General features: G+C 68.0%; 53 protein-coding genes and 3 pseudogenes (1 of these 56 only partly in view). 32 read left to right on the top strand and 24 right to left on the bottom strand.

What is annotated here, in order from left to right; genetic code table 11:
- Together H288_RS0125835 and H288_RS0125830 are read right to left on the bottom strand one after the other, a co-directional pair.
- A protein-coding gene (locus H288_RS0125835) for a cation-transporting P-type ATPase (RefSeq protein WP_020095473.1) crosses the window boundary here: on the bottom strand, positions 1–2087 show its 5' portion. It extends 565 nt beyond the left edge of the window; only the first 2087 of its 2652 coding nucleotides appear in the window; its start codon is at positions 2085–2087; its stop codon lies beyond the left edge, outside the window.
- Between the two features lie 43 nt (positions 2088–2130).
- The gene (locus H288_RS0125830; RefSeq protein WP_020095472.1) at positions 2131–2532 is read right to left on the bottom strand and encodes a DUF6455 family protein; all 402 of its coding nucleotides are present in this window, start codon (positions 2530–2532) and stop codon (positions 2131–2133) included.
- Between the two features lie 215 nt (positions 2533–2747).
- On the opposite strand from H288_RS0125830, the gene H288_RS0125825 reads away from it, so the two are divergent.
- The 6 genes from H288_RS0125825 (at position 2748) to H288_RS36080 (ending at position 9046) form a co-directional block, all read left to right on the top strand.
- Positions 2748–4322 carry an AAA family ATPase gene (locus H288_RS0125825; RefSeq protein ID WP_020095471.1) on the top strand — a complete coding sequence of 525 codons (1575 nt, stop codon included), beginning with the start codon at positions 2748–2750 and terminating at the stop codon, positions 4320–4322.
- 72 nt (positions 4323–4394) lie between these two features.
- Positions 4395–6995 (top strand): magnesium-translocating P-type ATPase, encoded by a 2601-nt coding sequence (gene mgtA, locus H288_RS0125820; protein WP_020095470.1) that lies wholly within the window; start codon positions 4395–4397, stop codon positions 6993–6995.
- Between the two features lie 89 nt (positions 6996–7084).
- Entirely contained in the window at positions 7085–7432 is a 348-nt protein-coding gene (locus H288_RS0125815; RefSeq protein ID WP_026605298.1) for a DUF1476 domain-containing protein, read from the top strand.
- 67 nt (positions 7433–7499) lie between these two features.
- A complete protein-coding gene (locus tag H288_RS0125810) occupies positions 7500–8150 on the top strand; it encodes a BON domain-containing protein (RefSeq protein WP_020095468.1) in 651 nt (216 codons plus the stop codon).
- An 11-nt stretch (positions 8151–8161) separates the two neighbouring features.
- On the top strand, positions 8162–8638 hold the full coding sequence (locus H288_RS0125805; RefSeq protein WP_020095467.1) for a hypothetical protein: 477 nt from the start codon (positions 8162–8164) through the stop codon (positions 8636–8638).
- Between the two features lie 159 nt (positions 8639–8797).
- Complete coding sequence (locus H288_RS36080; RefSeq protein ID WP_081636543.1) at positions 8798–9046, top strand: hypothetical protein; 249 nt, start codon at positions 8798–8800, stop codon at positions 9044–9046.
- Here the strand turns inward: H288_RS36080 and H288_RS0125800 are convergent, their stop codons facing one another.
- From H288_RS0125800 to H288_RS0125785, 5 genes are all read right to left on the bottom strand, one after another.
- Positions 9047–9742: a VIT family protein gene (locus tag H288_RS0125800; protein WP_020095466.1), complete on the bottom strand. Its 696-nt coding sequence runs from the start codon at positions 9740–9742 to the stop codon at positions 9047–9049.
- A gap of 5 nt (positions 9743–9747) precedes the next feature.
- Positions 9748–10293: a cytochrome b/b6 domain-containing protein gene (locus tag H288_RS0125795; protein ID WP_026605297.1), complete on the bottom strand. Its 546-nt coding sequence runs from the start codon at positions 10291–10293 to the stop codon at positions 9748–9750.
- 14 nt (positions 10294–10307) lie between these two features.
- Positions 10308–10526, bottom strand: a complete 219-nt coding sequence (locus H288_RS34255) for a hypothetical protein (protein ID WP_081636542.1) — start codon at positions 10524–10526, stop codon at positions 10308–10310.
- A gap of 262 nt (positions 10527–10788) precedes the next feature.
- A complete protein-coding gene (locus H288_RS0125790; RefSeq protein WP_020095464.1) occupies positions 10789–11904 on the bottom strand; it encodes an acetate/propionate family kinase in 1116 nt (371 codons plus the stop codon).
- A gap of 9 nt (positions 11905–11913) precedes the next feature.
- A complete protein-coding gene (locus H288_RS0125785) occupies positions 11914–14469 on the bottom strand; it encodes a phosphoketolase family protein (RefSeq protein WP_020095463.1) in 2556 nt (851 codons plus the stop codon).
- A gap of 127 nt (positions 14470–14596) precedes the next feature.
- Here H288_RS0125785 and H288_RS0125780 point away from each other — a divergent pair, with 127 nt between their 5' ends.
- The 6 genes from H288_RS0125780 to H288_RS0125755 all read left to right on the top strand — a co-directional run bounded on the left by H288_RS0125780 (position 14597) and on the right by H288_RS0125755 (position 18631).
- A complete protein-coding gene (locus H288_RS0125780; protein ID WP_020095462.1) occupies positions 14597–14797 on the top strand; it encodes a hypothetical protein in 201 nt (66 codons plus the stop codon).
- Between the two features lie 29 nt (positions 14798–14826).
- Positions 14827–15471 carry a BON domain-containing protein gene (locus tag H288_RS0125775; RefSeq protein ID WP_020095461.1) on the top strand — a complete coding sequence of 215 codons (645 nt, stop codon included), beginning with the start codon at positions 14827–14829 and terminating at the stop codon, positions 15469–15471.
- 12 nt (positions 15472–15483) lie between these two features.
- Complete coding sequence (locus H288_RS0125770) at positions 15484–16467, top strand: zinc-dependent alcohol dehydrogenase family protein (protein ID WP_020095460.1); 984 nt, start codon at positions 15484–15486, stop codon at positions 16465–16467.
- Between the two features lie 122 nt (positions 16468–16589).
- Entirely contained in the window at positions 16590–17405 is an 816-nt protein-coding gene (locus H288_RS0125765; RefSeq protein ID WP_020095459.1) for a universal stress protein, read from the top strand.
- Entirely contained in the window at positions 17405–17740 is a 336-nt protein-coding gene (locus H288_RS0125760) for a cytochrome c (RefSeq protein WP_020095458.1), read from the top strand. Before H288_RS0125765 ends, H288_RS0125760 begins: the two co-directional genes overlap by 1 nt.
- A gap of 12 nt (positions 17741–17752) precedes the next feature.
- A complete protein-coding gene (locus tag H288_RS0125755) occupies positions 17753–18631 on the top strand; it encodes a universal stress protein (RefSeq protein ID WP_020095457.1) in 879 nt (292 codons plus the stop codon).
- A 65-nt stretch (positions 18632–18696) separates the two neighbouring features.
- Here H288_RS0125755 and H288_RS36075 read toward each other — a convergent pair whose 3' ends face one another.
- The 8 genes and pseudogenes from H288_RS36075 to H288_RS36060 form a co-directional block, all read right to left on the bottom strand.
- Positions 18697–18960 (bottom strand): hypothetical protein, encoded by a 264-nt coding sequence (locus H288_RS36075; RefSeq protein WP_106735953.1) that lies wholly within the window; start codon positions 18958–18960, stop codon positions 18697–18699.
- A gap of 11 nt (positions 18961–18971) precedes the next feature.
- Positions 18972–19781, bottom strand: a complete 810-nt coding sequence (locus H288_RS0125750; RefSeq protein ID WP_020095456.1) for a universal stress protein — start codon at positions 19779–19781, stop codon at positions 18972–18974.
- A gap of 72 nt (positions 19782–19853) precedes the next feature.
- Positions 19854–20501: a BON domain-containing protein gene (locus tag H288_RS0125745; protein ID WP_020095455.1), complete on the bottom strand. Its 648-nt coding sequence runs from the start codon at positions 20499–20501 to the stop codon at positions 19854–19856.
- A 47-nt stretch (positions 20502–20548) separates the two neighbouring features.
- Positions 20549–21004: a hypothetical protein gene (locus H288_RS0125740; RefSeq protein ID WP_020095454.1), complete on the bottom strand. Its 456-nt coding sequence runs from the start codon at positions 21002–21004 to the stop codon at positions 20549–20551.
- Between the two features lie 65 nt (positions 21005–21069).
- Positions 21070–22404: a divalent metal cation transporter gene (locus H288_RS0125735; protein ID WP_026605296.1), complete on the bottom strand. Its 1335-nt coding sequence runs from the start codon at positions 22402–22404 to the stop codon at positions 21070–21072.
- Positions 22401–22658 carry a hypothetical protein gene (locus H288_RS36070; protein WP_245274576.1) on the bottom strand — a complete coding sequence of 86 codons (258 nt, stop codon included), beginning with the start codon at positions 22656–22658 and terminating at the stop codon, positions 22401–22403. Before H288_RS36070 ends, H288_RS0125735 begins: the two co-directional genes overlap by 4 nt.
- Positions 22659–22677: 19 nt before the next feature.
- Positions 22678–22884, bottom strand: a complete 207-nt coding sequence (locus H288_RS36065; protein WP_244603184.1) for a hypothetical protein — start codon at positions 22882–22884, stop codon at positions 22678–22680.
- Between the two features lie 290 nt (positions 22885–23174).
- Positions 23175–23360, bottom strand: a pseudogene (locus H288_RS36060) (ion channel); the annotation flags it as partial.
- 303 nt (positions 23361–23663) lie between these two features.
- Here H288_RS36060 and H288_RS0125725 point away from each other — a divergent pair.
- The 5 genes from H288_RS0125725 (at position 23664) to H288_RS0125705 (ending at position 26570) form a co-directional block, all read left to right on the top strand.
- The gene (locus tag H288_RS0125725; protein ID WP_020095451.1) at positions 23664–23918 is read left to right on the top strand and encodes a biotin/lipoyl-containing protein; all 255 of its coding nucleotides are present in this window, start codon (positions 23664–23666) and stop codon (positions 23916–23918) included.
- A gap of 17 nt (positions 23919–23935) precedes the next feature.
- Positions 23936–24310, top strand: a complete 375-nt coding sequence (locus H288_RS0125720; protein ID WP_020095450.1) for an SPW repeat protein — start codon at positions 23936–23938, stop codon at positions 24308–24310.
- The gene (locus tag H288_RS0125715) at positions 24307–24681 is read left to right on the top strand and encodes a hypothetical protein (protein ID WP_020095449.1); all 375 of its coding nucleotides are present in this window, start codon (positions 24307–24309) and stop codon (positions 24679–24681) included. Before H288_RS0125720 ends, H288_RS0125715 begins: the two co-directional genes overlap by 4 nt.
- Positions 24682–24683: 2 nt before the next feature.
- Positions 24684–25679 carry a glucokinase gene (locus H288_RS0125710; protein WP_020095448.1) on the top strand — a complete coding sequence of 332 codons (996 nt, stop codon included), beginning with the start codon at positions 24684–24686 and terminating at the stop codon, positions 25677–25679.
- Between the two features lie 72 nt (positions 25680–25751).
- Positions 25752–26570, top strand: a complete 819-nt coding sequence (locus tag H288_RS0125705; RefSeq protein ID WP_020095447.1) for a universal stress protein — start codon at positions 25752–25754, stop codon at positions 26568–26570.
- 31 nt (positions 26571–26601) lie between these two features.
- Here the strand turns inward: H288_RS0125705 and H288_RS0125700 are convergent, their stop codons facing one another.
- Entirely contained in the window at positions 26602–26808 is a 207-nt protein-coding gene (locus tag H288_RS0125700) for a DUF6582 domain-containing protein (protein WP_020095446.1), read from the bottom strand.
- A gap of 617 nt (positions 26809–27425) precedes the next feature.
- Here H288_RS0125700 and H288_RS0125695 point away from each other — a divergent pair.
- Positions 27426–28057 (top strand): annotated as a pseudogene (locus H288_RS0125695) (tyrosine-type recombinase/integrase).
- 237 nt (positions 28058–28294) lie between these two features.
- On the opposite strand, the gene H288_RS0125685 reads toward H288_RS0125695, so the two are convergent.
- Positions 28295–29656 carry a TAXI family TRAP transporter solute-binding subunit gene (locus H288_RS0125685; RefSeq protein ID WP_020095444.1) on the bottom strand — a complete coding sequence of 454 codons (1362 nt, stop codon included), beginning with the start codon at positions 29654–29656 and terminating at the stop codon, positions 28295–28297.
- A 435-nt stretch (positions 29657–30091) separates the two neighbouring features.
- Between H288_RS0125685 and H288_RS0125680 the strand changes: the two genes are divergently transcribed.
- Positions 30092–31729 carry a SulP family inorganic anion transporter gene (locus H288_RS0125680; protein ID WP_020095443.1) on the top strand — a complete coding sequence of 546 codons (1638 nt, stop codon included), beginning with the start codon at positions 30092–30094 and terminating at the stop codon, positions 31727–31729.
- A gap of 210 nt (positions 31730–31939) precedes the next feature.
- Here the strand turns inward: H288_RS0125680 and H288_RS34245 are convergent, their stop codons facing one another.
- Entirely contained in the window at positions 31940–32359 is a 420-nt protein-coding gene (locus H288_RS34245; RefSeq protein WP_081636539.1) for a hypothetical protein, read from the bottom strand.
- Between the two features lie 363 nt (positions 32360–32722).
- Between H288_RS34245 and H288_RS0125675 the strand changes: the two genes are divergently transcribed.
- The 7 genes from H288_RS0125675 (at position 32723) to H288_RS0125645 (ending at position 41492) form a co-directional block, all read left to right on the top strand.
- Positions 32723–33385 (top strand): hypothetical protein, encoded by a 663-nt coding sequence (locus tag H288_RS0125675; protein WP_245274572.1) that lies wholly within the window; start codon positions 32723–32725, stop codon positions 33383–33385.
- A gap of 95 nt (positions 33386–33480) precedes the next feature.
- A complete protein-coding gene (locus H288_RS0125670; protein ID WP_020095441.1) occupies positions 33481–34611 on the top strand; it encodes an efflux RND transporter periplasmic adaptor subunit in 1131 nt (376 codons plus the stop codon).
- Positions 34612–34615: 4 nt separating this feature from the next.
- On the top strand, positions 34616–37810 hold the full coding sequence (locus H288_RS0125665; protein ID WP_020095440.1) for a multidrug efflux RND transporter permease subunit: 3195 nt from the start codon (positions 34616–34618) through the stop codon (positions 37808–37810).
- 14 nt (positions 37811–37824) lie between these two features.
- Positions 37825–38664 carry a polyphosphate kinase 2 gene (ppk2, locus tag H288_RS0125660; protein ID WP_020095439.1) on the top strand — a complete coding sequence of 280 codons (840 nt, stop codon included), beginning with the start codon at positions 37825–37827 and terminating at the stop codon, positions 38662–38664.
- Positions 38665–39152: 488 nt separating this feature from the next.
- Complete coding sequence (locus H288_RS32825; protein ID WP_245274573.1) at positions 39153–40274, top strand: AraC family transcriptional regulator; 1122 nt, start codon at positions 39153–39155, stop codon at positions 40272–40274.
- A gap of 23 nt (positions 40275–40297) precedes the next feature.
- Entirely contained in the window at positions 40298–40558 is a 261-nt protein-coding gene (locus tag H288_RS0125650) for a PRC-barrel domain containing protein (RefSeq protein WP_245274571.1), read from the top strand.
- Between the two features lie 124 nt (positions 40559–40682).
- Positions 40683–41492: a universal stress protein gene (locus H288_RS0125645; RefSeq protein ID WP_026605292.1), complete on the top strand. Its 810-nt coding sequence runs from the start codon at positions 40683–40685 to the stop codon at positions 41490–41492.
- Positions 41493–41549: 57 nt separating this feature from the next.
- Here the strand turns inward: H288_RS0125645 and H288_RS0125640 are convergent, their stop codons facing one another.
- A complete protein-coding gene (locus H288_RS0125640; RefSeq protein ID WP_020095435.1) occupies positions 41550–42476 on the bottom strand; it encodes a DUF4344 domain-containing metallopeptidase in 927 nt (308 codons plus the stop codon).
- A 304-nt stretch (positions 42477–42780) separates the two neighbouring features.
- Here H288_RS0125640 and aspT point away from each other — a divergent pair, with 304 nt between their 5' ends.
- From aspT to H288_RS0125625, 3 genes are all read left to right on the top strand, one after another.
- Complete coding sequence (aspT, locus tag H288_RS0125635; protein WP_348529274.1) at positions 42781–44544, top strand: aspartate-alanine antiporter; 1764 nt, start codon at positions 42781–42783, stop codon at positions 44542–44544.
- A gap of 28 nt (positions 44545–44572) precedes the next feature.
- Positions 44573–46222, top strand: coding sequence for a bifunctional aspartate transaminase/aspartate 4-decarboxylase (locus H288_RS0125630; protein ID WP_020095433.1), 1650 nt, complete (start codon positions 44573–44575; stop codon positions 46220–46222).
- Between the two features lie 73 nt (positions 46223–46295).
- A complete protein-coding gene (locus H288_RS0125625) occupies positions 46296–48506 on the top strand; it encodes a hypothetical protein (protein ID WP_020095432.1) in 2211 nt (736 codons plus the stop codon).
- A 174-nt stretch (positions 48507–48680) separates the two neighbouring features.
- On the opposite strand, the gene H288_RS34240 is transcribed toward H288_RS0125625, so the two are convergent.
- The 4 genes from H288_RS34240 to H288_RS0125615 form a co-directional block, all read right to left on the bottom strand.
- Entirely contained in the window at positions 48681–49139 is a 459-nt protein-coding gene (locus H288_RS34240) for a hypothetical protein (protein ID WP_081636538.1), read from the bottom strand.
- 207 nt (positions 49140–49346) lie between these two features.
- Complete coding sequence (locus H288_RS35255; protein WP_158684235.1) at positions 49347–49751, bottom strand: hypothetical protein; 405 nt, start codon at positions 49749–49751, stop codon at positions 49347–49349.
- 341 nt (positions 49752–50092) lie between these two features.
- Complete coding sequence (locus H288_RS32820; protein WP_081636544.1) at positions 50093–51286, bottom strand: AraC family transcriptional regulator; 1194 nt, start codon at positions 51284–51286, stop codon at positions 50093–50095.
- A gap of 467 nt (positions 51287–51753) precedes the next feature.
- On the bottom strand, positions 51754–52830 hold the full coding sequence (locus tag H288_RS0125615; protein WP_042669293.1) for a catalase family protein: 1077 nt from the start codon (positions 52828–52830) through the stop codon (positions 51754–51756).
- 243 nt (positions 52831–53073) lie between these two features.
- On the opposite strand from H288_RS0125615, the gene H288_RS0125610 reads away from it, so the two are divergent.
- The 3 genes and pseudogenes from H288_RS0125610 to H288_RS32815 all read left to right on the top strand — a co-directional run bounded on the left by H288_RS0125610 (position 53074) and on the right by H288_RS32815 (position 55646).
- Entirely contained in the window at positions 53074–54156 is a 1083-nt protein-coding gene (locus H288_RS0125610) for a catalase family protein (RefSeq protein ID WP_020095429.1), read from the top strand.
- A gap of 38 nt (positions 54157–54194) precedes the next feature.
- Complete coding sequence (locus H288_RS0125605; protein WP_012329817.1) at positions 54195–54764, top strand: type 1 glutamine amidotransferase domain-containing protein; 570 nt, start codon at positions 54195–54197, stop codon at positions 54762–54764.
- 250 nt (positions 54765–55014) lie between these two features.
- Positions 55015–55646: pseudogene (locus H288_RS32815) on the top strand (tyrosine-type recombinase/integrase).
- 339 nt (positions 55647–55985) lie between these two features.
- Here the strand turns inward: H288_RS32815 and H288_RS34230 are convergent.
- Positions 55986–56163, bottom strand: a 178-nt coding sequence (locus tag H288_RS34230; protein ID WP_020095426.1) for an ATP-binding protein, incomplete at its 5' end; no start/stop codon positions are given.

Below are 56163 nucleotides of genomic sequence, written 5' to 3'. Positions count from 1 at the left end.
GGCAGCGCCGACAGGACCGCGAGCCCGACGACCATGACCTCGCTGAGGTTGCAGGCCAGGAGGTAGGCGACGAACCGTCGGATGTTGTCGAAGATGACGCGTCCCTCGCGGATCGCGCCGACAATGGTCGGGAAGGCGTCGTCGAGAAGGATCATGGCGGCGGCCTCCCGCGCCACGTCCGTCCCCCGCTTGCCCATCGCGACACCGATGTCCGCCTGCTTCAGGGCCGGCGCGTCGTTGACGCCATCGCCCGTCATGGCGACGACCGCGCCTCGCTGCTGGTACGCCCGGACCAGCGATAGCTTTTCGGCCGGACTCACCCGCGCGAACACGGCGACGTCCTCCAGCCCGTCCAGCGGGCCAGCGCCGGGAACGCCCTCGACGACGCGGTCGCCCGGACCGGCGAGCCCGACGGCGCGGGCGATGCTGCGGGCCGTGACGGCATGGTCGCCGGTGACCATGACCACGCGGATACCGGCCTGGCGACAGGCCGCCAGCGCTTGCGGCACGTCCTCCCGGGCCGGGTCCTCCAGCCCGACCAGACCGAGGAACGTGAGTTCCTCAAAGGGAGGGGCGTCCGCCTCGTCCACCGTCCCCTCGGCGCAGGCGATGACCCGCAAGCCGCTGGCGCCCAGATCCTCGACGCGGCGTCGCCACAGGTCTCGGGTGACATCGTCGAGCGGCTGGTCGCGCTCGCCGCCGACAGTGCGCCGCGAAGCCGCGAGCACCGCCTCCGGGGCGCCCTTCACCGCGACCACGAAGCGCCCTCCGGAGGCGTGAAACGTGGCCATCATGCGGGTGGATGCATCGAAGGCGTGCTTGCGCACGGGCGGCAGGTCGCGCACGAGCGCCTCGCGGTCCAGCCCGGCGGACCGGCCCGCCTGCAGCAGCGCCCGTTCCATCGGGTCGCCGCTGCCCTCGCCACGCCCTTGCCCGAGCGAGGCGTCGTTGCAGAGCACTGCGACGCGAAGCAGCCGTTCGGCTTCCGGGGAACCGCCGCAGCCTTGCTCGATCAGTTCCAGTTCGCCCGCGGGCAAGGCCAGTCGCCGCACCGTCATCCGGTTCTCGGTGAGCGTGCCGGTCTTGTCGGTCAGGATGACGGTCGTGGCACCCAGGGTTTCGACGGCCGACAGGCGCTCGATCAGCGCGTTACTCCGCGCCATCCGCCACATCCCGCGCGCGAGCGTCAGCGTCGCGACGACCGGCAGGCCTTCCGGGATAGCCGCGACGGCCAGCGCGATGCTAGCCTCGGTCATCAAGCGGAGTTCCTTCCCGGTCGCCACGCCAAGGGCCGCGAGAAGCACCGCCAGGGTGAGGACCCCCCAAACCATCTGGCCGGATAGGCGTTCCAGGCTGCGTTCCAAAGGCGAAGCGTCGGGCTCGGCCTGCTCCACGAGCCGCGACACCCCGCCGAGCTCGGTTGCCGCGCCGGTCGCGACGACGACGCCGGCGGCGCTCCCGCGCGTGACCAGCGTGCCCCGGAACAGCATCGACGAGCGCTCCGCGAGGCCTGCGTCGGCGGCGGCCGCGTCCGCCGACTTGTCGACCGGCACGGACTCGCCCGTGAGGGTCGACTCGTCCGCCCCCAGGCTGGACGCCTCGACCAGACGGATGTCGGCAGGGACGGCATCGCCGCCCTCGACCAGCACGATGTCGCCCGGAACAAGATCCTCGGCGGCGAGAACCTGCCTGTGGCCGCCACGCCGAACGCGGGCCGAGCGCGTCCCGAGCGCGCGCAAGCCCTCTATGGATCGCGCCGCCCTCAACTCGGTGACGAAGCCGAGGCCGGTGTTGACGGCCAGGACGACGATGACGGCGGCCGCCTCTCGCCAATCGCCGAAGTAGAGCGAGAGCCCACCGGCCGCCGCGAGCAGGTAGACGACAGGGCTTGCAAGCTGGTGCAGGAGCAGGGTGAACGCGCCGGCACGCTCCTTCGCGGGGATCATGTTCGGCCCGAACCGCGCGCGCCGCCGCTGGGCCTCCGCATTGGTCAGACCCTCGTGCAGCGACGTCCCGAAACGCGTCAGGACTTCCGCGGCCGGCAGTGCGTGGGCAGGCTTCGTTCCTGTCGCTTGGCACTCGGCCATGGCCCGCGGTTCGGCCAACTCAGGATCCTTGGCGAGATCCGGCTCAAGCACGGCGCAAGCCGTCGATGCGGTCGGCGTTCGGGCAGAATTCCGGGTAGGCGTCGGCAGCCGTCGCGGCCCACAGCTCGCGCGTGCATCGGCTTCGCTCCGCGCAGCTCAGGCAGGCCGCCTCAATCGCCCGCATGGCCTCGGGCTCACGCCGCCGGATGTCCTCGGGGTCGAGGTCCAGGCTCCGCATCAGCCTCGCCACGCTGCGGACCTTCGTGACGGCGTCCGGGGACAGGGTGGCGTGGGCCGAGACGTCGGCCTCCATCATCGTCCCCATCATCTCCGCGTCGATGTCCCTGAGTTCCCGGGTCGCCCGCAGCAGGCAGCACCACTCGTCCATCGAGGCGGAGAGGCCGAACGGGTCGAACGGATCGGGTTTGTCGGCTGGTGCAGACATTGCGGCCTCCTCAAAGACCCTGCGTGCCCCACCCCGTCCGCGACACCCTTGATCCAGCTCAAAGCCCGTAACGCGGCCACGGCGCACGTATCGGTCGGCGGCTCCGGTCTCCGGGCCTGGGCGGCACGCCGGCCGCCGTTGAGGTCCGAGCGCCCAGCCATGCCGATTTCGGCCTGTGCCGCTTCCAAGGTCGAGCCGCCCGAGGATCAACCTACATGCCGCCCCACGACCAGGATGGTGTCGTCGAGTTACTGACGCGCTCCTTGTCGTGCGCGGGTAAGGTGGACACCGCGACCACGCACATCTCCAGGCTCTTCCTGGCAGGGGACCGCGTGTTCAAGCTCAAGCGCGCGGTCCGCTTCCCCTATCTCGACTTCTCGACGCCCGGACAGCGCCTCGCCGCCTGCGAGGCCGAGCTGGCACTCAACCGGCGCACGGCGCCCACCCTCTATCTCGGCGCCCGGCGGATCACGCGCGAACCGGGCGGGACACTGGCCTTCGACGGGGCCGGAGATCTCGTCGACGCCGTCGTGGAGATGCGTCGCTTCCCGGAGGCGGACCTGTTCGACGCCATGGCGCGCGACGGCCGCCTCGGGCCCAGCCACGTCGCGGAGCTCGCGCAGGTCATCGCGACCTTCCATGCCGCCGCAGAGATCCACCGCGATGAAGGCGGGGCCGCCGCCATCGGGGCGATCGTCGAAATGAACGGGGCCGCGCTCCAAGCGACGGGGCTCGTTCCCGCCGAGGCGGCTGAGGCTGTCACGGAGCGGTTCCGCGCGGCACTGGCGCGGCATGCCCCACTGCTCGACGCCCGCCGCGCCGCAGGAAAGGTCCGCCGCTGTCACGGCGACCTAACCTTGCGCAATATCTGCCTGTTCGAGGGAAGACCGACGCCGTTCGACTGCATCGAGTTCAGCGACACCATTGCGACGACCGACGTCCTGTACGACCTCGCATTCATCCTCATGGATCTCTGGCATCGCGAGCGCTTCGACCTCGCCAACCTCCTCCTCAACCGCTACCTCGACGTGGCGGACGAGACCGACGGTATCGGCATGTTGCCGTTCCTGATGGCACTGCGCGCGGTGATCCGCGCCCATGTCACGGCGGCGCAGGCGGCGGACGAGACCGGTGATGTCGCCGCCGCGAAGACCGTCGAGGCGCGAGCCTATCTGGCGCTCGGCGAAAGCCTGCTGACCGGGAAGCCCGTCCTCCTCCTGGCGGTCGGCGGCTTCAGCGGTTCCGGCAAGTCGAGCGTCGCGGCCGCAGTTGCCCCTTGGATCGGGGCGGCCCCAGGTGCTCGCATCCTGTCGAGCGACCGCATCCGCAAGCGCATGCACGGGGTCGACGCCCTCAAGCGGCTGCCGGTGTCGGCCTACGCTCCCACCGTGTCGCATCGCGTCTACGCAGCCCTAAGGATTGAAGCCGCTCGGGTCCTGGCCGCAGGCCACTGCGCCATCGCCGATGCGGTCTTCGACCGACCTTCGGAACGGAAGGAGATCGAGGCGGTCGCCCGGGACGAGGGCGCCGATTTCCGCGGCGTATGGCTAGCGGCACCGGCAGCGATGCTCGCGAGACGCATCGAGGCGCGCGTCGATGACCCATCGGACGCGACGCCCGCCGTCCTGGCCGCTCAGGTCGCGCGAGGTTGCGGCGCGATCTCGTGGCATCGTCTCCCGGCCGACCGGTCCCTGGACGTCCTGCGCGCGAACGTCCTGTCCCTCACCGGGCAAGCCTCTGGGCCCTCCGACCACGAAGGTTTGGAAGGGCCGTGCACCGCGATGGCTTGATCCACCTCAACGCCCCTGCCTTCGACCGGTGATGTCGTGCATCGATACGCTGGCGAACGACGGGCCTGACCCATGGAGATGACGGCGGTTCCGACGCTCGCCTACGACACCGCCCCGCCGCCGGACGTGCCGGCGTCCGGGCCGACCGGGGCATTCTGGACGCGCGGACTTGAGACCCTTTGCGCGGAACTCGAATGCGGGCTCGACGGGCTCGGCTCGGTCGACGCCGCGCGACGGCTCGAACGCTACGGGTCGAACAGCGATGCCGGGGTGCGGGCCGGTGGGGCCCTGCGGGCAGTGCTACGCCGCCTGCTCGAACCGCTCGCCCTGATCCTGCTCGCGGCCGGGCTCGTCTCGGTCGCGACCGGAGAGGTGGTCGGCGGCGCCATCATCGTCGCCATCCTCGGCCTGTCCGTCGGTCTCGACACCGTACAGGAGGGCCACGCCACGCGGGCGGCCGAGGCCTTGCGCCACGCGGTCGCGCTGAAGGCGGAGGTCCGGCGCGACGGCCGCTTCGTCACCGTCCCGGTGGAGCAGGTCGTTCCGGGCGACATCCTGCGGGTGCGCGCCGGCGACATCGTCCCGGCCGACGCCCTCGTCATTGAGAGTGTCGCCTTTACCGCCGCCGAGGCCGCACTCACCGGCGAGCCCTATCCGGTCGAGAAGCGAGCGGGTCCGGTGACCTCCGCCGAGCCGGCCGGGGCCTCGAACACCCTGTTCCGCGGCGCCGTCGCGCGGACGGGAGAGGCGACCGCCCTGGTCGTCGCGACAGGTCCCGCCACGATGTTCGGCGCGGCGGCCTCGGCGCTCGCCGAGGCTCAGGCCCCCTCGCCGTTCCAGCGCGACCTGCATGCGTTCGGCCTGGTCGTCGCGCGGCTCACCCTCGGCTTGGTGGTCGCCGTCCTGGCGGTCCGCGTGGTCCTCGGCCGGCCGGTGCTCGACTCGCTCCTGTTCGCCGTCGCGCTCGCGGTCGGGCTGACGCCGGAGCTGCTGCCGATGGTCACGACGGTGACGCTCTCGCGCGGCGCGATGCGGATGGCGGCGCGCAAGGTCATCGTGAAGCGGCTCGCCGCCATCCACGACCTCGGCGCGATGACCGTGCTGTGCACCGACAAGACCGGTACGCTGACCTCGGCCGAGATCGCGCTGGCACGCAGCCTCGACCCGACAGGTTGCGAGGATGCGCGGCCGGCGAACCTCGCGGCGGTCGCGGCGGACCTCGGCGGGGACCGCAGCTCGCTCGACGCCGCGCTGTCCCACGCCAATCCGGACGCCGGGCGGGACTGGGAGCTCGCCGGCCAGCGGGCGTTCGACTACGGCCGCCGCACCGGTTCGGTCCTCGCGCGGGGACCGGAGGGAACGCTGCTGATCCTGAAGGGCGCGCCCGAGGCAGTCCTGGCCCTCTGCACCGCGCGACGCGTCGGAGGGCGGATCGAACCGATGGGCCCGGAGGGGCGCGACAAGGCCCTCGGGCAGGTCCGGACTTTTGCCGAGGAGGGCCTACGCAGCATCGCGGTGGCCTCTTGCCCATGGGCCGGTCCCCCGCGCATGCCCGGGGAAGCGGACGAGGCCGACCTCGTCTTCGAGGGCTTCTGCGCCTTCGAAGACCCGCCCAAGACCACGGCCGCCTCCGCCATCGCCCGGCTCGCCCGGGCCGGCGTGCGCCTTAAGATCCTCTCCGGCGACGACCCGGTGGTGGTACGTCGGCTCGCGGGCCTCGTCGGGCTGCGCGCCAGCACGGTCCTGTCCGGTCCCGAAGTCGCGGCTTTGGGCGACGCGGCCCTCGCTGTCCGTGTCAGGAAGGTCGACGCGTTCGGACGGCTGACGCCCGACCAGAAGGCGCGCGTCGTCCGGGCGCTGCAGGCCAGGGGCGCGGTCGTGGGCTTCCTCGGGGACGGCATCAACGACGCGCCCGGCCTCGCCCAGGCCGACGTCGGCCTCTCGGTCGAGGGAGCGACCGGGGTGGCTCAGGCGGCCGCCGACATGATCCTGCTCGCATCGGACCTAGAAGTCGTCGCCGACGGCGTCGAGGAAGGGCGGCGGACGTTCGCAAACATCCTGAAGTACGTCCGCATGGGCGCGAGCTCGAACTTCGGCAACATGCTCTCCATGGCTGTCGCCTCGGTGGCGCTGCCTTTCCTGCCGATGCTGCCGACGCAGATCCTGCTCAATAACCTGCTGTACGACCTGTCGGAGGTCGGCATCCCCTTCGACCGGGTCGCCCCGTCCGCGACCGCCCAGCCACAGGTCTGGAACATGACGGCGGTCCTTCGGTTCGCGGGCGTGATGGGCCCGCTCTCCTCACTGTTCGACCTCCTCACCTTCGGCGCGCTGCTCCTCGTCTTCGGCGCCTCGGCCGAGGAGTTCCGCACGGCTTGGTTCCTCGAATCCATGGCGACGCAGATCCTGGTGATCTTCGTCATCCGGACGAGCGGGCGCTCGTGGCAGGACCACCCGAGCGCGGCACTGACCGGCTCCTCGCTCGCCGCACTCGCGGTCGCGCTGGCCCTTCCTTTCTCGCCGGCGGGAGCTTGGTTCGGCTTCAAGGCGCCTTCGCCGTCAGCCCTGCTCGGCATCGGGCTGATCACCGTAGCCTACCTTGCGGCGGTCGAGACCGTGAAGTCTTGGGTCATGCGCCCGCGGCATCAATCCCCACGACGTCCGAGAGCTTGATCTGCCTCAAGGCCGGCAGCCGCGGTCGGTCGAAGGTTGGCGGATCCGCGGACGGCAGGGTCCGGTGCCGCACCAAGACGGAGGCTTACATGACCACGACGTTCGACGAGCGCGAGCGGGCCGCAGAGCGCCGCTTCGTCCGGGAGGAGGAGGCGCGCTTCCACAGCCGCAATCGGCGAAACCGCCTCCTGGCCACCTGGGCCTGCGAGCGGATGAGGCTGACCGGACTGGCGGCGGAGGGCTACGTCACCTCCTTCACCGAGTGCGCCGTCGTGACCGACGACGAGACGCTGATTGCGAGGCTTCATTCGGACCTGAAGACGGCCGGCGTCGAGGCGACGGTCGCTCGCCTGCGCACGGAGATGAGCCGGTGCGCCGCGCGGGAACACGCAGAGCGGCGCGTCGGCGTTGCGCTGGATCAAGGCTCCTCCGTCTAGGCCGCGCAAGATCATCCAGCCAGTCACTCCAGCCGGGACGGGGGGATGAGCCATGAGGAGGAACGCCATGACCGACAAGGACCTGCGCCGCGACGTGCTCGACGAGCTCGACTTCGACCCCAGCCTCGACGCGGGCGACATCGGCGTCGCCGTCTCGGAAGGCGTGGTGACCCTCACCGGCCACGTCGGCAGCTACGCCGAGAAGGTCGAGGCCGAACGCGCGGTGCGCCGCGTCCGGGGCGTGCGCGCCATCGCGCAGGAGATCGAGGTCCGCTACGCTGACGAGAAGAAGATCGCCGACGACCAGATCGCCGCGCGGGCGCTCGCGATCATCGACTGGTCCGTGCACCTCCCGAAGCAGGCCATCCAGGTCAAGGTCGCCGGTGGCTGGGTCACGCTGACCGGCACCGTGGACTGGCAGTACCAGATGGCTGGCGCCGAGGCGGCGGTGCGTAAGCTGTCCGGCGTGCATGGGGTGACCAATCTCGTCGAGGTCAAGCCGCGGGTGCCGCCGACGGCGGTCAAGGACAAGATCCTGGAGGCGTTCAGGCGCAGCGTCATGTTCGAGGCGGACGGGATCAAGGTCACCGTCTCGGGCGACAAGGTCACGCTGGAGGGTGCCGTATCGGCGTGGGCGGAGCGCGACGCCGCCGAGCGCGCGGCCTGGTCGGTGCCGGGCGTCCGCGCCGTCGAGGACCGCATCGTCGCCCTGAGCTGAGGAGAGCCGCCATGCCCGTCGAGACGCACACGACCGACGCCGTCTCCCCGTCGCTTGCGCCGCGCCCGGAGGCGCCGGGCGCGCAGGCCGGGATGTTCCGCGTGACCCTGACGCTGGCGCGCTGCCCGGAGCATCCGGACGGCAGCGGTGGGCGCGGATACGAGATCGTGGCGCCGCTTGGGCCGGACGGCCGCCTCGACGCGGCGCTTTGGCGCGAAACCCGGGACCATTGCCGCGTGCGACGCTTCTGGATCGGCGAGCTCGACCGCCATGGCCGTCTCGTGCACCGCGCCGGCGGCGAGGGCGGGGCGACCTGGCTGATCGACTATGCGGACTGGACGAACGAGGACGACGAGCCCGGCTATCACCTCGGCACGCATGCCTTCGTCGAGGGCGAGTACGTCTCGATCCGCGATGCCGGCGACAAGACCTACCGCACCTTCCGGGTCGCTCACGTCTGCGGGGCGAGCGTGGAAGATCATGCATGACCTCGACGTCTTTCGCATAAGCGGTCCGAGCGAGGAGCGAATGGCTCAGGACCGAGAACGCTTCACGGCTGCGAAGCGATTGGCACACGCCGGCGAGATCTCGGCCGTGGATCGTCCAACACGCTGCCTTCGGATGACGACCTCGAAGACCTGACGGCCATGATCCGAACAACGTTCCCGATACTCGCCGCGGTGATCGGCCTGTCCACGGCTCACGCGCAGGGGCCGGCACGTTCGCCGGACGCTGCCCCGACCTTCGTCGAGCCCACGAACGCCGCTCATCGGCACTGTTCGGGTTCATGCCTGAAGAACGGCGCGCTGCAGTGGTTCTGCCGACCCGACCAGACCTGCTCGCTCGAATGCGGGACCGCACCGCCGAAGAGGCGCTGCCACGACCCGCAGCGGTAGTCAGACGGCCTTGCCGACGAGGCTTCCGATTCCGGCCGTGACGGCCATGGCCAGCACACCCCAGAAGGTCACGCGCGCCGTGGCGCGGGCAATCGGTGCGCCGCCGGCCGAGGCGCCGAGTGCCCCGAGCATCGCCAGGAACACCAGCGACGCACCCGACACGGTGTAGACCGCGAGGTTGCCGGGCGAGAGCGCCGCCGTCACCAGTGGCAACGCCGCACCGGCCGAGAAGGTCGCCGCCGAGGTCAGTGCCGCCTGCACCGGGCGGGCCGTCGTGACTTCCGAGATGCCGAGCTCGTCCCGGGCGTGGGCGCCCAGCGCATCCTTGGCCATCAGTTGCTCGGCGACCTGCAGGGCGAGCGCATGGTCGAGGCCTCGGCCGACATAGATACGCGCCAGTTCCTCCCGCTCGGCGGTCGGGTCGTCGGCGAGCTCGCGCCGCTCGCGGGCGAGGTCGGCCTGCTCGGTGTCGCCCTGGGAGCTCACCGAGACGTACTCGCCGGCCGCCATCGACATCGCGCCCGCGACAAGGCCCGCGCTGCCGGCAACCAGGATCTCGCCGGTATTGGCTGCGGACGCGGCCACGCCCACGATCAGGCTGGCGGTAGAGACGAGGCCGTCGTTTGCGCCGAGAACGGCGGCGCGCAGCCAGCCGATGCGGTCGATCAGGTGCCGTTCCTGGTGGACGGGTCGCATGGTCGTCAGGATCTCCGGGGTAGCATGCGCAACAGGACCGCGTCGTGCCAGAGGTAGTGGTGCACGAGCGCGGCAACCGCGTGGAACAGCGCGACGGCCATCAGCATGTTGGCGGCGAGACCATGCCAGTGCGTCAGCGACCGCCGCCATTCCGGGTCGCCGACCTGCGGCAGACTGATCGGGCCGAGCGAGACGCCGCGCACGAAGGCGTTGGCGACGCCAAGGCCGACGATGACCAGCAGCAGGACGTACAGCGCGGCGTGAGTGGCTTTCGCCAGGCGGTGGAGCGGACCCGGGTCTTCCACCGGCAGGTTGCGGCCTCCGGCTCGCCGCCAGATGAGGAAGGCGACGACGAGGCCGGTGAGGACGAAGCCCAGGTCGAAATGGGCCGACCAGATGCCGGAGCGCAGCGTGCCCTTGGGGACGAGATCTTCGAGGAAGGTCCCGACCAGCCACAAGCCGAGGGCGAGCGTCGCGGTCAGCCAATGTAGTGAGATGGTACCGCCATCGTACCTAACGGCCTGGCGCATCGTGTCGTCAGGTCCCGCCATGTCCGAACTCCCACCTATGGCGGCGTTGCAGCCGGAGGATGCCGGGCATCGGCGGCATGACCCGCCTGGACGAGTGCTCGCCTGCCCTTGGCGCTGATGAACCACAGCCCTTCGGGGTCCCGGGTCGACAGCCTCGGGCGGATCAGCCCACGCTCCCGCAGCGAACGGACCGTGCGCATTTCCCAGGGCTTGGGGCAGAGAAGCGGCCCCTCGCGGTCGAGCCGGAGCAGCATGGCCCGCTGTCCAGGCGTGAGGGGAGGCGCAGCGGTCGTCCGGTCTTGCGTGTGCATCGCCTGTTTGGAACTAATATAAACTAGTGGGAGGTCAAGGGAGGTGTCCTGTTGAAAGGTGCGGGGCCGGATCCCGTCCGGCCGGGCGGGATGCGGGCTGGGGGACTCCCGGCCGTGCAGGGCGACCGGACTATCGTCGTTCAGGTCCCACCCTGGCCGAACCGCTCGCCTAGAGACGCGTCGTGCAACGCGCTCATCGCCGGCTCTAGAAGGGCTCAAGAAGTTCGGTCGTCGACGACGCGATCTCACGCTCCTCATCCGCGGGGACGATGCGAACCGTAACCGACGCACCGGCGGCTTCGATGCTCGATGCGCCGCAAGCGTTGGCGGTGGCATCGATGGCAACGCCGGCGAAGGCCAAGCCTCGACAAACCGCGGCCCGCACCTGCGCGGCGTGCTCGCCGATGCCGCCCGTGAAGACGAGGGTGTCGAGGCCTCCGAGCGCCGCGATGAGCGAGCCCGCTTCGCGCATGATGCGGTAAGTGAAAAGATCGATAGCCTCGCGCGCCTCCCATTCCCCGCTGGCTTCCAGGGTCCTAAGGTCGTCGCTGATGCCGGAGACGCCGAGAAGGCCTGACCGCTCGTTCAGGAGATCGGCTACCGCGTCGGGCGACAGGCCACGTTCCCGGATCAGGTACAGCACGAGGCCTGGGTCGACGGCGCCGCTGCGGGTGCCCATCATCAGCCCGTCGAGTGTCGTGAAGCCCATCGTCGTGGCGACACTGCGCCCGTCCTGGATCGAGCACAGGCTCGAACCGTGCCCGAGATGAGCGGCCAGGATCCGCCCTTTCGGGTAAGCCCGGGCGAGATGCGCGTAGGACAGCCCGTGGAAGCCGAAGCGTACGAGGCCCTCGTCAATGAGGGCGCGCGGCAGCGGGTAGAGTTGGGCCAGCCGATCCTGCGTCCTGTGGAAGGCCGTGTCGAAGCAGGCGACCTGCGGCAGGTCCGGCCAGGTCTCTCCGACCGCCCTGATGCAGGCGAGCGCCTGCGGCTGGTGCGCCGGTGCCAGCGGCACGAGACCCTCCAGCGCCAGCATGACGTCCGCATCGAGGCGGACCGGCGTCGCGTGGCGCGTGCCGCCATGGACGACGCGGTGCCCGGACGCGGTCGGCGCCGCGGGAAGTCGCGCGAACAGCCAGCGGGCGACGGTCGCATGGTCGCCCGCCGGCGGTCGTCCGCCGGCTGACGACTTGCCATCGACCGATAGCTTCGGGTCCGTCCCAATCTCGGCGACGTGGGCACGCCAGACCGGTTCGCTCGTACCCGGCCGGAACAGGGCGCAGCGCAGGCTGGACGAGCCGGCATTGAGGACGAGGATCATCGCCCCGCCTCAGGTGACGACCGCCGAACCGTCCACGGTACCGGCCCGACGGGGCTCGTCCGCCTCGGTCGGGCCGCACTGCATGATGTCGCCCTCGATCCGGCGGTCGTGGTCCTCGGTGGCGAACCGTTCCGGCCAAGTCCAATCCCGCACCTCCGGCAGGTCGTCGCCGGTCCGGCGGACGTGCTCGCGATGGGCGGCGAGCGCGTCCCGGAGCGCCTCCTCGGCGTGCCCGGCCCGGGCGCCCAGTCGCGGGACAGCCCGGATCGCGGCCTGGGCGAGATGATAGCGGTCAAGGCGGTTCAACACGCACATGTCGAAGGGCGTCGTCGTCGTGCCCTCCTCGATGAAGCCGTGGACGTGGAAGTTGACGTGGTTCGTCCGCTTGTAGGTCAGGCGGTGGATGAGCCACGGATAGCCGTGGTAGGCGAACACCACCGGTCGGTCGCGCGTGAACAGGCTGTCGAAGGTCGGGTCGTCGAGCCCGTGCGGGTGGGTTTCAGGCGCCGGCAGCGTCATCAGGTCGACCACGTTCACGACCCGGACCTTGAGTTCCGGGACGTTCCGGCGCAGCCAGTCCACCGCGGCGAGCGTTTCCATCGTCGGCACGTCGCCAGCGCAGGCCATCACCACGTCGGGCTCAGCCTCACCCTCATTGGAGGCCCAGTCCCAGATGTCGATGCCGGCCGCGCAGTGCGTGACGGCCTCCTCCATGGTCAGCCACTGGAGGGCCGGCTGCTTGCCGGCCACGACGACGTTGATGCGGTCGTAAGTGCGCAGGCAGTGGTCCATGACGCAGAGAAGGGTGTTCGCGTCCGGCGGCAAGTAGATCCGCGCCGTGTCCCCGCGCTTGTTCGCCACGAAATCGATGAAGCCGGGGTCCTGGTGGCTGAAGCCGTTGTGGTCCTGCCGCCAGACATGGGACGAGAGCAGGATGTTGAGGGACGGCACCGGGCGCCGCCATGGCAGGTCGCGGGAGGACTTCAGCCACTTGGCGTGCTGGTTCACCATCGAATCGACCACGTGCGCGAAGGCCTCGTAGGTCGCGAACAGGCCGTGCCGACCGGTCAGCACGTAGCCCTCTAGCCAGCCCTCGCAGAGGTGCTCGCTCAGCACCTCCATGACCCGCCCATCTCGGGCGAGGTGGTCGTCGCCCGGCAGGATCTCTTCCTGCCAGGCGCGGCCGGTCACGTCGAACACCGCGTCCAGCCGGTTCGAGGCGGTCTCGTCGGGACCCATGATCCGGAAGTTGCGGGCGTCCTTGTTCAGGGACAGTACCTCCCGCAGGTAGCCGCCGAGCGTGCGGGTGGCCTCGGCTCGGGAGCGGCCGGGTCCCGGCACGGGGACGGCGAAGACTCGCAGGTCCGGCAGCCGCAAGGACGCGCTCTTATGCGCGTTGGCGTGCGGGTTGGCCGAGATGCGCCGCGGCCCCTTCGGTGCCAGGGCGGCGAGTTCCGGTAAGAGCGAGCCATCCTCCGCGAACAGCTCCTCCGGCCGGTAGGAGCGCATCCAGGCTTCCAGGATCGCGCGGTGCTCCGGGTTTTCCCGCGTGGCCGCGACAGGAACCTGATGCGAGCGCCAGGTTCCCTCGACCGGCTTGCCGTCGACGGCCTTCGGTCCCGTCCAACCCTTGGGGCTGCGCAGCACGATCATCGGCCAGCGCGGTCGCCGGACCTCGCCGCAGTACGCGGAGTGCCGGATGGCTGCGATCTCGTCGAGGACCGCGTCAAGGGCCGTCGCCATGGCCTGATGCATGGCGGCCGGTTCGTCGCCCTCGACGAAGGTCGGCTCGTAGCCGTACCCGACGAGGAGGCTGCGAAGCTCGTCGGCGGGCAACCGGGCGAGGAGCGTCGGGTTGGCGATCTTATAGCCGTTGAGGTGCAGGATCGGCAGGACTGCGCCGTCGGTCGTCGGGTTCAGGAATTTGTTGGAGTGCCACGAGGCGGCGAGTGGCCCCGTCTCCGCCTCGCCGTCCCCGACCACGCAGGCGACAATCAGGCCGGGGTTGTCCAGGGCCGCGCCGAAAGCGTGCGCCAGGGAATAGCCGAGCTCGCCGCCCTCGTGGATGGAGCCGGGCAGCTCCGGCGAGGCGTGGCTCGGGATGCCCCCGGGAAACGAGAACTGCCTGAACAGGCGCTCCATCCCCTCCGCGTCTCGCGCAACGTCGGGGTAGACCTCGCTGTAGGTGCCCTCCAGGTAGGCGTTGGCGACGAGCCCGGGCGCGCCGTGACCTGGCCCCCAGACCGCGATCATGTCGAGTTTGCGCTGGCGGATGGCCCGGTTCAGGTGCGCGTAGATGAAGTTCAACCCTGGTGTGGTGCCCCAGTGGCCGAGGAGTCGCGGCTTGACGTGCTCCGGCCTGAGAGGCTCGCGCAGGAGCGGGTTGGCCATGAGGTAGATCTGGCCGACCGACAGGTAGTTCGCGGCCCGCCAGTAGGCGTCGATCCGCTGCAGGCTGTCGGGTCCCAGCGGCCCGGGCACGAATGCCAGGTCGTGAGCCTCGTCCGCACGGCCGCCGTCGCGGCGTTCCTCGTGGGTCTTCGTCGGCTCGCGCCTCGCGTCCATGTCGGCCTCCCGGTTGCGGATCCCGGGCGACCGTGCAGGCAGCCGAGGCCGGCGGCGTTGAGGTGGATCAAGGCGGCCCCCCGGCAGGTCGGCAGGATGCCTTCCGTCAGCAGGACGGGAGCGAACGATGGCCCTGGTGCTTCGAACCACCTTCATCACGACGGTACGCCGCGCGCGGGTGCCGGTCATGCTGGCACCGACGAACGACGCCGAACCCCGGGTCGTCACGGACGCGGCGCGCTACCGGTCCATCGGCAGCCTGCAGGCGCTGGCGCTCGCCGTCGCGGCCTCGGTGGCGACGCCGGCGCTACTTTGGCTGGCTCTCTGACAAGCCACGGCGAAACGAGGAGACCCGCGATGGACGACATCACCGTGCGTCGGCACGTGCTCGACGAGTTGGAATACGCCCCCATGGTCGACGCGGCGCAGATCGGCGTCGCAGTCGACGACGGCGTCGTGACGCTTACCGGCCACGTTCGGAACTACGCCGAGAAGGGCATCGCCGAGCGCGTCACGCTCCGGGTCCGCGGCGTGCGCGGCGTGGTGGAGCGGATCGAGGTCCGCTATCCGGAGACCCCGCTCATCGGCGACGAGGCCCTGGCCGAACGCTGCGCCCGGGTTCTGGAATGGGACGTGCAGATCCCGGAGCGTTCGGTCTCGCTCAAGGTCGAGAAGGGCTGCGTCACGCTCGAAGGATGCGTGCCGCACTACCACCAGAAGGCGGCGGTCGATAAGGCGCTGCGGCGGCTCGCCGGGGTCACCGACATCGTCAACCTCATCGCGGTGAAGCCTCCGGTCCAACCCACCGAGGTCAAGGACAGGATCCTCGCCGCGCTGAGGCGCAACGCCCGGGACCCCGACACCATCCGCGTCCACGTGGACGGGGACAAGGTGATCCTGGACGGATGCGTCGACGTCTGGAGCGAGCGCAAGCTCGCCGAGCGGGCTGCATGGTCGGCGCCTGGCGTTCGCGCCGTCGAGGACCGCCTGACGCTCGCATAAGGGGAGTGGCCGATGCTGGCGATGGTCCTGCAGGAGATCGGCGGTCCCCTCGTGCCGGAGGAGAGGCCGGACCCGATCCCCGGCCCCGGCGAGGTCCGCATCCGGGTCGAGGCCTGCGCCGTCTGCCGGACCGACCTCCACGTCATTGACGGTGAGCTTCCGCAGGCCGTCTACCCAATCGTGCCCGGCCACGAGGTCGTCGGCGTCGTCGAGGCTGTTGGCGAAGGCGTGACCGATCCGGCGCCCGGCACGCGGGTCGGCGTGCCCTGGCTCGGGTACGCCTGCGGCCACTGCCGCTACTGTAAGACCGACCGGGAGAATTTGTGCGATGCCCCCGGCTTCACCGGCTGCACCCGCGACGGCGGGTTCGCGACCCATCTCTTGGCCGAGGCCGCCTTCACCATCCCGCTCGAAACAAGCCTGGACCCGGTCGCGACAGCGCCGCTCCTCTGCGCCGGGCTGATCGGCTGGCGCACGCTACGGATGGCGGGAGACGCCGACACCGTGGGCCTGTATGGCTTCGGGGCGGCCGCGCACATCATCGCCCAGGTCTGCCGATGGCAGGGCCGCCGCGTGTTCGCGTTCACCCGGCCCGGCGACCGGAGAGCACAGGACTTCGCCCGCTCCCTTGGAGCGGAATGGGCCGGCGGGTCGGACGAGGCGCCGCCCGAGCCGCTGGACGCAGCCTTGATCTTCGCACCCGACGGCCGGCTGGTGCCGACCGCGCTCGCTGAGTTGCGCAAAGGCGGATGCGTGGTCTGTGGCGGCATCCACATGAGCGACATTCCGCGCTTCCCCTACGAGTTGCTGTGGGAGGAGCGGTCGGTGCTCTCGGTGGCGAACCTCACCCGCGCGGACGCGCGCGGCTTCTTCGAGATCGTGCCTCGCGCCGGCATCGTCACGCGCACGCGCCCATACCCACTGGCTCAAGCCAACAAGGCGGTCGCGGCGCATCGGTCCGGCACCTTGCAGGGTGCGGCCATTCTCGTGCCCTGAACCCGGTCGTCCGTTGCATTTGGACTGCCCATCGAGTGCCCTTGCGATGGATCAAGGTCGTCCCCGCGAACCGGGGCCAGGGTACCTCCAGCCCGCCGGCAGCCCGGCCACGGGAGGTGAACATGAAGATCTCCAACATCATGGTCTCGGTCGACCTCGGGGCCGCGGCGGCGGACCGGGTCCAACTGGCGGCCGGCCTCGCGGAGCGGTTCGGGTCCAAGCTGACCGGCGTCGCCGCACGCCCGGTCCTCGGACCCATGCCGGTCGGCGACATGCTTGAGGTCGAGCGTGTCTGGGCCCTTGAGGAACGCCTGACCGACGAGCAGCTCGCGGAGGCCAAAGCCCTTTTCGAGCGCGAGGCCGGGCTGGCGCCCAGGACGGGCTGGCACTCGGCACCCACCGATCCGTTGGCTTACCTTGGTGCGCATGCGCGCACCGCCGACCTCGTGGTCGTCGGCCGGCAGGGGCCCGCGGACGGTGATCCCGGTCCGATGGCGGCCTCCACCGGGGGCCTGCTGATGGAGGTGGGGCGTCCCGTGCTCGTTGTCCCGCCGGGCATCGAGCACCTCGCGATCAAGCGGGTCGTGGTGGCCTGGAAGGATACGCCCGAGGCACGCCGCGCCCTTCATGACGCTTTACCGTTCCTGGGACATCCCGAGCAGGTCTGCGTGGTGGCCGTGGGCCCGGACGCGCAGCACGTGGGCGCCGAGGGCGCGGCCGAGTACCTGTCCGGGCACGGGATCAAAGCCACGACCCACCTGCTGCGCAAGCCAGAGATCGGCGCCGCGGACGAGATCCTCCGGTTCGCCCGGCGCGAGGAGGCGGACCTGATCGTGATGGGCGCCTACGGGCATAGCCGCCTTCGCGAGTGGATCTTCGGCGGCGCCACCCGAGAGATCCTGCAGACGACCCCCGTCTGCTGCCTGATGAGCCACTGATGCGCGCGGCAACCACCATTCACGCGGGCGCTCTGGCGCTGCTGTCCATCCTTATCGGCACCGGTTCCGCTCAGGCCTGGGACCGACAAGTCAAGCAGGGCGAGACCCTCGCCAGGACCAATTGTGCCCGCTGCCATGCCGTCGGGCGTGTCGGGACGAGCCCGCTTCGTGAGGCACCCCCCTTCCGCGAGTTGCACACACGCTACCCGGTCGAGGACCTCGGCGAAGCCCTGGCCGAGGGCATCCGCACGGGACATCCGAGCATGCCGGAGTTCCGTTTCGATCCTGACCAAGCCGAAGCCCTTATCGCCTACCTGAAATCGCTGGAACGCTGAGGGAGAGCCCCAATGTACCTCCGTTGCCTCCTCGTCCCCACCGCCCCCGGCATCGATGCCACCCGACGGCTGGACTCGGCCCTGCGCCTCGGGCGGCGCCTGCACGCGCACATCGGCGTCGCCTTCATGGCGCCGGACCCGGAGTATGTCATGGTCTCCATGGCCGGCATGGCCAGTCTGGCCAGCGTCATGCCGATGGACTGCGCGACCATCGAGGCCATCGAGCGGGGCGTGCGCGAGGCCGCGACCGAGGGCAAGGCGGCCCTGGAAGCCTGGTGCGGACGCGAGGGCGTGCCGCTGGTCGACAAGGCCGAGCGCCTGGACGCCACCTTCGCGACCTGGACGGAGCTGTCGGGCGAGGTCGAGCCGCTCCTGACGCTGGCCGGGCGAGTGAACGACCTGGTCATCGTCGACCGACCCGATCCGGCGCGGTCCTTCACCGGGCGGGCGCTCGACACGGCCCTGTTCTCGGTCGGACGACCGACGCTGATGGTTGGCGAGGTGGTCCCGTACGACCTTCTCGACCACGTCGTGATCGCCTGGAACGGCAGTCTCGAAGCGGCACGCCTGATCGGGCAATCCATCACGCTGCTGCACGAGGCCGCCCGCGTCACGATCGTGCATGCGAGGACGGAACGCTTCGAGGAGACGCGGGCCGCGGACCTGTGCGCCTACCTGCGCTGGCACGGCATCGTGGCCGAGGCCGTCACCCTGCCGGTCGGGGACGGGACCTCGGTCGGCGCGGCCATCCTGGACGAGGCCGGGCGCCGGAACGCCTCCATGCTGGCGATGGGTGCCTACACCCACAGCCGCGTGCGCGAGTTCCTGCTCGGTGGCGTCACCCGGCATGTGGTCGAGAACACGCGCATCCCGGTACTCATGGCCCACTGACGTATCGCGCTTGCAGGACGGCCTTGCCGGGGTTGTCCCGTCCCGAGACCTTGGCGGCCCCGCTCTCAACGCCTCGGGTCGTGGCAGTGCATGCGAGGAGGCGCCGTGCCGCAATCCAGGCTGCAAGTCTGGTGGGGCTTGCAGAACCACTGCAGGGCCCCGCTTCTCAGGCAGGACCCCGCGCAATGCCGATGGGGCGCGTTTGCAGGCTCGACGAACGTCCCTTTCGCATCAGGCGAGCCGGCCGTCGGTCGCGCCTGAGTTGGCAACGCGCTTACCACGACCGCGGCGAGAACCAGGAGGGCTGCGCATGCCGTGGTGCTCCGCATGATGCCGGGCATCAATGGCTCATCAGGCAGCAGAGAGGGGCATAGGACAGCAACTCCCGAGTGACGCCGCCGAACGCCCACTCGCGGAGGCGCCCGTGCCCGTAGGCGCCCGCGACGATCAGGTCGGCCCCGTGCTCGGCGGCCGCTTCGACGAGTGCCTGGGAGGCCGAGGCACCCAGGGCATCGTGTCTGACGCGGATGGCTGAGACGCCGTGCGCCTGGAGGAGACGAAGGGTGTCTTGACCCTCGGAGCCGGCGCCATCATCGACGGAGACGACGAGCACTTCGGACGCCCGCTTCAGGAACGGCAGCGCGTCCAGCACCGCGCGGCGCGCCTCGCGGGTGTTCTTCCAGCCGACCACGACGCGCTTGGCGTCGAGATGGTCGATGCCCGGCGGCACCACCAGCACCGGGCGCCCGAGATGCATGACCGCGTCGGCCGGATCGACCGCTAACAGCGCGGGCCCGGGGTCCGTCCCTCGGCCGACCACCACGAGGTCGGCGGCCGCCGCCTGGGCGACCAGGAACGCCAGCGGGAAGTCGAGGTTGGAGCGCCACTCGACGCGACTGCGTCCGCCGGCGGCTTCCTCGAAGGCCTCGTGGGCCACCCGGAGGTCGTTCAGGACCACCCCCTGAATCGAGGGGATGCCGAACGATCCTCCCGGCGTCGGGCCGGCCGGAGCCCAGCTATAATCCGGCATCTCCGCCGCGACGCCGGTCAGGCGGGCGTGGAAGTCGTCGGCGAGGTGCGCGGCCAGGCGCACGCGGCTTCGTGCCCCGTCCGTCAGGTCCACGGCGACCATGATGCTCGCGTAGGTCATGGAACGTCTCCGGGTCGGCAGGCGATGGACTGGCTTCGGGCGGGCCTTGCGGCCTCGCCCACTCCCATGGTCTCAGCCAAGCGTGAGGTGGTCCTCGACGGCGCGCACGCCCGGGGCCGACCACGCGGCGGTCTCGGCGAGGCGTCGCTCGTGCCAGGCGTTGACCGTGCCCTCCAGGACGACCCTGGCATCCTTGACCGTCACCTTGATCGCGTCGGCCTCAAGTTCGGCGTTGCGTTTGAGTGCCGCCAGGATCTTCGCGCGAACGTCAGGCGCGCTCGCCTTCGGCGCCACCTCGATGGTGTTGATGATGCCGGTCACGCCGGCGAGCCGCTTGATCGACCGGTAGGCCTCTTCCTTCTGGTACTGCCAGTCGACCTTGCCGGAGAGCGTCACCCAGCCGGTCTGGACCTTCACCTGCACGGCATCCTTGGGCACCGTCGCGGACCAATCGAGCATCTGCACCGCGCGTTGCGCCAGGTCCTCGTCGCGCGGCGGGGTCTCGCCGGCGAAGCGCACCGTGATCTCCTCGACGACGCCGCGGACGCCGCGCACCTTCTGCGCGGCCTTCTCTGCGGCCACACGTTCCGCATAGTTGGCAACGTGACCGGTGAGGGTGACGATGCCCTTCTCCACGGCGACGCCGATGTGGGCGGCGTCGATGCTCGGATCGAAGTCGAGCTCGTCGATGACGTTCTGGCGGATCAGCTTGTCGCCCATCTCGGTCTCCATGGTTATGCCCAGGCCATGCCTGGCCGATGCCGACGCTAGGCCCGGCAGGCGGTCGGGCATTGATCCAGCGCAACGGGCTCGCCCGCCGCGATCCGGCCGAACATCGGACAGGGCCGGGGGCAGTTCGGGACCGCGCAGGTGGAAGCCACGGCGGAGACCATGTCCCGGGCATCGAACAGCCGGTCGAACAGGGGTACGTCGGCGAAGGCCTTCGGAACCTCGGCGTTCCCCGCGATGAGGGCGAAGGGGATGCCCCGGCGGCGCAGCGTGCAAGCCAGCGGGAAGCACGGACCCTCATTCAGGTCGACGCTGACCACGGCGAAGTCCGGCGGCGACCCGTCGAGGCTTGCGGTGGCGTCGCCGCTGGTGCCGAAGGGGCCGCTGACGGCGCACCCAGCGCCCGCCAGGACGTCCTCCAGCCACATGCCCGGCAGCGCCTGAGGCTCGGCGATGAGCACGACGGGGTGCCCCTCCCTTTCACTCGCCTGCATCGCTGGATCCCTATTTCCGGTTGCGATTTGAGCAGGATGGGCGGGTGAGGCCGGCTTGCGTTGCGCTAGATCAAGGGAAGCGCGGCCGTCGCCAGCATGGCGAGGACCGCGAGCAGCATGCAAACCGTGGCGGTCCAGCCGAGCAGCCTGAGCGGCCCGCGCACCGCGAACGCGCCCATGATGTCGTGGCGTGCCGCCGCCAGCATCATCACGGCCATCACGGGCGCCGCGATGACCCCGTTGACGACCGCGCTCCAATAGAGCGCCCGGATCGGGTCGACCGCGCCCAGGCTGATGGCCATGCCGACCAGCGTGGCAATCGCCACCGTCCCGTAGAAGGCGCGCGCCTCCAGGATGCGCCGGCCGAAGCCCACCGGCCAGCGTCGGGCCTCCCCGACCGCGTAGGCCGCGGAGCCCGCGAGAACCGGTACCGCCAGCAGCCCAGTGCCGATGATGCCGAGTGCGAACACCGTCGCGGAGAATGGGCCGGCCAGCGGCCGCAAAGCCTCCGCAGCCTGGGCGGAAGTCTGGATGTCGGTGATGCCGTTCGGGAGCAGCACCGCGGCGGTGGTGACCATGATGGCGAGTGCCGCGAGGTTGGAGAAGGTCATGCCCAAGAGCGTGTCGACCTCGATCCTGTGCAGGGCGCTCCGGCCCTGCTCCGGTGCGTGCAGGAGGTCGCGACGCTGGGGGAAGGCGTGCAGGTCCTCGGCCTCCTCGGCCGCCTGCCAGAAGAATAGGTACGGGCTGATCGTAGTCCCGAACAGCGCTACCAGCGTGGTCAGGCCGCCGCCGCTGAGGTCGATGCGCGGCACGGCGAGCGCCACGCCGAGGTCCCACCAGGAGACCCGGGCGAAGATCACCACCCCGAGATAGGCGAACAGGCTAAGCGTCAGCCACTTCAGCACCGCGACATAGCGGGCGTATTGCAGCACGAGCTGCATGTAGACGCAGATGCCGGAGAACAGCGCGACGTAGAGCCAGCGCGGGCCCGGCAGCAGCAGGGCGAGGGCGTCCGCCATGGCGCCGAGATCGGCCCCGAGGTTCAGGACGTTGGTGGCCAACAGGAGGAGGACGACGGCCTGGAGCAGGCCATTCGGATAGTGCTCGCGCAGCACGCCGGCGATGCCGTGGCCGGTGGTGCGCCCGATCCGGGCTGAGACCATCTGCACCGCCGCCATGAGCGGCAAGGTGTAGAGCATGGTCCAGCACAGGCCGTAGCCAAGCTGGGCCCCCGCCTGACTGTAGGTGGCGATGCCGCTGGGGTCGTCGTCGGAGGCTCCGGTGATCAAACCGGGCCCGAGCACCCCCAGTAGACGCGGCTTTGCCGGGCCTACTATGGGGCTCTGCACCTCCGGGTCGTCCACCTCTTCGGGCGTGGCGACGGACGGCGTGCTCATGCCGCCGACTTCGTTGGCCCGTTCGCCGTCTCTGCCTGGATCGAGCGCGCCACCTTCAGGGCTGCGGCCAAGTCATCCCGGTCCGTGCCGTAGCGCCGCCATAGGCCGTCCAGCCATTCCGGACGTCCGCCATTGACGTCCGGGATGTCCGCGTACGGAACGTGGTACATGCCGTCGAGTGCCTCGATGCCGTAGCCGGTGACGGCCCATTGCCGCCCCTGCCAATGCACGGGTTCGGTGAGTCCGTGGTTCATCCCTTCCTCCTCAGGCGACCTAACCGTCGAGCTCGGCGACCTCGCAGGTGTCGGCCCGCATGCGCCAGTCGACGATCCCGGCCGCTTGACAGAACAGCGCCTGGGCCGCGCAGGCGGCGGCACCCTCCGTGCGAGCGGAGACGACGGTCTGCCGCTGCAGGGCGCGGTGGTCGTGGCCGCTGTCGTCGGGCACGACCTTGTGGAAGGTGACGAGGTACTGGCGCATGGAGCGCCTCCGATAGGAATGTTGCCGATTGCGATCTTGCGTTGACCGTGGACGCCTCCGAGGCCGGCGGCCTTGATCCAGCGCAAGGATGTCGGCGCGATCAGCCGCCCGGTGCCGGCGGGAATAGGTGTTCCCGGCTCGGTCCCGAGACCAAGGCCGGCCTGGGCGGCCCGATGGGCATGCGCCTTCCCGTGCAGCGGCCAGTAGCGCTCCATGGCAAGGTAGGTGAACGAGGCCGACCAGCCGATCAGGAGCAGCCCGTTGAGAGCCTCGACCCCGGCGAGCAGCCGGGTGTGGGAGGTCGGGAAGTGGTCGCCGAAGCCGAGGGAAGTGTAGGCCACCACTGAGAAGTACAGGCAGTCCTCGAAGGACGTCACCGGCGCGCCCGCGAAGGCGCCGATGCCGAGCCGGAGCACGAGCAAGCAGTAGGCGCCGGCGTAGATCCAGACCGCAATGGTGTGCCCGACGAAGGTCATCAGGACCACGGCCAGGATGCGCACGCGCGGCGGCACCGGCAGCTCGGCGAGGTGCTCGGAGGTCAGCCGCAGCGTCTCGTAGAGTACCAGGATCGTGGTCGTGACGAGGACGACGCTGGCCGTCATGGCGAGGAGCATGGCGCTTGCCCCGGGTGAGCGTGGCGGCCCGAGCCTGCCCGGCGGGGCGAGCGCGTCCTTGGCGTAGCGCTAGTCGGCAGGCGTCGGGGCGCCTTTGACCGAGATCAACGCGGTCCTCCACGGAACGGCATCTCCTCTCCGAAAGGCCACGAACCGGGCGCCGGGATGCGGGAGGTCACCATGGCCGACGTGCACGTTGCCGAGGAGCTTTGGTCCACGGGCATGCTGCCCGAGGGCATCCTGGAGCGGTGGTTCGTGGCGGACGGAGCGCGTGTGCGGGCCGGCGAGGCCGTGGCCGCCGTGCGCATCGGCGAGGCCCTGCACGACATCGCCTCGCCCGCCGAGGGCCTACTGATGGTTCTCGCACCCGTCAACGAGGTCGTCGACCCCGGCTGCATCATCGCCGAGGTCCACGCCTGACATCCCGGAGGCAGATCATGGCCCGCGACATCACGGCCAACCGCTCGCAGACGACTTGGCGAACGGACGAAATCCTGCTCGGCGGCCTGCAATACGCGGCAGGAGTTGCGCTGGTCATGATGGCGTGGGTGATGGTCTTCACCGATCATGCCCGCGCGGCCGGGTCCGCGCTCCTGCCGGGCTTGCTCATCGTCACGCTCTACGGCGCCAACCAGATCCGCTTCCGGGCGGTGCTCGAAAGGGCGGTGCTGATCGTCGGGGCCTGGACGCTCGTCGCGCCCTGGGCGCTCGGGTTCGCCGCGAACGACGGCGCGACCTGGGCACACGTCGCGCTCGGTGGCGTGGCCATCGCGACCGCGGTGGCATTGCTGCGGATCGCGAGGCGGCCATGACGTTCCCGCCGCCCGTCGTCCGCGCCGCCGTTCTGGCCGTCGTTCTGGCGACTTGCACAGCAGTTTGGGCCGCCGGTGCCGAGGAGGACCACCGTGTCCGGGGCTGGACCATCGCCGCGCAGCTCTGCAGCGAGTGCCACGTCATCGGCCGCGCCTCGCAGCCGGGCGTGTTCGCCGGCCCGGCCTTCCTCCGGGTCGCCCACATGCCTTCGACGACCGGACCGGCGCTCTCGGTCTTCCTTCAGAGCCACCACCGGAGGATGCCGAGCCTGCGGCTGGACCGGGACGAGATGGATGCGGTCATCGACTACATCCTCAGCCTCAGGGCCCAAAAGGCGGCGACGCCTCCGGGCATCACCTCGGAGGATTGAGTGTGACGCTGCCGCATCCCGTGCTCCTGGCCGACATCGGCGGCACCTACGCCCGCTTCTCCGTCCTTCCGGAGCCGGGAGGACCTCCAGGCCCGATCCGGAAGGTGCCGACGGCCGGCTTCCCCAGCCCGGTCGACGCAATCCGGGCCTTCCTCGACCGACAGGACGCGGTCCGCCCGCGCTCGGCCTTCCTCGCAGTCGCGGGTCGTATCGCCCACGGGATCACGCGCATGACCAACGCGCCGTGGCGGTTCGACCCTGGCGAAATCGGCGTCGCGTTCGGCCTGGAAGCCGTGCGGCTGGTCAACGACTACGTGCCGCTCGCCGCAGCCGTGATGGTGCTCGACGCGGAGGACCAGGCCGACCTGGCACGGCTCGGGCCTGCGGTCGAAGGGATCGGGCCGCGACTCGTTCTGGGGCCGGGCACCGGCCTGGGCGCGGCCGCTCTGATCCCCGCGGGCGACCGCCACGTGATCCAGACGACCGAGGCCGGTCACATCGGGTTCGGCCCCTGCGAGCCCGATGACGGGCTGCCGTGGTCGGCCCTGATGGCGACCGAGGGCAGGCTCACGGCCGAGACCCTGCTGTCGGGTCCGGGGCTCGTCAGGCTCGTACGGGTCATCGCAGCGGCACGCGGGGCGGCCGCAGGCTGGAACTCGCCTCCCGATGTCCTCGACGGGGCGAAATCAGACCCCATCGCCCGGGAGGCGGTCCATCAGTTCGCACGCCTCCTCGGACGATTCGCGGGCGACATGGCGCTCGTGTTCTCCGCCTCGGGCGGCGTCTTCCTGGCCGGCGGGCTCGCGCCGCGCATCGTCGAGGACTTGCGGGGCGAAGCGTTCGGTGCCGCCTTCGAGGACAAGCACCCGTTCCGCGAGGCCATGCGCGCCATCCCGCGCTTCCTAATCACGCGTCCGGAGCCGGCCATCGATGGCCTGGCCGCGATCCTCGCCCATGAGGACCGGTTCCTGTTTCCCGGCCAGGACTGGCGGCCTTGAGGCAGATCAACGCCGCTCCCTCGGGGAGCCCGCAACGTGGCTTCCGGGGATTGCGGTTCTTGGGAGGTCACCATGTCCTACGCCAGCATCATGGTCGCGGTCGATGACGGGCGCCACGCACCGGCACGGGTGCAACTCGCCGCGGAACTGGCGCACCGGCTCGGCGCGCGCCTCGTCGGCGCCGCCGCCTGCATGCCGGACTACCCTCGGGGCTACGGCGAGACCGCCGTGCCGATGGGCATGGTCATCGAGGAGATCCGACAGGCGGCGCTGGACCGGCTCGCGGGCGTCGAGCAGGTCTTCCGCCATGCCTCCTGCCTGAACGACCGGGTCGAGTGGCGCTCGGACCTCGCGTCCCCGGTGCCGTTCCTTGAGGGGCAGTCGCGCGCCGCCGACCTCGTCGTCGTCGGCCGCTACGCGGATGACGAGGGCGTGACGGTCGGCATGGCCGTCGACGCCGGCGACGTTTTGATGGGACTGGGGAAGCCCGTCCTCGTGGTGCCGGCCGGCGTCGAGCACGTGACGGCCAGGCGCGTGCTCGTCGGCTGGAAGAACACCGCTCAGACACGCCGAGCGGTGTCGGACGCTCTGCCACTGCTCAGGCGGGCCGAGGCGGTGCAGGTGTTCCGCGTTTCGGACGGCGAAGACCGCACCGAGGTCGAGGACGTGGTCCGGTACCTGGCGCTGCACGACGTCGACGCGACGGCGCATCTGGCCAAGCCCTCGGGTTGGACCGTCGCCGACGACGTCCGGAGGGCGGCACGTGACTTCGATGCCGACCTCATCGTGACGGGCGCATACGGCTACAGTCGCCTGCGCGAGTGGTTCTTCGGCGGGGTTACGCGGGATCTGCTGGAGCAGGCGTCCGTCTGCTGCCTGCTGTCCCACTGATCCTCGTTATCAAGCTTCGGCGGCGAGACGGCTAGCGCTTGCCCAGGACCTTGTCGGCCTTCGCGTTGACCTTCTTCCTGTCCGCCGCGGAGAGGTTGCCTGCCTTCTCCTGCTGGGCGGCGCGTGCCTTGGCGTTCCGGGCATGCGTCTTGTCATCGACAGGGTACTTCCGGTCCTCGGGAAGTGCGAACTTGCTATTGGACAGATCCTCGCGGTCCTCAGTCTTTAGCTTCGACATCACGGCCTCCCGGATTTTGGAAAGGGAAACGCGCGGCGGGGGGGGCGTGGTGCCCGAGGTTCGAGGGCCGGAGATCGCGTGGGTCCATAAAATCGCGCGGGAAGGCATCTTCGCTCAATGCATTGCTTGATGTGGACGGTCCCGGTGTTGCCCCATCAGTGCGTCCGGGTGATCACTCTCTCTAGCTCTGGAGATCCTTCATCGTGAAACGCATGGCCCTGCACCCGTCCCATTGATCCTGGAGTACCGCGTGGCGTGTCGAGCCTCAGGGTGACATTCCCGAGCTAAAAAGTCTTGAAAAGCGGGAGCAGAGGCTTGCGATTCTTAGTCTTTGGCACGCAGAGCCCGTTGGGGCGATCGAACGATGCGAAGCTACCGAAAAGACTGAAACCTTGATGTCCGCTTCGGAGACGATGTTTTCCATCCTTGGATGGCCGAGTCGGGCGCATTACCGCCATAGCAACGGCATAGGGTACGTCTGCTTTCGGGAACAGCATGATCACGCGACGACGACTGCGTTGGGTCGCATGCGGAATGTCCGCACATGCCCGCGTCTCTAGAGCCGCGGTTCGGGTGTCTCCTTCTCTTGTCGGCATGGGCCGGCGAGGAGACAGAAGATGGGACACTCTGCACACGATCCAGCCACGAAAGGGCGACCGGCCTGGAACACCGGCCGCAAGCTCGGCGCCAAGCGAGCCCTCAAACCTCAGCAGGTGTGGGCAATACGGTTCTGGCTCGACCGCGAACGGCGCGTTCGCGACCGGGCAATGTTCGACCTCGCCATCGACAGCAAACTGCGCGGCTGCGACATCGTCAAGCTCAAGATCGGCGACCTCGTCAGCGGGGGTCGCGTCCGTAGCCGGGCAATCGTCATCCAGCGCAAGACCGGTCGGCCGGTGCAATTCGAACTTCTCGAACCTGCCCGCACCAGCATCCTGGCATGGCTTGAGGCCAGAGGCGGAACACTCGACGACTTTGCCTTCCCCAGCAGGCTCGAAGGTGTCACGCACATCAGCACCCGGCAGTATGCACGCCTCGTCGATGAGTGGGTCACAGGCATCGGGCTGCGCAGCGAGGACTATGGCACCCACTCCCTCGCCGCACGAAGGCGTCGTTGATCTACAAGCGGACCGGCAACCTGCGGGCGGTTCAGATCCTGCTCGGCCATACCAAGATCGAGAGCACAGTCAGGTACCTCGGCGTCGACGTCGAGGATGCTCTGACACTGGCCGAAGGAACTGAGATTTGAGCGTTCGGCCCCTCGGCTTCTGCGTCGAGGGGCTCCGAGACCAGCCCAGCAGCAATGCGCCCATTGCAGTCATTCAGCCAACTCCGTCAGTATCTCGATAGCGGACGTGGCGGCGGCGACCGATGCAGACATGGATCGCATCATTGGCCAACATCGCGTTCAACGCGATCGAACGACAGCCCGGCATTCACGACAGACAGATCAACCCGTGCACGCGAACACGGTCAGAAACTCCGATCAGCGGGCCGGACGATCGGGGCGATCCGCGGCGCGACGGATTGTCGAGCGCGCGGCCTCGATCGCCACCGTGGCGGCGCCAAGCAGGCGCGGCTCCGTCGGTCTGTTGAGGGCGTGACGGGCGATGCTGGCCGCGAGGTCGTCGACCTCACCCGCGAGGGCGTCCAGACGATCCCGGTCGGTCTCCCCACGGACTGCCGAGCGGAGGGCAAGCAGCCGCGTCGTCGCCACCTCGATCCGCTGTCGACGGATGCGCCCGAGACGCTGACGCAGCCAAGCGAGGGTCGAGCAGATGCCGCCGCCCAGGATGGCCACGAGATAGATCCAGCTCTCGTAGCGCTCGATGAACGTCTCCTGCTCGCGCTCATAGTAGTCGATGGCGCCCGGGTGAATCGGCAGGCGGGCGGTGGTGGCGTCCGCCGTGTCCTCATAGGCCGGATAGGTAAGGGCCTCGGCTGCCGGTACGGTCTCGGCCAGCGCCGCGCGCATCTCGAACAGGTGCTGCGTCACCTCGGCGGCGAGGCTGCGCGACAGGCTGGCGCGCGCCATCAACCGGTACGACGAGCCCACGGTCGTGACGTCCTCGGCCGGCAGGCGGGGGTTGCCACCGAACAGCCCGGCCGGCACCGTGGCCGACTGGAGGCGCGGCCAGCGCGCCAGCACCGCGGCGGTGTCGGGCACACCCACCAATACGACCGCGCCGTCCGCGCTCGCCGCCCGGACGAAGCCGACCAGGCGCCGCGCTGCCGGAAGCGTGGGCGTCATCACCAGCGCCAGCGCGTCGATGCGTCCGTTGCCGAACGCGGACGTCACCTCCGCTTCCTCGAGCGGAACGAGGAGTACGGCCCGCGGCGGGACGGCGCCGTTCGGGGCGTCGGTGAGCAGGTCCAGCCCGTCACGGGCCATCAGATCGCGCAGGAGCATCCTGTCCGCGTCCCGGCTCGCCAGCATCCCCAGGCGCTTGCCCGCCAGGTCCGGGATGCTGCCGATGCCCGACTGGGCCGGCGCCGCCGCGAAGGCCGCGAGCTCCCGCAGGATCGCGAGGGTCAATCCGTTCCCGGGCATCGCGACGTCCGGTCGGACCACCGCCAGATCCGCTTTGCCGGTCCTGAGCGCCTCCGCGCTTTCGCGCACGCCGGGGAAGTCCAGGATCCTGAGTTGAACCCCGGTTTTCCGGCGGGCGAGTTCGGCCGCGTAGGCCCGCAGCAGCTCCGGCTCGGTGCCACCGTTCGGGGCCACCGCGAGGGTCAGGACCGTGGCGCGGGTGAACTGCAACCCCGCCGCCGCGGTGACGATGAGCACGAGCACCAGGCCGAGGGTGAGCCATGCCTCTCGACCGACCGGGAAAGTCGCTTTGCGCATGCCTGATCCCGACCCTCAGCCGCTCGATCCGTCCATTGCACGCCGCCGGGCAAGCGGCTCCGGATCGCGATGACGGTTCATCCTGATCGACCGTCGTCCCGGCGCGTGCCCGGGTAACATCGATTTCGCGGGCATGACATGCCGGCGCAACGCGCGATCGGCGCACGCGGTCGTGTGAGCGGCATCACGATCCACGCCTTCATGATGGCCATCATCCTGAAGGCGCTTTGCGCGCACGGCGCCATGCGCGGTTACAGCAGCGTGACCCTGTGGCGCCGATCTTTCAGAGCCGAGCCGAAAACAGAGCGACCGTCGTTGCGTCTTCAGCCCGCACCATTCTCCTGGACGGTGCTACAGTCAGTCTTGTGCCCTGGCTGAAGACTGGGGGTTCCGATGCGAGATCCTGGCCCGGCGCGTCGAACCGGGTGGAAACGCGTGCCACCGGATCTCGGCCGCGATGTCGTGGCGGGGCTCACGGCCGCGACCGTGGTGCTGCCGAAGGCGATGGCCTACGCCGCGGTGGCCGGACTGCCGGTGTCGGTGGGGCTCTACACCGCTTTCGTGCCGCCGCTCATCTACGGATTGCTGGGCACGTCGTGCGTCCTCAGCGTGAGTTCGACAACGACGCTGGCGATCCTGACCGGAGCCGAGCTCGGCAACGTGGTTCCGGACGGCAACCCGGCTCGACTTGCGGCCGCCGCGGCGACGTTGACGGCCCTGGTGGGCGCGCTGCTTCTGGCGGCCCGCCTCCTGAAGCTCGGCTTCATCGCAAGCTTCATCTCCGACCCGGTGCTCACGGGGTTCAAGACCGGCATCGGTCTCGTGATCCTGCTGGACCAAGCGCCCAAGCTCCTCGGGCTGCATCTCGCGAAGCAGTCGTTCCTCGCTGATCTGGCGAGCCTCGTCCGTCACCTTCCCGAGACTTCCCTTCCAACCTTGATCGTCGGATGCAGTACACGGGCCATTCTCGTCGGAATGGAATGGTTGAAGCCACATTCGCCGGCTCCGCTCGCGACGGCCGCCGCCGCGATCGCCGCCTCTTGGGTCCTGGACCTTGGCGGGCGCGGCGTCGCCACGGTCGGGCCGATCCCGCAGGGCCTGCCCGCTCTGACAATGCCCGATCTCGCGCTCGTCCAAGCGCTGCTGCCGGGCGCGATGGGCATCGCCTTGATGAGCTTCACGGAGAGCATCGCCGCCGCACGGGCCTTCGCGAGCCCCGGCGATCCGCCCGTCGATGCCAACCGCGAACTGGTCGCCACCGGAGCGGCGAACCTCGGCGGTGCCCTGCTGGGCGCCATGCCGGCCGGAGGCGGAACCTCGCAGACCGGCGTCGTTCACGCCGCCGGCGGCCGGACGCAGGCGACCTCGCTCGCGACCGCCGTCGCCGCACTCGCCACGATGCTGTTCCTCGCCGGACTCCTCGGCCTCCTGCCGCAGGCCACCCTTGCGGCAATCGTCATCGTGTTCTCAGCCAGCTTGATCCAGCCGGCGGAGTTTCGGGCCATCCATGCGGTCCGATCCATGGAGTTCCGCTGGGCAATCGCCGCGGCCATCGGCGTCCTCGTCTTCGGAACGCTCCAGGGCATTGTCGTGGCCATCGTCCTGTCGCTCCTGGGTCTGGCTCTCCAGACAGCCAAGCCTCGGATCTCGATCATCGTCCGCAAGCCCGGGACCGATGTCCTCCGGCCCCGGTCGCTCGACCATCCCGAGGATGAGACCTTCGATGGGCTTCTGATCCTCCGTCCAGAGGGCCGTCTGTACTTTGCGAACGCCCAGACCGTCGGGGACCGGATGCGAACGCTGATGGCGGAGCATCAGCCGCGTGTCGTCGCCCTCGATCTGAGCCGCGTGCCCGATATCGAGTATTCCGCGCTGCGAATGCTGCGGGAGGGCATGCGGCGCACCGCAGTGACCGTCTGGCTCGTCGGCTGCAACCCGGATGTGCTCCGGATGGTGCGGCGCGCGGGCCTGGACCGGGAGCTCGGTCCGGACCGCCTGTTCTTCAACGCGCGTACGGCCATCGCGCGCTACGGGGCGCTTCGGGCCGCCCCGGCACCGCCTGCGGAGCCCTGAACGGCGAAGCGGCGGGCGTCCCGCTATCTGCTCCTGCGCGACGGCTCGTCACGCCTCTCGGGTGACGGCTCCGGAGCCTCAGGATCGTCCCCGACGCGCACGTTGGCGGACCGATGGATCGGGGATCCCGGGAGATCGGGTCGCCCCCCCCGGGACAAGCAGAGATCGCGGAGCCGGAACGGCACTTCGCCCGCACCGCCCTGGCCGCCTTCAGTTCGGGCGGCAGACACCGGCATAGGCGTCCCAGTGGTGGTAGGGCCCGCATCCGCCGGACGTCGTTCCATAGTAGCCCGCGGCCGCTGCGGCACCGACGCCCGCGGCCGCTAGCCCGTAGCCGGGACGATACCGATAGCCGTAGGCGCCGTATCCAGGGCGACCGTAACGGCCATAGGCCCCGCGATATGCGTATCGACCGCCGTAACGGCCGACACCGCCGTGGTAGGCGTGGCGGCCATAGTGTCCACCGCGGAAGCCCGCTACCCCGCCGCCACGAAAACCGCCGCCGTGAAAACCGCCGCCACGAAAACCGCCCCCGTGAAAGCCGCCTCCGCGAAAGCCGCGCGCCTCGGCAGCGGCGCTGGCGAGAAGCAGGGTGACGGCGGCGGAGACGGTGATGATGAAGCGCTTCATGGGATCGGCTCCTCCTCGTTGATGGAGCGTCCAGCACAGCGTGGCCGCGTGCCGGAGCGGAGATTTACTGTTTCTGCCATCCAACCAGATCGATTCGAACTGTAGTCTCGGTTAGCGCGATACGCTTGATCGAAAGGGGCATCCGCGAGTATTACAGCACAGGTTGGCCGATTGCGTTGAGTCGAATATTGATCTAACGTCCGCCTCGCACGAAGTAAAATTTTGAATAGTTCGGTGTCGGAAAAATTAAAGATTTAGTATCTCAGTGTGAATGTGCGGAATAGAACCGAATGAATGTCGTTGCCTATCGATAGGACCACGTATTGCTGACCGTCTAGATCGAGTCGACGTCCTGCGGCGCGTATGCGCGGGACAAGCGGCTCCGGATTACGATGCGTCGCCGCCGAGGCTGTTCGCGCGATCGGGCGACCGATCCAGGTCAGGCAAGAGGGCAGGATGATGAGCATGCCCACCGGTCCGATACTCGGCCGCGGCGCTGCATCGACGGATCGCCGACGAGACCTCGGGCGCCGCTTGTCCCGAGAGGCGAAACGCATCGCCGCGATCTTCGCCTATCTGTGGGTCGTGTTCGCGGTGCTGGTGCTCCACGAGTCGCTGGTGCTGTCGCGGCACGGCCTGAGCTCGCAATTCTACGGCCTCGCCTTCGTCAATGCCTGGATTCTGGCCAAGGTGATGCTTGTGGCGGAGGGACTCGACGCCCGTCCGCACTTCGAGGGCCGGCCGTTGATCCTGCCGATCGCGCTGCGCTCCGCCGGTTTCGCCGTGCTGCTCGTCTGCGCCTACGCCGTGGAAGAGACCGTGATCAATCTTTGGAAGGGGCAAGGGCTCGTCGAAGCCGTGCCGGCGATCGGCGGCGGCGGCGTGCGCGGCTTCGCGGTCATGACGGTGATCATGGCCATCGCCCTCGGTCCCTACTTCACGTGGCGCGAACTTGGCCGCGTGCTCGGCCGCGACAGGCTGAAAGCGCTGATGTTCTCGGGTCGCGACGTGTCGCCCGGGGCCTGATCGGTCCGAGGAGGACGGCCGATTGTCCCGTCCGATCAAGCCCGGTGTCCGTAATCTGCAAGGATGCGAGAAGATTTGCCGAGCGAGGGACAGTCATGGTCCGCTGGTCTCGATTTCTATTCATCCTCGCCCTCCTGACCGAAGGACCGCATTCCGCCCTCGCGGAGACTGCCCCAGCTCCCGCTCCCTCCGCCGCCCTCCCGGTCGGCACCGTCGCCGCGCAGAAGCGCGCCATCGACAAGGCGCTCGACTTCGTCGGCCGCGTCGAGGCCGTGAGCCGCGTCGAGGTACGGGCGCGGATCACGGGGTACCTCGACGCGGTCTTGTTCAAGGAGGGCGAACTCGTGGGCGAGGGCGCACCCCTCTACCGGATCGAGCCCGACCTTTTCGAGGCCGCCGTTCGTCAGGCGGAGGGTGCGCTGGCGCGCACCCATGCGGCCGAGACGCTCGCAACGATCCAGCTCCAGCGTGCGCAAGATCTCCTCGACCGCAACTCCGGCACCGTGGTGGCGCGCGATCAGGCCCGCGCCGCCCTCGAACAATCGCAAGGCGCGGTGATGGGCGACGAGGCGAGCCTGAAAACGGCGCAGATCAACCTCGGTTACACGAAGATCCTCTCCCCGATCGCCGGTCGTATCGGACGGACCAGCGTCACGAAGGGCAACGTGGTCGGACCGGACAGCGGGGTGCTCACCGCCATCGTGAGCCAGGATCCCATGTACGTCTCCTTCCCGGTCAGCCAGCGCGAGTTCCTTCGGATCCAGCAGGGTGGTGCCCAGCCGGACCGGAGCAAGATCGCCGTCGGGATCCAATTCTCCGATGGCTCGGCCTACGACCAGACCGGCCGGGTCAACTTCGTGAACATCAGCGTCGACCGCACCACCGACACCGTGCTGGTGCGCGCCAGCATGCCGAACCCCGCGGGCGCCTTGCGGGACGGCCAGCTCGTCAAGGTCGCTCTGAAGACGGGAGCGCCGGTGGAGAAGGTGATGGTGCCCCAGGCCGCGCTCATCGCCGACCAGGGGGGCGTCTATGTCTTCATCGCCGAGGATGGGCGGGCCGTGATCCGGCGCGTCAAGCCGGGCTCCGGCGGCACCGGACCCGACGCCATCATCGACGAGGGCCTGTCGGGCGGCGAACTGGTCATCGTCGACGGCCTGCAGCAGGTGCGGCCCGGGATCGCGGTTCGCGCGACCCCGATCGCCCCGTCGGCAAGCGGGATCTGAGGCCATGCTGTCCGCGATCTTCGTCGACCGCCCGCGCCTGGCGGTGGTCATCGCGATCGTCACGTCGATCGCCGGCGCCCTGGCGCTGTTCACCATTCCGGTCGCGCAGTACCCCGATATCGTGCCGCCGCAGGTCTCGGTGACAACGACCTATCCCGGCGCCGCCGCCGAGGTGGTGGAATCCACGGTCGCCCAGCCCATCGAGTCACAGGTCGTGGGCGTCGACAAAATGATCTACATGAAGAGCGTCAGCGGCAACGACGGCAGCTACACGCTCACGGGGTCGTTCGAGCTCGGGACCGATCCGGACATCAACGCCGTCAACGTCAACAACCGGGTCCAGATCGCTCTGGCCAAGCTGCCTGAGGACGTTCGCAAGCAGGGCATCACGGTCAAGAAGAAATCCTCCGCCCTCCTCGGCGTGCTGGCAGTCTACTCCCCCAAGGGCGCCCAAGACCCGCTGTTCATCTCGAACTACGTCACCATCAATCTTCTCGACCGCATCAAGAGTACGCCCGGTGTCGGCGACGCGACCCTGTGGGGGCCGCAGGATTACGCGATGCGGGCGTGGGTCCGGACCGACCAGCTCACCGGGCTCAACCTCACCACCAGCGACGTGATCGACGCGATCCGGACGCAGAACGTGCAGGCGCCCGTGGGGCGGATCGGAGCCCGGCCGATCTCCGACGATCAGCAGCTTCAGCTCAGTATCCAGACCCAGGGGCGGCTCACCTCGCCCGAGCAGTTCAGAAACATCGTGCTGCGCACGAACACGGACGGTTCGCTGCTCCGCCTCGGCGACGTCGCCCGGATCGAACTGGGTGCGGCGAGCCTCGATCGCGAGACCCGGCTCAACGGCAGCCCGGCGACCGTCGTGGCGATCTACCAATCGCCGGGCGCCAACGCGATCGCGACCCTCAAGGAGGTCAAGGCCCGCGTCGCGGCGCTCGCCCCGTCCTTCCCGGAGGGACTGGAATGGAAGGTCACCTACGATCCCACGGCTTTCATCACCGAGACCGTCCACGAGGTCCAGAAGACCCTGATCGAGGCGTTCGTGCTCGTCGTCGTGGTGGTGTTCCTGTTCCTCGGCAGTCTTCGCGCGACGCTGATCCCGACGCTGGCCGTACCCGTCAGCCTGATCGGCACCTTCATCGCCCTGAAGGCGGTGGGATATTCGGCGAATTCGGTCTCGTTGCTCGCCATGGTGCTCGCCATCGGCATCGTGGTCGACGATGCCATCGTGGTCGTCGAGAACGTCGAACGGGTGATGGAGGAGCATCCCGAGCTCTCACCGCGGGAGGCCACCAAACGGGCGATGGCCGAAATCACGGCGCCGATCATCGCGATCACCCTGGTTCTGCTCTCGGTCTTCGTGCCGGTCGCCTTCGTGCCCGGCATCTCGGGGGAGCTGTTCCGCCAATTCGCCGTCGCGGTCGCGGTCGCGATGTTTCTCTCGGCCGTCAATGCGCTGACACTCTCGCCCGCGCTCTGCGGGGTGCTGCTGCGACCGCACCACGGCCCGCGCCGCGGGATCATGGGTTTCGTCATGCGGTCGATCGACCGGGTGCGCGACGGCTATGGCGCGGCGGTCGCCCGCATCGTCCGCCTGTCGATCGTAGGCGTCGTGCTGGCCCTGGCGGCGGCCTGGGGCACGGTCGAACTCGCCAAGATCACGCCCACGGGCTTCCTGCCGGAAGACGACCAGGGCGCGTTCTTCGTCGTCGTACAACTCCCCGAGGGCGCGTCCGTCGGCCGGACCTCGGAGGTCGCAGCGAAGGCCGAGGCGATCCTGCGCGAGGAGCCTGCCGTCGCGGACACGACCACGGTCGTGGGCCTCAACTTCATCGACAATTATTCGCAGGGCAACGCCGCCTTTCAAGTCGTGACGCTCAAGCCCTTCGAGGAACGAAAGGGCGCGGCTGACGGCGCGGCGGCGCTGATCGCACGGCTCGGCCAGCGCTTCCGCGAGATCCCCGGCGGCACGGTCGTCCCGCTCGCGCCGCCGCCGATCATCGGGCTCGGTACCGGGGGCGGCTTCGCCTATGTGCTGGAGGACCTGCGCGGCGGGGACCCGAAGGAGCTTGCGCAAGTGGTGCGCGGGCTTCTCGTGTCTGCGAACCAGGAACCGAAGCTCAATCGCGTCTTCAGCACCTTCTCGGCGACGAACCCGTCGGTCTTCCTCGACATCGACCGCAACAAGGTTCAGATCCTCGGGGTGTCGCTCGACGCGGTGTTCCAGGCGCTGCAGGCCTCGCTCGGCGGCTACTACATCAACGACATCAACTTGTTCGGACGCGCGTGGCAGGTCCAGGTTCAGGCCGAGGCGGTCGACCGCCAGAAGATCGACGACATCTACCGGATCAACGTGCGCAACAAGGACGGCGGTATGGTGCCGCTGCGCAGCCTCGCGGAGGTCCGCATCGTTGTCGGGCCGCCCGCACTGATCCGGTACAACAACCTCCGGGCCGTGACGGTACAGGGCGGCCCCGCGCCGGGCGTGTCCTCGGGCCAAGCGCTCGCCGCCCTGGAGGCGGTCGCCGCGCGCACGCTGCCGGCAGGCTTCGGTGGGGAATGGACCGACACCGCCTTCCAGGAGAAGCGGGCGGAGGGCAAGACCGCGATCATCCTCGCCTTCGCGGTGCTGTTCGCCTTCCTGTTCTTGGTCGGCTTGTACGAGAGCTGGACCATCCCGGTGCCCGTGCTGCTCTCCGTCACGATCGGCATCGTCGGCGCCTACGCGGCAATGGTTTGGTGCGATCTCACCCTCGATCTCTACGCGCAGATCGGCATGGTCGTGCTGATCGGCCTGGCGGCTAAGAACGGCATCCTCATCGTCGAGTTCGCCAAGGAGCAGCGGGAGAAGGGCATACCGCTGCGCGAGGCCGCGACCGAGGGGGCGCGGCTCCGCTTCCGCCCGGTGATGATGACCTCCTTCGCCTTCATCCTCGGGCTCCTCCCGCTCGTGATCGCCACAGGCGCCTCCCAGCTCGCCCGGCGCGATGTCGGAACGCCCGTGTTCGGGGGCATGATCGCCGCATCGTTCGTCGGCATCTTCGTGATCCCGCCGCTTTACGTCGTATTCCAGGGCCTGCGTGAGCGGGCGTGGCGCCTCCTGAGCGGAGGGACGAGCAAAAAGACCGACCCGGCCGCGCGGCCCGAGGCGCCCGCCGGCACGCCGGGGCATCTCCCGGCGGAATAGCGGAGGGTTGCCCCATGAACGGTACCGATCAGGCGTGCCTCGACAAAGAGCGCAGCGATGACGAGCCAACCGGCGAGCGCAGCCGGCTCAAGCGGAAGGCCTACGAGCGCGAGTTGCGGAAGCTCCAAGTGCAGCTCTGCCACCTTCAGGCCTGGGTGAAGGCGACCGGCGCGCGGATGATCGTGGTGTTCGAGGGGCGTGACGCGGCCGGCAAGGGCGGAACCATCAAGGCGATCACCGAGCGGGTCAGCCCGCGCGTCTTTCGCGTCGTCGCCCTGCCGGCGCCGTCCGATCGCGAGAAAAGCCAGCTTTTCCTCCAGCGCTACATCGCGCATTTCCCGGCTCCGGGCGAGATCGTGATCTTCGACCGCAGCTGGTACAATCGTGCCGGTGTCGAGACCGTCATGGGGTTCACCGGCGAGGCCGAGCAGCGCCGATTCCTGACCCTCTGTCCGCAGATCGAGCAGTTCATCGCCGGTAGCGGGATCCAGCTCATCAAGTTCTGGTTGGAGGTCGGTCGCCAGGAACAAAAGATCCGCTTCGAGGCCCGCATCAGCGACCCGCGCCGGCAGTGGAAGCTCAGTCCGATGGACCTGGAATCCTATCGGCGATGGTACGACTATTCCCGCGCTCGGGACGCAATGCTCGCGGCCACCGATTCCGACGCCTTACCGTGGTTCGTGGTTCGCTCCGACGACAAGCGCAGGGCGCGGCTGAACTGCATCGCGCACCTGCTGCATCTGATACCTTACCGCGAGCTCAAGCCCGAGCCGGTGGCACTGCCCAAGCGCTGCAAAAAGCACGCTTACGACGACACGCTGCGCGACCAGCGCTTCGTGCCGGAACTGTACTGATCGCCTGCGGCCGGAGCTAACGCCCGCGGTTTGCACGACGTAGCGATGCTACAAGATCGCGGTCGGACGCGATGAGTTCAGGCCGCCCGTCTGCAAGAGGATATCTGTAAAGGCTCGTTCAGGGCCGCGAAAGCACAGTCCTTGCTGCGCGCGGCAGCCGGATTTTAGCGTGAAAGATTTCTCATCGCAGCGTTGGGATCTTTTGCCAGCGGGCGCTCTAAATCAATCCTCATGGAGCAATGGTCAGATCCCCACGGCCAAATCCTCGACTCGCCCCAAAAAAGTTCAGAGGCGCCGCTGACCAGGTCTGAGCTTGTTCCAGTGTCCTGTTCGATCAAGCAAGCATTCGCAGCTCCGATTAACTGGCGTCGGAGGATAAGATCATGCCCCCATCCGCCACGTTGCGCAGCGGCTTCTGCTTGACGGAGGCAGCCTTGACCGAGCGCATCCATGCGACCCCGAAAGCGCCTTCGACGGGGTTTGTCCACATCGACGACGTCAGGGCGATCCAGGTCGTTCTCGCCGAACTCGGCGCCGAGTTCGGTAGCCTCGTCGTCGAAGCCGGCCTCGATCCGCAGATCGTCGATGGCCGCACGACGTTCGTCCCGTTCACCGCGATCGGCCGCCTCATCGCTTTGGCGGCCGATCGCACGCATTGCCCCCATCTCGGGCTCCTTGTCGGGGAGCGCGTCACACTGGCCTCGCAGTGGCTGCTCGGCTCGTTGCTGTGCAACTGCGATACGGTCGGGGACGCTCTGCGGGCCCTTGAGGCTCATCTGTGCGTACAGGACCGGGGCGGCGTGGTCGGGCTGGGCGTTTTCGACGAGGTCGCCGCACTCAGCTACACCCCGTATGAACCCGAGATTGTGGGAGCCGCCCTGCATTCCGAGCGGGCCCTGGCCAAATTGACCAACGTTCTGCGGGCGCTCTGCGGGGCCAGATGGGCGCCGCTGGAGGTGCTGCTGCCGCGCTCCGCGCCGGACGACATCACACCCTACGGCACGTTCTTCCGCGCGCCCGTCCGGTTCGACCAGGAAATGACCGCCCTGGTGTTTCCGGCATCGCTCCTGCAGCAGCCGATTGCCGGCGCGGATCCGGCCGTTCGCCGACGGCTGGAGGAGCAGATCCGCCGGATCGAGGTCGCCCAGCCCTCCAAATTGACCGACGAGCTCCGCTACTATCTCCGTGCCACGGTCATCAAGCAGCGATGCAAAGCGGAGCGGATAGCGCGCCTTCGGCTGGTGAACCGCCGCACCCTAAGCCGTCGCCTGAGGGCCGAGGGCACAAGCTTCCGGCAACTCACCAACGAGGCTCAGTTCGCGGTGGCCAAGCAGCTCCTGGCTGACACGAACATGACCCTGACGCAGATCTCGGGCGCACTGAACTTCTCCGAGCCTGCCGCCTTCACGCATGCCTTCCGGCGCTGGTCGGGCATCGCGCCGAGCGTCTGGCGGAAGGAAAGACGGCCGGCGACGCGCTGCCACGTCGATGAGGAAAAGCCGCCCCTGGATGAGAGGAGGGACGACGGATGCAACACCCCGCGCCCGTCTTGGCCTGCGCCCTCGCCCTGCTCGCCAGCGCGGCGCGCGCGCAGGAGGCCCGCTCGCTGATCGCGATCCAAGCGGATTCAAACATGCAGATGGCCGCGGCGTCGCTGATTCCGACCCTTCGAGGACGGTGGCTCCATGCCGATCAGAAACTCGTCGTGGGGCGCGTGCGGGATGTCCGGGTCTCCCAGGACGGCCATACGCTGATTGCCGTCGTCTCCCGCCGCCGATGGCTCGGTGGCGGGGAAATCGGCATTCCGGTCCCACGGCTGCATCAGCGCGACAACGACCTGACCGTCAGCGGCACACGCGACGAAATCCGGCACGTTCCCGTGATCGGGCCATGAGACGCGCGCCGCTCAGCCGAGCGCGATGCGTGTTCGAGATCGCAACCCCAACGCACGTCGATTGCGGCGGCGCCGGAAAAACTGACTGCACGACCTTTGTAACGGCATGACGGGAGTCGACGCGATGTCCATCGCCAGCATCATGGTTTCCCTCGACCTCGGCGCGACGGTCGCTGCCCGCGTCCACGTTTCGGCCGGCCTCGCAAAGCGCTTCGAGGCGACGCTGACCGGCGTCGCTGCGCGCAAGATCCCGAATCCTGGTCCTGGCCACGACCTGGCCGAGATCCAGTCCGCCTACGACGAGGAGCAAGCCAAACTCGCGCAGGACTTGAGGCGTTGCCGGGATGTCTTCGAACAGAATGCCGGCCCGGAGGTCCAGACCGACTGGTTGCAGGCGGAGGCCAACCCCGTAGACTTTCTGGTGCGGCAGGCGCTGGCTGCCGACATCGTCGTCGTCGGGCGCGAGCGTGATGACGACATCGGCGCGATGAGCGCCTTGCCCGGCGCGGTCTTGATGGATGTCGGGCGTCCGGTTCTGATTACGCCGCTCGGCTCACCGGATCTCCAAGCCGAACGGATCGTCGTCGCTTGGAAGGATGCCCCCGAGGCGCGCCGCGCGGTTTCGGCTGCGCTGCCCTTCCTGCGCCGAGCAAAGCACGTCTCCGTCGTCAGCGCGGGCGAGGAAGCCCGGTCCGCCGGGGCCGATCGCGTTGCGGAGTTTCTGACCCGACACGGCGCACAGGTCAGCCAGCATCTGCTGGATGCGACCGCCCGAGACGTCTCGGATGAAATCTTGCGCTTCGTGGACCAGGCGGATGCGGATCTCGTGGTCATGGGCGGCTATGGCCGGTCGCGATTGCGGGAATGGTTGTTCGGCGGCGTGACGCGCGATTTCTTGAGACGTTCGCCGGTCTGCTGCCTGATGAGTCATTGATGATCGGCGCTCCGGGTCGACGCCGCCGGTGATCGCCCGACGCCAAACGCGGCGGGCCTATCGCGGCGCCCGCGACTGCCAGGCGCGCCGGAGGCGCGCGCCGCGCTGCAGTCGTCCCCGCAGATGGGGGCCGATCAGCCTCTCGAACGCGTATGCCACCTGCCTGTACTCCTCTTCGCACGTCGCGGCCCGCTCGGTCGGCAAATAGCCCTTTGCAACGATGCCGGCGTAGCGACGGGGATCGGAGCCGTATGCGAGGCAGGCGAGGCTGTAGAATCTCTGCCACGACAAGCCGTGCACGTTGGCGAAGCTGCTTTTGTCGACCGCTTCCCGGCCCCCGAGCGTCACGAAGAAGTGCCCGCTCCCGCCGACGAGATCCCGGGCCTGCGCAGGGGCGAGGTGGAGCAGAAGCAGGGCGGCGAGTTGATCGGCCGCGTCCTCCTCGCGTCCGAAGATCGGGACATGCAACAGGTGGAACAAGGCATGTCCGGTCTCGTGCAAAAGGATCTGGGCGACCGGCCCACGGATCGCCTGCTCCCGGGTGACGCCGGCCGCAGAGGCCTCGTGCGGCGCGAGAGCGATGATGCCCGCGACCAGCTCGTAGCACATCGTCAGGGTGTGGCTTTCGGGATCGTACCAGGCGTTCACCTCTCCGCCGCAACCTTTCGCCCGGATGATGAGGTGACGGGGGAGCCGAATGAGGCCAACGACCGCGCCGAGCCGCTCCAGCACGCGCTGCCGCCGCAAGGTCCGATAGATCGCGCCATGCACGGGGTCGCTCGGCTTCACGTAGGCCACGACGACGCGCCCGCGGCCGGGCACCATCGGCCGGGCGGCGACGGGCGCGGCCGAGAGGACCAGGGCGGCCGTCAGCAAGACCCGGCGTATCGCCCCGCGAAGGACGCGCCTGACCCCGGCGCCTTCCCGGCCCGGACCTTCGAGCCCGGAAACCGGCATCGCCTGACGGCCCTGTGCCATGGCCATAGACTGCATCCAGAGGACGACGAAACCGTGAGCGGAGACGTCACGTCGATTTACGGCCTCGAGATCGCAGACCGACCTGCGGCGTGAGGCCGGCGTTTTGATCCCGCCGGACCCCGCGCGATGTTTAACCGGCAGTCTAAATTATATTCGGTTTTGCGATACAATAAATCTCGAAATGAACCGCCGAAAAAACTGGGCAGCAAGGTACATTTTTGTCCCAAGCGATCAAGCGGATCGTGCGCGCCCCGATGTAGCTTCGGATGGTCACAGATTCAGTCGAGCGTTCGCGCCGCAACGCCGTCGCGTGGCTGTCAGTGCGCGTGTGTCGACAATCATCAGCGCGTCGGAACTCGCTGAAGTACGTGCGAGTGATCACATAGGGAAGCATCCCATGGCCGATTGGCTCGTCAAGACCTTTCAAACTTATCCCGAGCTGGCGATCTTCCTGTCGCTGGCGATCGGGTTTGCGATCGGTCCCCGGAAAGTCGCGGGTTTCAGCCTCGGAAACGTCACCGCGACCCTGCTCGCCGCGGTCGCCATCGGTCAGCTCGGGATCGCCATTTCCCCCAACGTCAAATCGACCTTCTTCGTCCTGTTCATCTTCGCGGTCGGGTACGGGGTCGGTCCGCTCTTCGTGAGCGGCCTGACCAAGGAGGGGCCGCGGCAGATCGGCTTCTCACTGGTCATCCTCGCCCTTTGCCTGCTCTCACCTGTCCTCTGCGCGAAACTCGCGGGCCTCGATCTCGGCTACGCGGCGGGGTTGTACGCCGGCTCGCAGACCATCTCGGCCTCCATCGGCGTCGCATCCGACCAGATCGCGCGGCTCGACATGCCGCCCGACCAAGCCAAGACCTACCTCGATCAGATACCGATCGGTTACGCGGTCACCTACATCTTCGGCACGATCGGGTCGGCCATCATCCTGGCGCAGCTCGGGCCGAAGCTGATTGGCGTCGATCTCGAGAAGGCCTGCAAAGACTACGAGCAGACGATGGGCGGCCCAGTGAGCGAGGGCGGGCTCATCTCGGCGATCCGGCACATCGAATTGCGGGCGTACCGGGTCCCCGACGACGAGAGCATCGTGGGTCGGCCGGTGCGGGATATCTGGCCGGGGATGCGCGTCTTCGTCGAACGCGTGCGGCGCGGCGATCAGATCATCGAGGCTGATGGCGAGACGATGCTGCGGCCGGATGACGTCGTGGCCGTCTCCGGTCGTCGCGAGCGCCTCGTCGATACCCTCAATCCCATGCTCGAGGAGGTCCAGGACCGGGAACTCCTCAACGTTCCGGCCGAAGTCGTCGACGTGCTCGTCACGAACCGAGCCGTCGCCGGCGAGACCCTCGAAGAGCTTGCCACGCACGATTGGACGCGCGGCGTCTATCTGCGCAAGATCATGCGGAACATGGTCGAACTTCCGGTGATGCCCCGGACGGAGATCCTGCGCGGCGACATCCTGACGCTTGCAGGAGGCCAAAGGCACGTCGAGGCGGCGATCGGGCAACTCGGCTACCCGGACCGGTCGGTCGAGACGACCGATATCGCCTTCCTGGCCGCCGGCATCGTCCTCGGGGGCCTGGTCGGCGCCCTGAGCTACACGATCGGCGGCATCCCGATCAGCCTGTCGACCTCCGGCGGCGCGCTGTTGGCCGGCCTGGTTCTCGGTTGGCTGCGGACGATCCGCCCGATCTTCGGCCGTATCCCGGGACCGGCGCTCTGGCTGCTGAACACGCTGGGCCTCAACGTCTTCATCGCCGTCGTCGGAATCAGTGCCGGCCCGGGTTTCGTGGCGGGCGTCCAGGCTGTGGGCCTGAGCCTTCTTCTCTGGGGCGCACTGGCGACCGCCATCCCGATGGTCCTGTCGGTCTACATCGGTCGGTACATCTTCAAGTTCCACCCGGCGATCCTGTTCGGCGCCTGCGCGGGCGTGCGGACCACCACCGCGGCCCTCGGCATGGTCCAGGAAGCCGCCAAGAGCAAGATCCCGGCTCTTGGCTACGGCATGCCCTACGCCATCGGCAACACCGTACTCACCATCTACGGAATGGTGATCGTACTCATCTTCTCTTGAGATTTCCCCGAAGCTCCGGAGTATCACCATGGCAGGATCGTTCGATCTACAGGACTTCGAGTCGCTCAGCCCTTTCGAGATCAAGGATGAGCTGATCAAGCTGGCCAAGGACACCTCCCGCCGAACACAATCGGCCTTCCTCAATGCCGGGCGGGGCAACCCGAACTGGGTCGCCACGACGCCGCGCGATGCCTTCTTCCTGCTCGGCCAATTCGCGATGACCGAGAGCCGGCGCGTGATGAGCCACCCGGCCGGGCTCGGTGGCATGCCACAGGCGGCCGGAAGCGCCGAACGGCTCGCAGCCTGGCTGAAACAGCATGCCGATCTGCCCGGCGCCGACTTCCTGACCGCGCTGGTTCCCTACGCGACGAAGACGTTCGATTTCGCGCCGGACGCCTTCGTGCATGAACTCGTCGACTCGATCGTCGGCGACAACTACCCCGTTCCGGACCGGATGCTCGTTCACAACGAGCGGATCGTCCACGAATACCTGATGTGGGCGATGTGCGGGTCGCACAAGCCACCCGGCCGGTTCGATCTCTACGCAGTCGAGGGCGGAACGGCGGCGATGTGCTACCTGTTCAAGTCGCTCAAGGCGAACCGGCTCCTGATGCCCGGCGACACGATCGCCCTCGGCACGCCAATCTTCACGCCGTACCTCGAAATGACGCATCTCGAGGATTACGCCCTCGACGTCGTTCACATCAAGGCGCCGCAGGAGAACAAGTTTCAGTACACAGACGCCGAAATCGACAAGCTGCTCGATCCCAAGATCAAGGCCTTCTTCGTGGTCAATCCCGGAAATCCGACCGGGATGGCCCTGAGCCCGGAGACCATCGGCAAGATCACCCGATTGGTCAGCGACAAGCGCCCCGATTTGATGGTCCTCACCGATGACGTCTACGGTACATTCGTGCACGATTTTCGGTCGCTCATGGCGGAGCTGCCACACAATACCATCGGCGTCTACTCGTTCTCGAAGTATTTCGGCTGCACCGGCTGGCGGCTCGGCGCGATCGCGATCCACGAGGACAATATCTTCGACACGGCGATCACGAAGCTGCCGCCCGAGGTGACCGCGGATCTCGACAGGCGCTACGGGCCGTTGACGCTGGAGCCGCGCAAACTCAGGTTCATCGACCGCATCGTGGCCGACAGTCGCGACATCGCGCTCAACCACACCGCCGGCCTGTCCCTGCCGCAGCAGGTGATGATGAGCCTGTTCTCGCTCGCCGAGCTGATGGACGAGACCAAGGTCTATCAGGACGCCTGCATGGAGATCGTCAACCGGCGCGCCTGGTCGATGATCGAGGGGCTCGGCCTCCAGCTCACGCCCAACCCGAATTACGATGCCTATTACGGGCTGATCGATTTCGAGTTCTGGGCCCGCAAGAACATCGGCGAGGAGGCCGTGGCCTACCTGAAGCGCAACGTCCATCCGCTCGACCTCGCCTTCCGGCTGGCCGAGGTCCACGGCATCGTGCTGCTCAACGGCGGCGGATTCGAAGCACCCGATTGGTCCCTGCGGGTGTCGCTCGCCAACCTGCCCGACGAGGCCTACGCCGATATCGGACGCGGCGTGCGGGCCGTCGCGCGCGGATACCGGGATGCCTACGAGGCCGCCATGCGCGCCACCAAGGCTAACGTGCAGGCGGCCGAGCCGGTCCCGGCCGAGTGACCGGCTCGATCCTCCGGGGACCGGGGCCGCGCCGGTCCCGGGCCTGTCGATCGCATCTCAAGGCCGCACCGGGATGGTCGAGGCGCTGACGATGGCTCTTGTGGACGGGGCGAAGGCCGCGATCGGGTTTCCGACCGCCCGGGACCGCCCGTTCCCCGGCAGCCGCCGCGCGCGGCGCGTGCTCGCGGCGGCGCTGCTATGCCTGGGGGCACAGGGTGCCGCGGCGCGGACGATCTACGTCACGCCGTCGGGGTCCGGGCCGGGATACGGTGCGGACGGCCGGATGGTCACCCCCCAGACGCAGGCCTTCTCGACCGAGGCGATGCGGGGCCTGAATCCGGGCGACGTCGTCCAACTTCTCGCCGACAATCCGGATCCGGCCGTTGCAGCATTCTACCGCGAGCGGATCGTGTTGTCCGGGCTGGGGCAGCGGGACGCGCCGCCGGTCGTGATCAGGGGGCTGGGGCAGCGCACGCGACTGGTCGGACGCACGGTCGAGGCGATCCGCGGCTGCCCGATGCCCGAGGACGACGTCGAGCAGGCCTGCGGTGGCCTCGCGGCGGCCCTTGCGGCCTCCCCGGCTCCGAATGATCTACTCGGGGCTCTGACCACCCCAGCCGCGACCGGCGCGGGCGCGCGCAGCCGCCGCTCGCGGCTTGCCATACCGATTGGTCGTGCCGGGCGGCTGGCAGAGGCCGCCTGCCTCGACATCGAGCGGGCCGACGGCATCACGATCGAGGATCTGACGTTCGACGGGTGCTGGCTCGCGGCGGTCCGGACGATCGGCAGCCGCCGGGTCACGCTGCGTCGCTCGCTCGTGATCGGGAGCAGCTACGGTCTCGCTTCACGCGGCAGCCGGGAGCGCCCGACCGACACGCTCATGGTCGAAGACGTCACGTGGGTGCAGGACGCGAGCGGCTACGACGTGGCGACCCTGACCCTCCACGGGCCGTTCCGCTGCATCGACGGCCGCGTCAGCCCGCTGGGCTGCCCCGGCCTGCTCTGGCGGAGCATTCCGTGGGGCGTGGGCCACCACGGCGCCTACGACCATTTCAACGGCGCGCTCCTGGGCGGAACCGACGTCAGGGGACCGATCGTCTTTCGCCGCAATACCGTCCTTTCGGCCTACAATGGCGTTCGGCTGAAGGCAGCCGCCTGCGACGATCGTAAGGCCGCGGAGCTCTCACCGAAGACCTGCCCGTTCAATTCGGACATTGGCATCTACGACAACCTGTTCGCGTATGTCCGCGACAACCCCGTGGAACTGGAGACCTGGGCGACGGACGTTCGGATCTACCGGAATCGGATCGTCAACGCCCATGCGTGGTTCTCGTTCGACGACATGGGAGGCGGCCCGATCTACATCTACGGCAATCGCGGCTGGTTCGACGATGTCCCCGCGATCGACCTGCCTGATCGGTCATCGTTGCCGTCGCCCTGCACACGCCACGCCGTCGAGAAGCCGGCGGCCGGCGGGGCTTTCGATCCGAAGCTGGATCGCCGCTACGACTTCGCGCGCGCCCGCTGGCTGCCCGTAGGGGTCGAGAGCATCGGCCCGGACGGTCATGTCTCCTGGATGGATCCTCTTGACCAGACCTGTGAGACGAGCCTCCAGGGCCGGGTCGTCAAGCTCGCGCTACCGCCGCAGGATCAGGAGCCTGGGACCTACCGCTACGCGGAGCGCGGCGCGATCTACCTGTTCAACAACAGCTGGTACCTGCGCTCGCCCGTGACGGGGATCGGCGCGGCTGCCAATCTCAGGCACTGGAACAACGCCATGCTGTTCTGCGAGGACGGCGTGCCCGGTTACAATACAGAGCTGTGCCGGCCGAGGCCCGCGACGTTCAATTCGAGCACCTGCGGGCGCGGTGTGGTCGGCGGAAACGGTCTCGCCCGCTATCTCGGCGAGGCCGGAACGCTGCCGTTCTTCGATTGCTTCCGGTGGCTACCCGTCGACCAGTACGGACACGATCTCCCTACGCTCGCGAGCGTATTTGATTACGACATCAGCAGTAATGGTTTTCCGGCCGAGCTCAAGCGTGAGCGCGGGATCGAGCCCCACGGACGTGCCGGCAATCCAGGCTTCACCGCACCCGAACGCGGCGACTTTCGGCTCATCCCCGGAGCGCTGGCGGCCGTGTCGGGATGCGTGGTGACGGAGGTCTCAGATCAAGAGCTCGTCTGCGCGGAGACGACCGGGGGGCAAGCATTCGCTGGCGCATTCGGCCCTGACGGCCGCCTCTACGAGGGGCCCGCTTCAGCGCGATCTCGAAGCCCGGACTAGGGCCTGCCGCACTGTGCAAAAACGTGGTCTTTGCCGCCAACGCGAGCGCTCTCCGCCGAAGTGGACACCGGTTCGGCGCAAGAGAGCACGCGCGTCGCTGTCACACGTCGCTGCTGCGTGACTGGGACCCGGATGGCCTGCATGAACGGATCTACCATCCAGATCTTGGGTGCCTCATCGCGAGCAGCGCCGGTAGCTGACCCTCGTCGTATCTCCAGCGTTGTAATAGCGCCTGATCACCCCGTTTGCTGGCGCCATCAGGACCGTCACCGCGTTACCAGACACGGCGTTCGTACAATCGAGGAGAAGACTCTGGCGGTTCCCGGCCGGCCGAACCGATTTGATCCGGCATGCCGCCATCGGCGTTCTTAGCTGCTTGCCGGACACTATGAAAGCAGGTGCAAAGATGTCGACCGGCTTTTTGTACGCCTGCGCCTTTCCGTCCGAGGCATAGACATCCTCGCAGGCACGTCCCTCCAGCACCCAGGCGCCCTGATAGTCGGTCAGTCCGCCCTCAGCCGCCCGCGCGCTCGGTACGCCGACCAATATTGTGAGGCCGAGACCGAGCACAGTGGCCCTTAAGATACCCGCTGTCTCCACCACGATCTCCTCCCCGGGAGAGCCGGCATCCATGGCTACCTCGTACCGAACATCTCGTATGACTTGCCCCCGGACACGAAAACAATACTTTCTCTATCAGAAAATATACATTTTAATAGTAAAAATGCGATACATGCATTTTAATTTTTCATCTTTTATCGTGCAGCGTGTCGTGATCTGTGCTCCTCAAAAGCATCGATATGCGTCCTCTAGAAAAGAGCCTCGACAATGCGGGCGCTTTTACCTTTTTAGGGTCGTCGACACAGCGTTCATGGTGATGAATGTCCAATTTTCGACATCTGAATCCCGACGCGCGATACTGGCAGCATCCGGCGCGCGGCGATCGACGACGATATCGTTATGATGGCCGAGACCCGCATCCCATGCGTTCATGGACGTGGCGCGTTCGTCGGGCTCGCCATCATGCGACCGAGCGCGGACGGGACTGGCCGCCGCAAGGCATACCTCGAGGGTGTCGAAATCGAAGTCGCTCAGCCGCTTTTCGATGTCGCATTCAATAAGGAAGGGACCGAAAGGCGGCGAACGCGCTGTTAGCATAGGATGCCCAGCATAACATTTAGAAATATGATATTCAATTTCGTAGATCTGTCGATCTGCTATGTTCGCATGCGCGTAATGTGTCATGAAGTATGAATTTCGGGCCGCTTGTACTCAAACAGCGGCGTCCAGGATTTTGAAGCGGGTTAATCTTGCCGCACGTGTAATGAATTGAGAGTTGGGAGGCCAGCAAGGCGCTGACCCGGCCGCACTTTTTTTGATTGTACCCCGGATCCGTCCGGTAATAGAACTTGCCAATTGTCTCCGCAGGACCCGCGGCCAAAGCCGCTGTCGAGCCTGAGGATGCCGCAACGATCAACGACAGCAGAATTCTATATTTCATGCCGCAACGCGTTGTGATCGGCCGACGTCGCTTGTCTGAGCTCCAAAAGATCGCATTCGGTCCTGTGCGGCGCATCGATCGGGCGTCAATACAGCGCCGCCGACGGCGGCATCGCGGATTGCGGAAAGCTGGCTCGCGATGATCTGTTCGGCGTGTCCGGTGCTTTCCCGGCATTCAGGCGCCGAACTGTGTCGAGCGGCTGGTTCTCGCGCCGCCACCCGCTCGGGGTCATGCCCGCCCAGCGCCGGAAGGCATGTGTGAAGGCGGCCGGCTCGGAGAAGTTCAGGACCTCCGAAATTTGCGTCATGCTCATGCTGGTATCGACGAGGAGTTGCTTGGCAACTTGGAACAACGCTTCGTTGGCAAGCTGCTTGAAGGTCGTGCCCTCGGCCCGCAGATGTCGGTTCAGCGTGCGGCGGTTCACCAGCCGCATGCGCGCCACGCGCTCCGCCTTGCAACGCTGCTGACTCACCTGGGTCCGGAGGTAGCGACGAAGCTCATCCGTCACATCCGATGCGTATTCGGCCTCGAGGCGGCGAATACGCTCCTCCGCAATCCTGCGGGCAGACGGGTCAGCACCGGCAATGGGCTGCTCAAGGCATTGGGCCGGGAAGACTAAGGCGGCCATTTCCTGATCGAACCGGACGGGTGCCTGAAAAAAGCGGTCATAGGGCGTCGCGTCGCGCGGCTTGGATTGCGGCAGCAGAACCTCCTGCAGCGCCCAATCAGCCCCGCACAACGCGCGAAGGACGTTGGTCATCGTGGCGAGCGCGCGCTCCGAGTAAACGGCTGCACACCCGGCTTCCGGTCCGTAGGGGGCATGGCTGAGGACGGCGACGTCGCCGTCGATGCCAAGCCCGATCACTGCGCCCCAGTTCTGCCTGCCCGCATGCGCGACGAGCGCCCGCAAGGCCGCGCCGACGCTGTCCGAGTGGCGCATCAACACGCTGAAAGGCCCCAATGACCCCAGGGTGGCACGCTGGCCGACGAGGAGCCCGAGGTGTGGACAGTTCGTCCGCTCCGCTCCCAAGGTGATCAGGTGGCCAAGGTCGGCATAAGGCACGAACTTGTCGCTGTCGAAGTGCCGGGGATCAAATCCAAGCTCGGCAAGGACTTCGCCCGGATCGGCACCGAGTTCGGCAAGGGCGGCGATGATCGCCGGTCCGACCCCGGGGCGGCTCAAGGCAACGGGAAGCGGCTTTCCGCGCGCGCCAGAACTGCCGGTCGCCGCTGACTGGACCGAATGCCCAGAGAAATCTGCTGCGAGAGACGAGGGCATGATGACCCCTGTTTCGACGCCGAACCGGCGCAAGCAAGGCATTTAACATGGGTTTTGCCAGAGCGGCTTGATCGAATGGGACGAACCTCAGGGCACTCGATTGGAACGTGCCGTGCTGCGGCGAAGCGGCGAACATCGGTAGCCAGGGAAGAAACAGGTTGCCGCAGACTCTTTACCGAACGCCGGTTCCCCACCGCCCTCGAATATGCTCGACAGCGGCGCAGATGCCGACCTCCGTTTAAGCGATGCCGTTCATCCGACACGTGCCGAATGTCCGCTGAATTGGTACCCGAGCGTCGAAGCTGCCGTTCTGCTTACGGCCAGCCTCGGTAATCGGGCGGGCCCGCATGAGTGTCTCGGATGGGTGGATTTCTGCCTGTCCGCTTGCGAGCGGTTTAGCGATGAAGCAGACATCGCCGTCGCGCCTGATCTGAGATCTGCAGCAGTTGCAGCTTTAGGATGTCGCTTCAGCGCACCGTACCCGGCTCGTGGATCGGGCAGCGGTTGAACCGCTCGCGGAACTCGGCCGAATGCCGATAGGGGGCGTTGCGGGCTCGGTTGATGTTGCCGAGAGGTCGGTGCGCTGCGAGGCCGGTCCACACGCTGAACCGCATCTCCTCGTCCACCGCCTGGACCCGTGCAGGATCCCAACTGTCCTGCGGCTGAACTCGAACAATCCCGACCCGCTGGAACGGTGCCTCGTCCTCCTTCCACTCCACCGTTGGGTCCTCGATCGGCTGGTGTTCGAGATCGCGACAGAGCTGCACGCGGAATTCCCACTCGCCGGCGATGCCCATCATCTCAGACTGCACGGTCTCGCGGATGGCGTTTGCGCGGCCGGAGGCATCGATCTCAGTGCCGGTCAGGGCGGTCAGAGCCGGCGCGACGGGGGCCAGCGAGAACTTGGCGATGTATTCGCCGTACCGGAACGGGGTCAGGCTGTAGTAGGTCTCGCCGAGCGGATCGACATTGGGCGCACCGCCCAGAGAGCCGATGGTGGGGCTGTCGATGCCTACCGCATGCAGAGCCTTATTGACGCCGCGCAGGACCGTGGAGGCGGCGACCTTCAGCCCCTCGGCGCGGTCCGTAGTGCCGGCCAGCAGCTTGAGGCTGCCCAGAAACTTCTCGGCGCTCGGTGCCTGGAACACCTTGCCGTTGACCATGATGAAGTTCTGGGTCGTCCCCTCCGCATCCGGCAGGCGCTCGCCCTCGACGTCCAACACCTTGAGTGCGAGGCCACGGGGCAGGGAGACCGCATCGGGAAGGATGTCGCCGGCATTGGTCGACAACCGCATGTAGACCTTGTGCTGGCCGGGAGTGGCGAAAAGGCCTTGGGCCAGCTCGGGGGGCAGGCCCACATCGATCGTCAGAGCCCCTTCAAGGATGCCATGCGACTTCGCGTGGACCGAGCGTACAGCATGGCCCGAATGCTCCGCGACCCGGTTCAGGATCTTATCGAAGGTCTGGTTGAGCTGCTCGATGGTCTGCCCTTCGTCTGGCAGCACCGCCTCGACGTCGGGGGTGTATCGCACCGGTGATCGCAAGGTCTGTCTCCCGCTGGCCGCCAGGACAGAACACCCGCTCGCCCGGCGACGTTCCAGGTTGTGCGGCATTCAATCGCCCATGAACGAGGTGTGGAACGGCAGGGGGCCGGCGCGGCTTGTCGGAGGTGCGGTCTTTCTCTCCGCGCAGGCGCGGCCGCGATCCGGCGGCCTTCCGACCCCGCGTCCCGATCACAGCCTTCGTGAAATCACCCCGTAGGCGGACGACACGTCGAGGATACGCCGATGACATTCCTTCGCTACGCCCCCGATATCGAGACGCCCGCCCCGGACGAGCAGAAGTCCATCGACGGTATCATCCAGGGGATGACTCAGCAGTCGCAGGTCGTGGAGAAGCGCGAGCACCGCGCGGTACGCGCGAGTCACGCGAAGAGCTCGGCCTGCGTCGTCGGGGAGTTGGTCGTTCCGGAGAACCTACCCCCGGAACTCGCGCAGGGCCTGTTCGCTAGGCCGGGTACGTACAAGGTGGCCGTGCGCTTCGCGCAAGGGCCCGGGGAAATCCTGGGCGACCGGGTGTCGACCCACCGCGGCATGTCGATCAAGATCTTCGGAGTGCCGGGCGAGAAGCTGTCTGGGCACGACGTCGAGACCCAGGACTTCGTACTCGCCACCGGCACGACCTTCCCGTCGGGCACCGCGGCGGGCTTCCTGCGCGACGGCACGGTCATCGGGAAATCGACCGGCATGCCGGAGGGTGTGAAGAGCGCCGTCGCGGCCACAGCCCGCAACCTCAACCGAGTGCTGCACGCGTTTGGCACCGAGAGCGCCATGGCCGATTTCCTCGGTCATCCCTACAGCCACCCGCTCGCCGACAGCTACTTCAGTCAGGCCCCGATGCGGTTCGGCGATCACGTCGCTAAGCTCGGGGCGGTGCCGGCTTCGCCCGCCCAACGTAACCTCGCCGAATGGGAGCTTGACCCGCACGGCGACGAGGACGGTTTCCGCCACGCGGCCGCGGCCTTCTTCCGCGACAACACGGCGGTCTACGATCTGAAGGCGCAGCTCTGGGCCGATGCCGAACGGCAACCCATCGAGGATGCCTCGGTCGACTGGCCGGTCGCAATCAGCCCGTACCGCACGGTGGCGACGCTCCGCCTGCCCCGGCAGGATGCCTACTCGCCCGAGCGGGTCCGCTACTTCGACGAGGTGATGACCTTCCGCCCCGCGCACAGCCTGGCGGCGCACCAGCCGCTGGGTTCGGTGATGCGGGCGCGTCTTCAGGTCTACCGGGCGCTGAGCGACTTCCGCCATCGGGAGAACGGCGTGACCGCCGAGAACACCGCCTCGCCCGAGAGCATCCCGGCTTGAGCCAACTCATTCCCACATCACGCAGAGAGGAACGACCAATGTCGCTTCAGGGCAAGACCATCGCCATCCTGATCGCCCCCCGGGGAACGGAGGAGCCGGAGTTCACAAAGCCCCGCGACGCGCTGCTGGCGGCCGGCGCGACGGTAACCGTGGTCGGGCTTGAGGCGGGCGAGGCCGAGACGGTCAACAACGACCTCGACCCGGCTGGGAAGTATCCGGTCGACAAGGTCATCGACGGCGTGTCCGCCTCAGACTTCGACGGTCTCATCATCCCCGGCGGCAGCGTGGGGGCCGACAAGCTCCGGGGCAGCGAGGCCGTGGTCGGCTTCGTCCGGGACTTCTTCCAGCAGGCCAAGCCGGTCGGCGTCATCTGCCACGGGCCCTGGACGCTGGTGGAGGCCGACGTCGTGAAGGGGCGCAAGCTGACGTCGTTCCCGACCGTGAAGACCGACATCCGCAACGCGGGCGGGGAATGGGTCGACGCGGAGGTGGTAGTCGACAAGGGCCTCGTCACCAGCCGCAACCCGAAGGACCTGCCGGCGTTCTGCGCCAAGATCGTCGAAGAGTTTGCGGAAGGGCGTCATCCGGACCAGGCCCGCAGCGCCTGAAGCCGTCTCACGTCGGCTTCGGCATAGGCGAGCCCCGGCGCTCGAAGCCGGTCGACCTAACATCGCTTTTCCAGACCAGCAGCCGTCCGGTGCTGATGCACGCACCGGACGGCTGCTTTATGGAGCTCTGCTTCCTTACAGCAGTGACTGGGTTGGGTCGCCAGCGGAACGTCCGTATATGCCCGCTCTCCGAAGCTTCGGTTCGGGTTTTTTCTCGCCTCGTCGGCAAGGGCCGGCGAGGAGATCGACGATGGGACACTCAGCACACGATCCGGTCACGAAAGGGCGGCGGGCCTGGAACGCTGGCCGCAAGCTCGGCGCCAAGCGCGCCCTTAAGCCTCAGCAGGTTTGGGCCATCCGATTCTGGTTAGACCACGAGTTGCGCACGCGCGACCGCGCGATGTTCGACCTTGCCATCGACAGCAAGCTGCGCGGTTGCGACATCGTAAAGCTCAAAATTGGCGACCTCGTCAGCGGTGGTCGCGTCCGCAGTCGGGCCATCGTCATCCAGCGCAAGACCGGTCGACCAGTGCAGTTCGAGCTGCTCGAACCTGCCCGTACCAGCATCCTCGCATGGCTCGAAGCCAGGGGTGGAGCGCTCGACGACTATGCCTTTCCGAGCCGGCTGGACGGCGTCATGCACATCAGCACCCGGCAGTATGCGCGCCTTGTCGATGAGTGGGCACGGGCATCGGGTTGCGCAGCGAGGACTACGGAACCCATTCTCTGCGTCGTACCAAGGCGTCGTTGATCTACAAGCGGACCGGCAACTTACGTGCCGTCCAGATTCTGCTCGGCCATACCAAGATCGAGAGCACGGTCAGGTATCTCGGTGTGGACGTCGAGGATGCCCTGACCCTGGCCGAAAGTACTGAGATTTGAGCGCTTGGCCCCTCGGCTTCGGGGTTGAGGGGCTTTCAAACCAGCCCAGCAGCAAAGCGCCCAACCCGGTCATTCGGCCCACTCCGGCGCCTTCTCCGAAGCGGACGCTCCAGTAGCTGAGCGCATGAGACAACGGACCGGGAGCACTTGCCACGCTCATCGAGAAGCTCCAGGCCGAGAACGCTTGTCAAACGGCATTGGAACGGGACCCCGGATCGGCTTCCAATCGGGACCCCATCGTGAGCGTGGCGTGACGCCCCTGGTCAGCCCGGCGGAGCGGGTCGGGGTAGCGCAGCCGGGCTGAGCAGGGATCCTGGAGGCGCGGGGTACGAGCCGACCTCAGGCGCGGTTCTTGAAGCGCCAGCTCTCGTTGCCGGTCTCGACGATCTCGCAGTGATGTGTGAGCCGGTCGAGCAACGCCGTGGTCATCTTGGCGTCGCCGGCAAACACGCTCGGCCACTCACCGAAGGCGAGGTTGGTGGAGACCACGATCGAGGTGGTCTCGTAGAGACGGCTG

The organism is Methylobacterium sp. 285MFTsu5.1, from assembly GCF_000383455.1.
Lineage (GTDB): Bacteria > Pseudomonadota > Alphaproteobacteria > Rhizobiales > Beijerinckiaceae > Methylobacterium.
The sequence above is the reverse complement of the archived record's forward strand: the minus strand, read 5'-3'. Positions and strand labels throughout refer to the sequence as shown.

Coding starts and splice junctions, on each gene's coding strand:
- H288_RS0125760 (WP_020095458.1), top strand. CDS start 17,405: ATGCGCGCGGCAACCACCATTCACGCGGGCGCTCTGGCGCTGCTGTCC.
- H288_RS0125705 (WP_020095447.1), top strand. CDS start 25,752: ATGTCCTACGCCAGCATCATGGTCGCGGTCGATGACGGGCGCCACGCA.
- H288_RS0125605 (WP_012329817.1), top strand. CDS start 54,195: ATGTCGCTTCAGGGCAAGACCATCGCCATCCTGATCGCCCCCCGGGGA.
- H288_RS0125815 (WP_026605298.1), top strand. CDS start 7,085: ATGACCACGACGTTCGACGAGCGCGAGCGGGCCGCAGAGCGCCGCTTC.
- H288_RS36075 (WP_106735953.1), bottom strand. CDS start 18,960: ATGCGGAGCACCACGGCATGCGCAGCCCTCCTGGTTCTCGCCGCGGTC.
- H288_RS36070 (WP_245274576.1), bottom strand. CDS start 22,658: ATGAACCACGGACTCACCGAACCCGTGCATTGGCAGGGGCGGCAATGG.
- H288_RS0125795 (WP_026605297.1), bottom strand. CDS start 10,293: ATGGCGGGACCTGACGACACGATGCGCCAGGCCGTTAGGTACGATGGC.
- H288_RS0125725 (WP_020095451.1), top strand. CDS start 23,664: ATGCGGGAGGTCACCATGGCCGACGTGCACGTTGCCGAGGAGCTTTGG.
- H288_RS0125650 (WP_245274571.1), top strand. CDS start 40,298: ATGCAGATGGCCGCGGCGTCGCTGATTCCGACCCTTCGAGGACGGTGG.
- H288_RS0125670 (WP_020095441.1), top strand. CDS start 33,481: ATGGTCCGCTGGTCTCGATTTCTATTCATCCTCGCCCTCCTGACCGAA.
- H288_RS0125780 (WP_020095462.1), top strand. CDS start 14,597: ATGGCCCTGGTGCTTCGAACCACCTTCATCACGACGGTACGCCGCGCG.
- H288_RS0125745 (WP_020095455.1), bottom strand. CDS start 20,501: ATGGGCGACAAGCTGATCCGCCAGAACGTCATCGACGAGCTCGACTTC.
- H288_RS0125810 (WP_020095468.1), top strand. CDS start 7,500: ATGACCGACAAGGACCTGCGCCGCGACGTGCTCGACGAGCTCGACTTC.
- H288_RS0125640 (WP_020095435.1), bottom strand. CDS start 42,476: ATGGCCATGGCACAGGGCCGTCAGGCGATGCCGGTTTCCGGGCTCGAA.
- H288_RS36065 (WP_244603184.1), bottom strand. CDS start 22,884: ATGCGCCAGTACCTCGTCACCTTCCACAAGGTCGTGCCCGACGACAGC.
- H288_RS0125830 (WP_020095472.1), bottom strand. CDS start 2,532: ATGTCTGCACCAGCCGACAAACCCGATCCGTTCGACCCGTTCGGCCTC.
- H288_RS34245 (WP_081636539.1), bottom strand. CDS start 32,359: ATGAAGCGCTTCATCATCACCGTCTCCGCCGCCGTCACCCTGCTTCTC.
- H288_RS0125685 (WP_020095444.1), bottom strand. CDS start 29,656: ATGCGCAAAGCGACTTTCCCGGTCGGTCGAGAGGCATGGCTCACCCTC.
- H288_RS0125715 (WP_020095449.1), top strand. CDS start 24,307: ATGACGTTCCCGCCGCCCGTCGTCCGCGCCGCCGTTCTGGCCGTCGTT.
- H288_RS0125740 (WP_020095454.1), bottom strand. CDS start 21,004: ATGCAGGCGAGTGAAAGGGAGGGGCACCCCGTCGTGCTCATCGCCGAG.
- H288_RS0125675 (WP_245274572.1), top strand. CDS start 32,723: ATGCGCGGGACAAGCGGCTCCGGATTACGATGCGTCGCCGCCGAGGCT.
- H288_RS34255 (WP_081636542.1), bottom strand. CDS start 10,526: ATGCTGCTCCGGCTCGACCGCGAGGGGCCGCTTCTCTGCCCCAAGCCC.
- H288_RS0125720 (WP_020095450.1), top strand. CDS start 23,936: ATGGCCCGCGACATCACGGCCAACCGCTCGCAGACGACTTGGCGAACG.
- H288_RS0125755 (WP_020095457.1), top strand. CDS start 17,753: ATGTACCTCCGTTGCCTCCTCGTCCCCACCGCCCCCGGCATCGATGCC.
- H288_RS0125735 (WP_026605296.1), bottom strand. CDS start 22,404: ATGAGCACGCCGTCCGTCGCCACGCCCGAAGAGGTGGACGACCCGGAG.
- H288_RS0125790 (WP_020095464.1), bottom strand. CDS start 11,904: ATGATCCTCGTCCTCAATGCCGGCTCGTCCAGCCTGCGCTGCGCCCTG.
- H288_RS0125645 (WP_026605292.1), top strand. CDS start 40,683: ATGTCCATCGCCAGCATCATGGTTTCCCTCGACCTCGGCGCGACGGTC.
- H288_RS35255 (WP_158684235.1), bottom strand. CDS start 49,751: ATGACACATTACGCGCATGCGAACATAGCAGATCGACAGATCTACGAA.
- ppk2 (WP_020095439.1), top strand. CDS start 37,825: ATGAACGGTACCGATCAGGCGTGCCTCGACAAAGAGCGCAGCGATGAC.
- H288_RS0125770 (WP_020095460.1), top strand. CDS start 15,484: ATGCTGGCGATGGTCCTGCAGGAGATCGGCGGTCCCCTCGTGCCGGAG.
- H288_RS0125805 (WP_020095467.1), top strand. CDS start 8,162: ATGCCCGTCGAGACGCACACGACCGACGCCGTCTCCCCGTCGCTTGCG.
- H288_RS0125785 (WP_020095463.1), bottom strand. CDS start 14,469: ATGGACGCGAGGCGCGAGCCGACGAAGACCCACGAGGAACGCCGCGAC.
- H288_RS0125765 (WP_020095459.1), top strand. CDS start 16,590: ATGAAGATCTCCAACATCATGGTCTCGGTCGACCTCGGGGCCGCGGCG.
- H288_RS32820 (WP_081636544.1), bottom strand. CDS start 51,286: ATGCCCTCGTCTCTCGCAGCAGATTTCTCTGGGCATTCGGTCCAGTCA.
- H288_RS36080 (WP_081636543.1), top strand. CDS start 8,798: ATGATCCGAACAACGTTCCCGATACTCGCCGCGGTGATCGGCCTGTCC.
- H288_RS0125750 (WP_020095456.1), bottom strand. CDS start 19,781: ATGACCTACGCGAGCATCATGGTCGCCGTGGACCTGACGGACGGGGCA.
- H288_RS0125825 (WP_020095471.1), top strand. CDS start 2,748: ATGCCGCCCCACGACCAGGATGGTGTCGTCGAGTTACTGACGCGCTCC.
- H288_RS0125775 (WP_020095461.1), top strand. CDS start 14,827: ATGGACGACATCACCGTGCGTCGGCACGTGCTCGACGAGTTGGAATAC.
- H288_RS0125625 (WP_020095432.1), top strand. CDS start 46,296: ATGGTCGAGGCGCTGACGATGGCTCTTGTGGACGGGGCGAAGGCCGCG.
- H288_RS0125800 (WP_020095466.1), bottom strand. CDS start 9,742: ATGCGACCCGTCCACCAGGAACGGCACCTGATCGACCGCATCGGCTGG.
- H288_RS0125700 (WP_020095446.1), bottom strand. CDS start 26,808: ATGTCGAAGCTAAAGACTGAGGACCGCGAGGATCTGTCCAATAGCAAG.
- H288_RS0125665 (WP_020095440.1), top strand. CDS start 34,616: ATGCTGTCCGCGATCTTCGTCGACCGCCCGCGCCTGGCGGTGGTCATC.
- H288_RS0125610 (WP_020095429.1), top strand. CDS start 53,074: ATGACATTCCTTCGCTACGCCCCCGATATCGAGACGCCCGCCCCGGAC.
- mgtA (WP_020095470.1), top strand. CDS start 4,395: ATGGAGATGACGGCGGTTCCGACGCTCGCCTACGACACCGCCCCGCCG.
- H288_RS0125630 (WP_020095433.1), top strand. CDS start 44,573: ATGGCAGGATCGTTCGATCTACAGGACTTCGAGTCGCTCAGCCCTTTC.
- H288_RS34240 (WP_081636538.1), bottom strand. CDS start 49,139: ATGGATGCCGGCTCTCCCGGGGAGGAGATCGTGGTGGAGACAGCGGGT.